Raw genomic sequence first — 57,671 nt, forward strand, 5'->3', positions numbered from 1 at the left:
TCTCGGATGGCCCAGATCGACCACAAGCAACCGACCACGACATTCGACCTGACGCTTCGGGCAGCCTCTGACCCAGATACCGTACAGAGTATCTCGAACGCCTTCACTAGCCTATCAGGCCCATATTATGGAATTGAGGGCAAGATACTCGACCAGAGCGACAAGCCATTCTCGCAACTATGCCACGCACGGCAGAACAGAGAAAGTGCGCTGAGCGGGCTCTTGACCAATCGGTCTCCTATAATCGTTGTTTCTCCTGACGAACTAGCGAACTTTGTGGTCGCTCCAAGTACGGATGCCTTGCCTCGGGCGAGTCGCGGATCATCTGGCGGTTCGCCGGATGCACGAGCGCCGCTTACAGCGACTGACGAGGATATGCTGTCGAAATACGACACGGGGATGCATATCGGAAGCGCAGAGACGGCCGTCGAAAACCGACCAGACATCCCGATTCGATTGTCCGCAGAGCAACTCACCCATCACATTCTCCGAGCAGCGACGACGGGTGGCGGGAAGACGACCGCGATGATCAACGATGCTCTCAGCGCCTACGAGGCATTCGATGGGCCGACGTTCATCTTCGACAAGAAGGGTGGCTCGATGAGCGAGGAGTACAAACGCGCCCATTTCCACAAATTCGGCTCGTTGGACAACGTAATCCACCTCCCGGTCCCCGGTCCTGAAGAAGAAGTACTCGCGTTCCCCTACTTCGATATTCGACCCCAGCTGGCCGCGGGTGTGAGCCGAACCGTCGCAGTCCAAGAGAAAATCGACCGCTACAACGAGCTCCTGGTGTACGTTCTCGGGAGCGAGTTGACGCAGCAAGCGTTCGTGGCACAAGAGATTCTCAACAACCTAATCAAAGCCCTCTTCGACCCAGAATACGGGCGCGATGCCTGGCCGATAGAGGACCTTCTGAAGGCTGCGTTCGAAATGCAGGAAGGAGAGATACCGGAGGTGAGCGACGATACACTCCGTCTCACTCTGTCTCGTCATCTTCATGCCGACGAACAGCGCTTCCAGACGTCTATCGACGCGGTGATGAATCGGATTACAAAGCTCGCTGAGAGGAGTTTCATCTGGCGAATCCTGAATTTTGTGCCCGAGTGGGACGACGAGGCTGGGGCTTACGCTGACCAATCGCCAATGTTCGACATCCAAGACCTGCTGGACTCACGGAGCGTGGTCCTCATCGACACTGGAGACCTACGGCCAGCTTCGAGCAACCTCTTCACGTTCATGCTGCTGGATTATATCTGGAGCGGGGCACGGCTACGACACCGAATCGGTGAAACGCCCAGTGTGCGTGACGACTACGTAATCAACCTGATCATCGACGAGGCAGCACCCCTCCTCCAGTCCGAACTGGTCCGGGACGATATGATTCCAGACGGACGAGAGTTCGGGCTCGCGATGGAGGTCATCGTCCACTTCGCTGAACAGGTGAAAGCCGACGCGCTGGACGTCGCGAGCTACAAAGAGATTCTTCGGAACATCAACACTAAACTAATCGGCAAACTGGCTGTCGACGACGAACTTGTCATGACTCTCTTTCACGAAGGGATTGAGTCTGAAGAGCTCGTGGACCGAATCACGTCGCTTCCGCGTGGTGAGTGGGTCGCACAACTACCCGATACAGGCTTCATGACCGATATTCCTGAGCTAGTGACGCTCCTCCCTGTAGACATTCCAGCCGGCCACACCGCTTCGGGCGACCCTGTGACTACAGAGACAGTCTCTCCATATGGGATTCTGTACAGCGATGCAGCCGATGAAATGTCACGGCGAACTCGTGATGACTACTGTCTGTTGCCGGGCAGCAACACGAAACCATCGGCCCAGCAAGTCTCGAACGCGCAGGCAGAACCATCCGGTCCGTCTGTAACGCCAGATGGTATTCCGCACTCCACCGGCAAATCAGATTCTGGTGGCGACAGCGGCGCGACAAACAATCTCGGCACCTCACTTGGCGGCGGGCGCTCACCTACCGCTCAACGCGACGAGAAGGGATTGGCCTCGAAACCCCGAGAAGACGGAGACAATGGGGGAACCCATCCCCGACCGGTACCAACGGACGATCTCGTCGACGACTTGGACGCGACCAAATCGAGCACCACTAGGGCCACCCGCCCACCTGCCGATTCCGCAGGAACCAAACCAGACTCAGAGCCGGTTCCGAATCAGCAGAAGGCCGATTCGGGGGGCAAAGGTGAATCTCCCGATGGTGGTCCCAATGCCGATTCAGAAATAGATACAACCCTGTCAGTTGACGAACGGAGGTTCCTCACCGATGTCGTTACCACGGTCAACGGTCGACATCCTACGTTCGACATTCTCGATTCGATGGCAGCTATCAAAAATCAGTTCTCTGATATAGATTTAGAGAAGCTGGAGGACCTCGGCTATCTTGAGGTGCACGAAGACCTGAGCCGGATTTACTACACTGTCACTGGTGACGGCCAGATGGCCTGTGGTGCATCCGTCGCTACTGGAGAGAACCAGGGAGATGTGAATGAGAAGACCGTCCACAAGGTACTGGTAGAAGCCTTAGCACGGTCGCTCGCGAACGACCGCAACAACCAGTACTTCATCAGCAAATATTCGCTGATCGACGATGGGGCTGCCAAGCCTGACCTCGCGGCCTATGACGGTGAACGGTTGGCTCTCATTGGTGAGGCCATCTCGAACAGTCCACCCTATCTCATCGTCAAACACTTCGACGATTACAACGCGATTGCGGCCGAGCGCAAAGTCTGGATAGTGCCGAATATCTCGGTCGCCTGGGAGATTGTTCGAGCCCTATCGAATGCAGGGCGAATTGGTGAACTCCCTGCCAAGCGAGAGGGGCTGACCTACGATGATCTGAACGCTGAGATCTGGGGCGAAAACAGTGACTGGGAGTTCGCCGGCGGACGGGAATTGATCCGTGAACTCGAGTAACCACGTGGATACATTCGCGCGGAAAGTGCGCGTGCCGCGCACGGCAGATAGAGTGCTCCTAACGCAGGAATCCTTCTCTGAAAACAACCGACTGCTGTTGACGGAGACAAAAAGTGTGCAAAATGGCTTAGAGCCTCATTGGGCCTCTCTCGATACTCGGATTTCAAACTCGATTGCGTCTATAAATCGGTTTGCGACAAAATCCGCGCAAGGCGTAAGGGTGGTTGAAAAGTGGGCAGATGCAGAAATACAGGGTCTGAACCACTCTAATGCCAATATTGGAAATGAGGGGGTGTTAGGGTGGTGCCCGCCGACGAGAGCATACCTAGAGGGCCTATCGAGCGCTCTCCTGTCTCCATTAGCCATTCCCGAATTGATTTATCATAGTGTTGGGTGGGGACGGAGTCGATACAGTAGTGAAATCGCGTGCAGTCTATCGGTTTTGTCTCGAAGTGTTCCATCCACCCTGAAACCGGTTTGTCACGCCTCGGAGACGGAGGCGTATGCGCCGGAACAATACCAACTCAAACCATGCCGATAATCGACGTTAGAGACGAGGAAATACCCGAAGAAATCCGCCCCATCGAGAACTGGATCTGCTGGCGAGAGGGGGAGCGAGACGGGAAACCTACCAAAATCCCGACGAAACCATATCGGACCAGTGGCAGCCCGAATCTGGATGTCACCGACCCGAACCAGCGTCGGGATTTCGAGCAAGCAGTTGCAGCCCACGGCGACAGTCGCGTCAACTCTGACGGCCTCGGATTTGTGTTTACCGAGGATGTCTCCATCACCGGCGTCGATCTCGACAAGTGCCGTGATGCCGACACCGGCGAACTCGAAGAATGGGCTGAAGATATCATCGACCGATTGGACTCCTACACCGAAGTCTCTCCCTCCGGAACTGGTGTGCATATACTCGTCGGTGGTGAGCTTCCCGATGGTGGGAATCGGAAAGGCAGGGTCGAAATGTATGACTCCGACCGCTACTTCACTGTGACCGGTGAGCACGTCGATGGAACACCCCGGGAAATACGGACCTGTCAAGATGACATAGAAGCCGTTCACCGAGATTTCATCCGAGGTGGTATCGACTCTGACGGACAGACGAGTCTAGATACTGCAGCCGCGTCGAATATATCAAAAAACGGTGGAAACGAAGCTGATTCATCCCCCTCGTCCCGCGGGCAGCACCAATCAGAATCGCTTCGCGACAGATACGGTGATGACCTCGACACCATCGAAGCCTCGGCTGTGAGAGACGCACTGGCGCGAGTCGATGCTCGATATCTTCCGGAAATCATGCCGAAAACGTTCGACGATCTTGCTGGGCCGGGCGTTGCGCTATCGGATGAGGAGCTACTCTCTAAGATGTTCGACGCGAAGGGTGGCAGTCGTCGACGTCGACTGTACGACGGCGACAGCTCGATGTGGGGCTCACCACAAGCAGAGTACCCCTCTCAATCTGAAGCCGACATGGCGATGGCTCACTACCTGGCTTTCTGGACGGGTAAAGACCCTACTCAGATGGACGCCCTCTTTCGCGATTCCGGTCTGTATCGAGAGAAATGGGACCGGCGTCACTACAGCTCGGGGTCAACGTACGGAGATGTCACTATTGCCCGGGCTCTACTCCGTGTGGACGACTACTACGAATTGCCCTCCGCCAATGGGGAGAAATTCGGCGGGTCATCTTCGAACGGGACACGCGAGGCAACTGATGCATCGACTCCTTTCGACGATTCATCGAAATCTTCGGGCCACGCTACTGCGGCTGACCCGCAAACTGGTGTGAGCAACGCTGGCGGCGCTGGAGACGGTTCAGATGACGTGGCGACTGGTTCCCCATCCGCCGGCAGTAAAGCCGACACAGGGCCATCCAGCGCCTCTGGTGGCGATGCGAAGCCGGCCCCAGAGCCTCCCTCGCCCACAGCCCACACTGACCCACCTGTCCGCCACACCGATTCAGCGTCCGGCGACTCCGTCGAAAATGGGTACGTCGCAGAACAGGACGAACACGGACGCACTCCTGCTTCTCCCCGTGGTCTCGACACCGACGATACGCTCCGTGAGAGTACACAGGAGGCTATGGAACTCACGGCTGCGGCAGCCGGTAAAGACTGGGAGCGTACAGACCCACATTTGACCGATGACGAAAAGCACGCGAACGACTGGAGTGTGCCTCGCGAAGGCCGGACGCCGACACAGCAGGCCCTGGACATGGCTCGTGAGGACAACCGGATATTGGCCCGGAAACTTCGTCGCGAAAGCCAGCAGTATGCTGACTACCACGCACTCGAGGAGGAGAACGAGCGTGTAAAGCTCAGTAACCGGGTATACCTCCAAGCCATCGACGAGCTGATGAGCGAACGCCATCGCTACCGGGAACTGCTTCGGAAGGAAGGCCTCCTGTCAGAGGAGGATGCTCGTCTTCCCGATCATCCAACGAAGCATCTCAAGGCTATCATCCGGCCGATGATCCGACGCGAAGACACGCCGACGGCCAAGGAAACGCTCACCGGCATCGACGCGGTCCTTCAGCAATACACCGAGGCCAACGAACAAATCAGAGGGGCGGACCGAAAGACCAGTACAGGTGTCCGTGACCGGTTGTCTCGGCTGTTCGGGTAGCGTTTCTTGAGCAGCCGTGTGACTAATGTCTCGAGAATCTGTTCTCGCTTTATTGTCGTTGAGTCAGTCGTAGGAAGGGGTCTCTCAAGAAATCCCTCAAAAGCTCAATATCTTAATTTGATGTCCGGCAATACGGGCAGTGCTGCTCTGTGACTTTCGAATTATAAATTCGGCCGCAAGCAACGCATTCTTTGATGGGATTGTTGCTCATACGAGTCTTAAGCTATAATATAATATAGCAGTTCCCCTATTTTCTCGCCATCAGACAGTAGAAGGACTGTACTGACAGATTGAAAGCCCGAATAGGTCATTGTCAGGAATCCAGCAACGTGCGATTTGTCTCGTCGCGTGTGGACAGAGCCTTGAGACCTAAACTGAAATAATCCAGTTAACAGTAGTTATTTCACAGAGAAATGCGTTAGTCCTTGTAAGTGAGCTCGGATATGGATTTGACTGATACCCCTCCCGAAATACCGGGAGACGATGAAGAAGCCCCTGACTTCGATGCGTGGGAGTCTCCCGACGAGGTACTGAAGGAAGGACCGACCAGAGAGCGGATGCTGGACGTCATCATGCAGCTACGGGAGCCAACGAAGGTGTCTACCATCGCGACGCGAGCAGACTGTGATACAGAGACCGCTCGTGACTATCTCCAGTGGTTTGCTGAGATGGGGATGGTTCGTGAGCTGTCCGGACGGCCTGTACGATATGAGCGGAATAACTCCTATCTGAAGTGGCGCAGAATCGAACAGATTCGCCAACGGTACTCAGAGACAGAGATTGTGACCCGTCTCAAAGAGACGCTCGATGCGGCCACGGAGTATCGAGAACGCTTCGAAGCCGACTCTCCAGACGATGTCTCTCTTGTCGAGGAGAGCTATGAGGAGTCAGTAGAGGACATCTGGGAGGCGGTATCAAACTGGAAGACCCTCGAAGAGAGAGCAGCGTTGTTGGATGCTGCTCGCCGCGAGGATACCTCTGGCGGGCATACTGAGACAATCGATGCCTGAGGGGGACACAGCCGGTGTTGGTGGCATCGATAGCGATGTCTTAGAACGGATCGGACGACGTCTTCGTGGGAGTGCTCGTTTTGCAACTGTCGAGTACCGCCCTGAGTATGCCCCGAACGCAGTCGTCGCCGAGTACGATCTCGGATATTTCCCCGCTGACATAGAGCGTGCATATCTTCGCATCCGGTGGTTCGAAACAGATAATTTCAACATTCACTACTCCGAGCAGTATCGGGACGGAAACTCGTGGGAGTGCAGATGGGACTGTCATCCGAACAGCCACAACGACCGGGAGCATTTTCACCCACCGCCCGACGCAATGACGCCTGGCCAGGACATGGAGTCCGAAAGTGATTGGCGAGCAGTGATTTCGGAGATTCTGTCGGAGTTGGATGAGCGTATTCAGTCGTTCTGGGAGTGACCGTCGTACCCTCTGATACGACCGATGAGAACTTTTCTCAGCTACCCACTTCGCTCTTCCCGCGTATTTGTCCCCAAAGGAGACTGAGGGAGTCAGGGGTGTAGCGAATCACACTCGTCCGCCGATTGGTTCCATCGTTGCTCGCTTCCAACCGGGGCGAGTGAGCATTTTTTCCCGACCTCGGCCGCGAGTGCAGTGAGACACCTTCTCAGAAACCCGCTTCGCATTTCCCGCGTATTAGCCCCCAAAGGGGGCTGAGGGGATGTGGAGCGGAACAGGTCCGAGAGATAGTTGTGGTGTCACGATTATCGAGGTCTCGCAGCTTGTTCCGGTCTACCCCACGACTCCCCTCAAAGAGACGACCATGAGTGTCAACACTAACTCCGACGTAGCGTCCCGTGCGGCAACCATCAGCGGCGAATTCGAGACAATCGGTGTCGACATGTCGCCGGCATCGGTCGAAGAGCAGATGGAGTCGATGACCGCGTTCAAGGTGCCTGTCGACGACGCACAGGTGGCGGTCGTTCGCAAGCTCATCGATGAGTTCGACCTTTCGGACGACGACGTCTCCGAGGACCTCGCGGCTCTGGCGGGCTACAGTTCCAGTGGCGGTCGGTCAGAAGACTTCGACCGAACGCTCCTCAGTGAGATAGCGGATCTCGGCGACGAAGAGTGGGTAGACGTTCGAGCACAGGTCATCGACCTCTGGGATGTAACGCATGACTCCATGGCTCAGGTCGGCCTCGTGGCAGACGAGAGTGCCCAGATGAAGTTCGTCAAGTGGGCGAAGAACACCGACGAGCTCCCGACTCTCGAAGAAGGTGTGACCTACGACTTCTCGTCGGTCATCACCAACGAGTACGAGGGCAAATTCAGTATCTCGCTCAACAAAGCCAGTAGCGTCGTAGAGGCCGAACAGGAAGTCATCCCGGCCGACGGCTCTGTGAGTGCCACCGGGACGCTCGTCGCCATCGAGGATGGCTCTGGGCTCATCAAGCGCTGCCCGGAGGAGAACTGCAGTCGACTGGTGACGAACGGCCGCTGCGCTGAACACGGTGAGGTCGATGGTGAGTTCGACCTTCGTATCAAGGCGATTCTCGACGATGGTCAGTCGACAGTCCGGGCGCTGTTCAACGACGAAATGACCGAAGCGGTCACTGGCATGAGCCTGGAGGAAGCCATCGAGATGGCGATGGAAACAGTGGATCCCACTGTCGTACTCAACGCCTTCCGAGACCAGCTCATCGGTCGAACCTTCGAAGTCAGTGGTCCGGTCATCGGCGACTACTTCCTCGTCGACGATGTGACCCAGACGGTCTACTCCAGTGAACAGCCTGGTCTGGAAGACCGTGCCCTCGATCCGGCACGAACGCAGCGCCAACCGGCCAAGCGTGTCTTCGCACAGGACCTGAATCAGGCGACGCACTCGTTTACCCGTCCCGAAGACGGTGAGGAGGACCGAGCGCCGAACTTCTCACTGCTCCCCTCCGGTGAAGCAGCCAACCGGGTCTTCGTCGTTGGAACGCTCATGGAGACGAAGGATGTCGGGACGGACTCAGAGTACTGGCGCGGGACGGTCATGGCGGCTTCTGAATCGGTCAGTGTCTACGCTGGTGAGTACCAGCCGGAGGCGATGCAGGTCCTCTCTTCGACCGAGACGCCCTGCTACGTGGCCGTCATCGGGAAGATACACAGCTACGAGACGGATTACGGAATCAACGTCTCGCTCCAGCCTGAACACATTTCGGTGGTGGACGAAGCGGTTCGGGACTCGTGGGTAGCAGAGACGCTGGACGCTACGCAGGACCGACTGGGGGCACTGGAAAGCGGTGAGACTGAGGAAGCAGACGCTGTGTTGGCTGTCTACGAGGGGAATACGGCCGACGTCGAGGCGGCGGTTGAGGACGCTGTAGACGAACTGGTAGCCGAGATGGACGTTCCGGAGACACCAGCTCAGTAGGAGCCCCAGTTCTGGTTGTCCTTGCGTAGGAAAGATATCTAAGTGGATTGAGGCTGCTTACCAGAATCGGTTTGTGCAATGAGTGTATCGGGTACTACCTCAACTCTAGTTTGCTCAGTAGAGCCTCCCTAAGGATTGCTGGCTTGATTTCAGATAGAAGGAACTCATAGATTTTATACCAGACAATCATCTAAGCAAACATGACCTACCATGCCGAGAGCCACTCTTGATACTATAGAGGAGTTGCTTGAGAGTGTTCAAGACGATGTGACCGATTCGGAAACTATCTATAAAATCAGAAGCGCACGGCAACTTCTCAACGTATTGCGACAGAAGCATGATGACCTTGACGAAGCCATCAATGAGACAGTTTCTGACGAAGAAATCATCGAAAATCTAACCCAATTGGGATATCTGGATTGAATTAGAGAGGCTATTGATACGGTCCCCACCTGCTGAACAGGTCTTCAAACGGAATTGCGCCTGTAAAGGAATTCAACAACCGTTCCGTGCCGCTGCTCAGCTGAGAATATCGAAGACTTCGACCGCTCTGTACTCTTTCCCGCGCTCTTTCCCGGTTACCTCTTCAATGAGCCCGTCTGCTTCGAGGTCATCCACGACCTTGTAGGCAGTGCGGCGTGAGACATCAAGGTAGTCCACCAGATCTGGAGCCGTGAAATACGGGTACTGAAGCAACTGTTGGGCAAACTTGTCCGTATTCGTGTTGCCGGAGTATTCCTTTTCGTAGCGCTCTTGTAGTTCTCTCAGCTGCTGTGTCCGTTCGTAGGATGTCTCGGCTTGGCTTCTGAGCCCTTCGAGGAAGAACGTCAGCCACTCCTCCCACGCGCCTTCTTCACTCACGGCACGCATTCGATCAACGTATTCGACTTTATTCCGGTTGAAGTACGCGCTGGGGTAGATGTACGGACTCTCGAGGTAGCCGTTCTTCGCAAGGTAAAGGATGATCAGCAGCCGTCCAAGCCGTCCATTCCCATCTGAAAATGGATGGACTGTCTCGAAGTAATAGTGGATGATGGCGGCATCGACGAGTGGGTGATATTGGCCGCCCATCTGGATATAGGATTCAAGCGACTGCATCAGCGGGGTGAGTCCTTCCGGCGTCGGTGGGACGAACGGATGCTTTCCCGGCCGTGGGCTCGTCAGGTGGACCATGTGGTCGCGGAAATCACCGACCACGTCGCCGTCATTTCGGACGTCTTCGAGAAGCATCGAATGGAGTTCTTTGATCAGCGAGAGCGTTATTTCCTCCCCGCTTTCGAGCCGGTCGAGTCCATACGTCAGCGCGGCTTCGTAGTTGAGGGCCTCTTTCAGGTCTTTCTCGACTGTCGCGTCTTCGTCCCCCGAGGGGTTCTGGGTGTGATACGCTTCGACGTCCTGGTACTCGACGTCAGCGCCTTCGATACGCGCTGATTCGACCGCTTCGATACGTATAAGAGAAGTGTAGAGAACTGCAGCAAAATCGACCGTTGAGCTAATTCCGTCGACACGACCGATTTGATACGCTGCTTCAGAAACTAGATCATGCACTTGCGCAGAAATTTCGAGCTTTGGCTCCACCGGCAACGGCTCTGGTGAATAGTACGGATTTGGATGATAGGGGACGTATTTTCCCGGTGCACTGTCGGGTAGGTCCTTCTCAGCCATTTCAGTAGTCCAATGTCTTCGCTCTATTGGTATAGTTGTTTTTATACTCGGTATACGTATACTGAGTGAGAGGCCGCTGATGTAACATTCTGCTCGAATTGTATACGTGGAGGCGCTGATTCCTGCTCTATGTGAAGTGAATACTTAAACAACTATATTACTGTGGTAGGATACCTGACCGACATGCGAAATAGGTGGTGCTGCTGCACTTATGCTGTGGATTGTAATAGCGGATCTCAGCCCAAGTAGGAGGGTGCATGTGTCCTCACCTGATTAGGAGGGTAATGAGGACACGAACATTAGTAGGGGACGCAGTAAGAAATACTCAGAGCCTGATATTCACTGTCTTCAATCTCTTTGATACATTTCCAAGACAATGTCTTGTTATCTCCCAGATTTGGTGGTGTTTCTGGAACTCGAACGGTCTGTAGCCTCCGGACGATTCTCTGCTGGAAGACCGAGCTCCGCGAACGAGACCGACGAGTCCTCGATGTCGTCGACTGCGATTGAGTCGAGGACTGTTAGTGGGATATCTTTCATCCGAGAGCCGAGTTCGCGTTTGACCAGGGTCGTGCTTTCATCTACTGAGCTGGCCTCTATCTCCACAGTAATGTCCAGTACGACCATAGCGTAGCCGTGTGTGCAAAGCACTGCTTCCATCTCCCAGCTACAGCTTGGGCAGGCCACGTCCTGGACCGATATATCGGCAGAGTGAACCGCTGAGGCGTCTGCTCGACGGCCAACCTCAGCAACGGCGATATTGATCGCATCTTGGACGCCTGGAGCCCCCGGCACGACCCATGGCAGCGTGAGTCGTACTTGATACCAGTCTTCTGCGTGCGTTGCATGCTTGTTCATACTAGTCTTCTATTGCGTGTATTCGTCTTCACACAGCTCGATACAGTGGACACTGCGCTGGCTGTTGAAACGGTTCTATTCTTCAAAATCTGACTATGGATCATGATTCGGAGGGTATCCAAACGAGCGCTAATGGGAGGGCTGACACACTGGAGGACAACGACCCCTGCTCTGTCTTGGAGAGGGGTACATTGGTGGGGTGACCAGGGAGGGCTGTCTCACCTGCAAGCGGTGCATTGCAGGGTTCGATTCAGGCTTTCTCCGCAATGCACTCCTTAGTGGGAGTGGATATAATGACTCCAGAGTTACAACGGTTGTAACGAAATCCGTCATCGGGCTCGAACCCTTGCGGAGAAGGCGAGGTGCACGACTTGACGACGGGCGCCATCCGGTCGGGTTCGCAGCGGCCTGCCTCTACAAGGCCGGCGCGAAGAGAACCGATGGCTGACGCAAAGTGACGTTGACCGGGTCCGGGTATGTCACCCTAATCCCGATTCTGAGACATCACGAGACGTTAGAGTGATTCATAGTCTGACAATACCCCTGTACAAGTACTGACATTAGATAATTTTCTCAGGAAATTATTTGTTCCTATGGCGCGTAACACCCAGTATGACCGAGACGTGGAATGACGTCAACGAGCAGGTCAAAGCGGACTGGAAAGACGACACAACGCCATTTGAGCGGGTGTACGAAATCATCGAACAAACCCACGACGGACAGTCGGCCGCCGAGATCGCCGACCGTGCCCTCGTGAGCGAGCCGACGGCGCGTCGCCACTGCAAGACGCTCGTGAACACCGGGTTCGGGGAGACGGAACAGGATGGCCAAACAACGCTGTACAAGCGCAACAGCGACCGGGTATTGATGTCCCGAATCCGCGAGCTGCGTGAGGAGGTTACTCGGTCGGAGTTGCTTGACAGTATCCAGGATATGAAGGCCGAAATCCGGCGCTACGAGGACCGTTACGAAGTGGTGTCTCCAGAGGAACTCGCCCAGCAACTCGACGCTGACGAGACGGAGGGCTGGGACGACCTCACCGCATGGCGCACGACGCGGCAGAATCTCGCCGTTGCCCAAGCTGCACTCGCCTACGACGAGGCTAGTCACCAGCTCGCTGTATGAGCAATGACGACCGTGCCGGCGAGTTCGGGCCGATTTATCTGCCGGCACTCCAGCGGATTCGTAACCTCTGGCTCGAACTAGAGCCGTTCGTCGAAGCAACGTCGTACGATGACATCGTCGCACCCACGGAACTGCAGATCAGTCTCAGCGACGGACTCGGCGACGCCGAGAGCGCTCGGCTCGATATCCAGTGGAGCGAACTGGGGATGTATTCGTTCCATTATGTCGATAGCGACGATGTAAATTGGCGCTTCGATCGCCACCCCAATACACATTCTCCCGGGATCCATTTCCACCCGCCGCCCGAGGCTACGACGACGGACGCCGAACCGTCCTGTATCGAGGTGACCGAGGTGTCACTCGTGACTCGTGCAGTTCATGCGATGTGGCGGGCAGCGTACGAGAACGACCACGTCGATCAGCTAAATAGCGTATCAAACCCGCCGTGAGCCGATATTAACGCATGGTCCGGTCAGCCACGTCGATCATCTGGTCGCGAGCAGCTTTGACATCCGAGTAGAGTTCCAAAGCGTGCCTGATGAGGCGGCGGTCGTCCAGATTCTCCTCCCACTGCGTGATTACGTCACGGCGCTCTCGGAGCTCGGCACTTGTGAGGTCGCCGTCGGCGAGCGACTGTTCAAGCTCCTCCCACGTCTCGATGTCGTAGGTCGCCTGCCACTCCTCAATCTCCTCGGTGACTGCGGTCAATTCGTTCCGCAACTCCTCGCGCGTGTTTGTCTCGATGAGCGTACGGATCTCCTCAAAGAGCAGTCGCGTGTAGTCCGGCTGGTAGCACGTCGTCTCGCCGGCCTCGACGCGGCGCAGCTGGCCCTGGTCGACGAGATCCTGGAGTTCCTCGTTGGTCGTGCTCCAGGCGGCGTCGGCCTGCTCGCTGATCCAGTTGACCGAGCGGGGTTCGCGAAGCGTATCGACGACTGCCCGTATACGGTCGCGGGCGCTCATCGACTCAGTCCACGACTGGACCCCATCTCGCGAGGATTCGACCATGGTTAGCACCTCTTGTGACAGTGTTGGCGGTAAAAATCTCATATATGTTTGCACATTCTCGCATAATTGAGACTCGATTTTGAGCGAGGGCGTCCGGACGTTGAAATGCCGGTTCAGTATCTCCAAACCTCTCGGGAGTGAAGTCACCACCACAGAGACGCGGCATTGACGACTAATCCAAGGCCGAAAAGCGCATCGCTGGCGATCTATTAACCAACATTTGAGGGTGGCGATCGGAATTGTTGGTTAATAAAGCGGACACTCTCGTTCGGGAGGTATCGAAGGAAAGAATAGAGTTCTGAGTTCGTTGCTGAACTCGGGGGGTGTTAGTAGTCGTTACAGTTCGGTTGGACAGCTATACCCTCGTTAGTGAGAGAGACGTGCACTGAAGTTCTCACGGCGGTCTCGGGAGTGTTCACTGGTGAACCTCCTGGGACCGGAGTTCTTCGTACTCAGAGCAGCTGTCGACACCAGCACGGTCGAGGCAGATTGGGTGATAGAACGCCCGGACATCGCTGTCGTAGGACATCGAGCCCGATTGCTGTTGGCACACCCAGCAGGCTGAGGAATCCCATGCACTATCCGAAGATAGGTGGGTATCAGTCTGCTCATCCGGTCCGTTGGAGATAGTCTCACTGGTGTTGGGCTGCGCTATCGTCGATTGACGGATGACGGTAGCGATCTCGGCAGACATGATCCAATTCAGCCAGTCCGAATCGGGCCATTCAGTCGAGGTATCGCCAACATATCTCACCATTGCGTTCGCAGATTCGCCCGTAGACTCGTCTTCACTGGCAGCGTTGCTGCGCTTGTGGGTCGGCGGCGTAGGGCGGTGTTGCGTTGGCGGTCGCCTCGTCGACGTTCGAGAAGCCTTCTCAAGGATGCAGATGTCGCTATCCCATCGAGAATTTAGCGAGGGCTGGTCGTTGAACTCGCCTTTGCGGAAGTCCGTGAGACGAACCAAATCGCCTTCGGCCGGTTCCACAAAGATGCTCTCAGACACAATCACCTCGCCGTCGGCATCGTCTGGATCCGAAGTCGAACGGGTGATAACTCGTTCGCTGGGTTTCCAGACTGCAACGTACGCGAAGCCGGAATCATCCTCCAGAATAAACCCGAACTTGATCTTCGGATTATCCGGATAATACACTCGCTTCACTCGTCCCTGAGTGGAGACATACCCTCTCGTAGAGTAGGTATTGGTGTACTGGATGTTGCCGATCTTCAGTACGTTTCGAGGATCGTGTTTCTCCAGTTCTGACTGAGCCAGTACTGCAGATGAAAGATCCCGTCCATCTAACACGCAGCGTGCTAAGACAGATGCCATCTGGACAGGCGTCTTCGTTCGAATTTCGTGGGCATGCGGGAAGTCCGTGTAGAAGCGCTTGGCTTCAGCTAGAACTTTAGGCACACTCTCAGGATAGCTTGCTTCGAGTTCTCGAAGCGGGTCTGACTGTTTCTGAATCGATTGTTCGAATCGCTCGCTACGTCGCTGTGGGACGATGCTGTTCTGCTCCTCGCGATAGATCGCTAAGGCATCAGTGTGTGCATCGAGTACAGCAGCAACGCCAGACGTCTGACCGTGTTGGTCGATTCCGTTGGTCACCTTCTTGAGCTCGTAATCGAGTGCAAGTCGGCGTTCGATACCTGGAATCGAGGACCGCGAGTACTGCTCCGGGTTTGGAACGATTGCTCCGAGTGGGATCGTCGAACCATCCGGGAGTGATACTTCGAGGTCGGTCGGTTCTATCCCCAAAGCAGACGCAGGCGTCTGTTCTGTGTTCGGGATGTAGTCACGCGAACGGAGTCGAAGCGTCTTGAAATCGAGTTGATTCCACGGGACGAGTTTCTGGTCCGTCGGAGTCTTGGTATCAGCGGAACCACTGGGGTAAGATTCGTCCAGGCCAGAGGACACACCAACTAACTGATCGCCAGTCGGGTCGGTGAGTTTGTCTGCGCCTTTCAGAATGAGCGCGCTGCTCGGCGGAACAGAGTCCGGTTCGGACAGTGCATCGGGTGCGCTGCCGATCACGTTGATCTCTGCCCTCCGTTCGTCGCTACGGGAGGGAACCATGGGTTGCCCATCGAACCATCCATAGCAGCCGCTCTCGGGGAACGTCGCGCTTTCCTGCCCAGCCACGTCCCAGTCAGCAGGAATGTCGTCACTGCGAGCCTCGACCGCGTCGAGGCCCATGTAGCGTCGGACATACGGGGACTGGGGAACGTTGCCATGGTGGGTGTCGGTACTACCGCTCTTGCTGTGATCGTCCTCGTTGGAGCGATCGCTGTTGCTGTCGCTAGTCATAACTCTGGAAAACAAGCCCATGCTTTCCGGTCTCTACAACGCTTGAACTGAGTATAACATTAGCTGCTGAATTAGGCGCTGTCTTGCGATTATCGAAGGATAACCACATACATTCCACACATCTACCGTGAAGGCTGGCTTCGGCTTGTCGGACGGACCAATGAGAACGGTGGTTGCACGCGAATCTCTACACCAGCAGTTGCTCAGAAGCATCGAAAGGAAAGGCGAGGTTCGCCTTCCAGAGTTATGACGGACCGTTCAAGGTCCATTTTCAGATACGCTTGACGTGGATATAACCATAGCGGTGTAGGAGATTTCCTTTGGGCAGCGTATCCCGGATTCAGAGGCTAGCTGAGGTGTAGATGCACTACTCTACAGTCGAGATATTCTCCATTCAAGAATGATACTCTAAAGTATCATACTCTGAAGTTTGATTATTGGAAGTATGATTTTGTTGTTGTAGCTGGCTAGCACACTATTGGTGTGGTAACCAATAGCGTTATCTCATTGGCCTACAAACCAATGGTTGAGGATGGGCTCGCTGACCGACGATGACCTCGATGGCGTAAGCAAGGGGCAGAAGTATCCTGACTGGACTGTCGTCCGCGTATTCTGTATGCGGACTGACCGCGATGCGTACCCGTCTGGGTGGGCCTACAAGCTCCATTACGGTGCAACAGAGCCAGACTTGCCCCGTACGCTTGACGACGGTACGATTCGTCGGTACGACAACTCGCACGAAGACACAAAAGGTCACGAACTCCATGTCCCACCCGATCCAGAACCAGAAATCATCGAGTTCCCAGGGATGATCGAACTCTGGGAACGATTCTGGAGCGAAATCCCGAAATCCGAAATCGAGGTCAATTGAGGCCATCACTACGGTGATATCCATGAACGAATCAACGCCACCACTACATCCGATGGAACGCGAACAGCTTCGAGCTGCGTCGTCTCTTGTCGTGACAGTCACATCGTCCGACGACTTTCACGACGACGTCACTGATGAGATTGAGTCACTGAAACACGGTGATTCGGGGGACGCGACGCCGACACTATCGTTCACCAGCTACGACGATCTTATGGGCACGCTGACTCCTCGTGTCCTTGAGCTCATTGAGGCTGTTCGACGGGAAGAGCCGTCCAGTATCAACGCGACTGCCCGGGTTGTGGATCGAGACGTAAAGAATGTCCACGAGGAACTCAGTCGACTCGCGCAACTGGGAATCATCTTCTTCGAAGAAGAAAGCCAGAGTAAGCGACCTGTCGTCTGGTTTGACGAACTCATCATCAACCTCCCGTTTGATCCGGAAGGTGGAGACACAGCGGCTGCGGCGCCGTGAACGAGACAGACCCAACAACTGTCTGGGAGTATCTCTCTTGAGTCTGTAAAGGTGTAATCGGGTTGACTGCCTTCTGATTAGGCTCTTCACAACACTAGCCAGGGATCCAATCTAACACCACGGCCAGTATTTGCCCCCAAAGGGGGCTGAGGGAGTTCGAGAGGTGGCGATGGTGATGTCTCCCCTCTCGACTTTCACGTGGTGTTCAAACCAATGAGAGCCAACTACAGACAGCGTGGACAGAACCGACTGACGAACGCAGAGATCGAGCAGGGTAGCCGCTTCGACGAATTAGATATGCGCGGCCTCTACGCGAGCCCGCATCTGCAGAGTGACTGCTTGGGGACTCGTTTGGAGAACGCCGGCGAACTGTTACTCGCCGCTCGCTCCGAGCCCAAATACGATGAATTCGGGGAGCCAATCGAAGGCACCGGTCAGGTAGAACTCGACGCCCACTGGGTGAACGCTAGCCTCCGAACGAGCGTTGCGACAGATATCGACCCGATAGATCTGGCCGACGAGGATCTCACTGGCCTCCCACTGGAAGCGCAGGAGCGCCTGCATGGGCTTCGATCCGAGCGTAAACGCCAGCGTGAGAAAGCCTTAGCTGCAGCTGTGATCGGCATCGACCGAGAGGCTCGTCGACGGGATGAACTCCTCGATGAGCAGCGCAATCGTCGGGAGGATTACCTGGACCGCGTACTCGACGCCGGACTCACTCGCTACGTTCCGTTTGCCCGACTCGACGAGGAGACGGCAGCTAGCGTTCGCGAGACGGCCGCGAAACTGTCTGATCGGTTGCTCACTGGCCCAACACTCGAGGCGCTCGAACACCGCCTTGCGGGCAAGGTTCTCGGTGGACAGTCACTCTACACAGCGATGTCGAACCTTCAGGATGAGTGCTTCCAGGAGGCAGGCGTCATTCAGCCCATCGCGACGGTCCCTGTAATCCCATCGAAGTACAACGTCGAAGCAGACGTCCAGGGCGAGGTCACGACACTCTGGCAGCCAAAATCGTCGTCCCAACAGCAAGTCGGCATCATCAAAGACGACACGGGGACAATCAAGTTCACCATCTGGACTCGCTCAGGGCAGGATGTCATACTACACGAAGGGGACCTCGTCCGAATTGTCGCCGGAAAGGTCGGAAAGTACAACGACCAAGCGACGCTTGCGGCGGATTCTGAAACGCTCATTACTATCATCGACCGGGGAGATGGGCCGGCGCCACGCGGCGACATCGCTGACGTCGACTGGGAAGCGGTCAAAGAGTGCAACATCAAGCGCGGAATCGAACAACCCCACCAAGTGCATTCAGCGAAGACGATCCCGGCTATGGGTGCGCCTGGTGTCGAGAAAGTTTCTCGTCCTGTCCATACGCCACCCGACCGGCTTGATGAGTCGGAGGGTAACGGCGTCGACGCCGGCGAGTGGCTGAAGGCGACGGAAATCTACGAAGAGGGTGGCGCGATTCCACTCCCCGAGTGGTGGCGGACTCAGGATAACGTCGTCACCGTCGACGTCGACGAGGATGCCTCCAGTCAGGTGGTCAACGCTGCTCTCAAAGAAGTGGTCGCGAATACGTCAGCACCGTATTCTGAGCCTGCATCAGCCGGACGGGAGGCCACTGGTACGGCTGAGGCCGGTTCCGAACAGTTGGTCGTTCCCGATGGCGGGCAGACTATGCTCACGACACCGATTCCTCGCGGGAAACGCCGATTCTGGGCGCTCATTCGTGATGAAGCGTTATTCGGAACCGCATTGCAGTCAGCGAGTGAATCCGCGCCAGCGTCGACTGCAACTAGCGAACTCGTCGGTGTCGCAGAGCCTCAGGAAGATGTCGTGACGACGGCCACCTCAGAGCCGGATATCACCTTCCCATCGACAATTGCGACGTGTCCGGAGTGTAATCACGACCGAGCACACTATCGCCTCGTCCAGCTGCGTTCTATCGACGAACCGCCAACGCGAATGCTGACCTGCTGTGAGTGTGCAAATCGATGGCGTGAGGACAACTGACTCAGAATCGTAAACAAAAATCCAGAATCATATAAATACAATTTTGACTTGCAGTTTACGCAGCTCCCTGATTACACCGTTCAAAACACCCGGTTTCTTCCCTCCCGGTGAAGAGAGAGGAGAGCCGGTGAGTCTTTCACACTGGGATTGTTCTTCCCGCTTTCAGTTTCACGTATCGTGAACCCACTCATCAGCGCTTCCAAACACTATCATGAGCTTCTACGCTTCTATTGCCGGCTACATCACGTACCGTTCGAACGAACATCTCGAAGCTGTACTAGACTATCTCAAAGATAGAGACTGGATCAATGACAGCGAACAGTGGCTTGTCTACGGTAATTCAACTCACACCCGAGGCCAGCCCGCTATCAATCACCACAGCAATTCTCTCTTCATCCCATTTGGACACTATCGCAATTTGGCCCGAGTGACGACGGAACTTTTTGCAGGAGCGACTGAGGGGTGCGTCGTCACCGCATCTACCGATGGTTGCTTCGATGCCTGGCGTGAGACACCGCTCGACAGTGCTTCTGGTGTCTCCCCGGGGGCACACGGAGCTGTTTCATCGGTCGAGTGCATCGATCTCGTTGACTACGCACGGCTCCGAGGGCTGGGATCGAGAACCCCCAGTGAACCTGGATATATCGAGTGGCAGCAGTCTGTAATCGGTGCGTTCCACGATGAGTATAATCCTGATCCTCCTGCGTCTCTGACGCAGTCTGGTTCTTAGACCAGTATTATCTCGATGGAGAGTACTGACTGGAGTGCCACTCCAGTTGCTACGTTCTCTTTTGATTAGTCACAGAGCATCAACCCCGAGAAATGGACTGTATGAATTCGATACGAAACAACTCTCCACGCTGATTTGTGCGCCCCTGTTGGATAGGGGCCGACGAACTGTTGTCCCGTAACTAATGTCTACAGAATCTTCACCCATAACCGGTCATCGACATCAGAATCAAGACCGCTCAAAATGCTCTACCGAAGAAACCCCGACGTCCCGACTAGCATCTGAGCGCTGCTGTCCTGAGTGTGAGAGCGACCATTTGGTTGTCGAGCAAAACGAAACGTACTGCGAGGGATGCGGCCTCGTTGTCCACCGTGACGATCTTGATCGTCGCCGGAAGTGGAACTACACCGAGGGTGGACGTGAGCCCGAACGGACTGGCTCTCCAACCACCCATCGGCTCCACGACCGAGGCCTCTCGACCGATATCGGCTACTACCGGGACGGCGCCGGAAACCCGCTCAATGCGAATACTCAGCGACTGTTTTCGCGCCTTCGTCGCTGGGATGCTCAGTCGAAAGTTCCCTCAAAACGGGATAAATCGCTGCGGGATGGCCTTAGCGAGATTGCTCGGTTAATTAGCGTTCTAGACCTCTCTGACTCGGTATTCGACGAAGCAGTGGATATCTATCGGAATGCGTGGGATGCGAACTTGCTCAAGGGTCGCTCTATCGAGGCGATTGCCAGTGGTAGTGTCTTCGCTGCCTGCCGACTGGAACAGCTCCCCCGGCATAGAAGTGAGGTCGCCGACGTCGCCCGTGTCGACAGTGATGCGATCAACAACGCCTATTCGCAGTTGAATCGGGAATTGGGATTGGCAATCCCACCACCTCTTCCGCAAGATTTCCTCCCACGTATTGCGTCGGTAATCGGGGCGGGCATTCACACTGAACGACGTGCTCGAGAGCTGCTTCTTTGTCCTGCGGTCGGCAGACTTTCGAATGGTCGACCGCCGTCTGGCGTTGCAGCCGCCGCATTATATCACGCTCAGCAAGCTGAGACCGGTGAAAACCGTGCATCGCAAAAAGCCATTGCTGAAGCTGGCTTCACCTCCGCACTCACTATTCGAACGATCTGGCGGAAGCTTCAGGAATTCGAAGAGGACGGCAAACTGTGTGACAACGCCGATACGAACCCTACCTAACACACCCGTCAGTAATCCAGACAAGCAGTAGCGTAGGACGATTGAAAAAGAATATCTCCTATGCTGGTTTGTTACCCCCGATTCGGTGAGGGGAGATAAGCCTGCAATTGCGCTACCAAGGAGCCACTGCATTCCTTGGATTTTCCCGCCACTGCGAATCTATCGCAGAGCAACTAATCGATCATGAGCACGAACACTGAATCCACAGCGGACGCACAGCCCGAAGACGATATCGACAATCTGGAAATCGAAGCAGACCCGGAAGATACGGTTGAAGAAAACGTTACTGACACAACAATAGACGAAGACGTCGATGGTGAGGATAATATCGACGGTGAGCCGGTAGCCGACCTGACCGACGAGCAAGACACCAGTGAGGAGTCGATAGCAGAGACTTCCGATGAAGCTGATGCCGAAGACGAGACTGAGGAGGAAAGCGTACTCACGGGCCCTCCAGAGCGCTTTCAGGCTGCGATCTTGGGTGGCGAACTCAAGAATTTCGTCTCAACGCTGCGAGTCATCGTCGACGAGGCGAAACTGACTGTTGGACCGGACGGCATTACTAGCAGAGCGGTTGACCCAGCGAACGTCGCGATGTATGATCTAGAGCTGTCGGCTGCTGCATTCGAATCCTACGAGTCCAGTGACGGTTTGCTGGGAGTCAATCTGGAGCGATTCGAGTCTGTTCTCAAACTCGCAAAGAAAGATGATCTCGTCCAGGTTTCGTTCGACACTTCCACGTACAAGCTTCTCATCGTCATCGACGGTGTCGAGTTCACGATGGCGTGTATCGACCCCGATAGTATACGGCAGGAGCCCGAAATTCCGGAGATGGAACTCCCAATCAGCCTTACCGTCGAGGGGAGCCAGATATCGCGAGCGGTGAAGGCTGCTGACATGGTCTCCGATCACATCGGATTCCGCTGCGTAGAAGCTGACAAGACACTGTTCATCGAAGCTGAAGGCGATACCGATGACGTCTCGCTCAGACTCACTGCTGACGAATACGAGAGTCTAGACGCCGCTGACGGACGAGCACTATTCAGTCTTGACTATATCAAGAACATCTCGAAAAAGCTCCCCAAGACTGACGAAGTCACTCTCACATTCGGCGATCAATTCCCGATGATGGTAGACTATGAGATTGCAGACGGAGATTGTAGTGTCGTAGCGATGGTTGCCCCACGAATCGAAACCTAATGTCGGCCAAAGAGCGACTCCGAATGCATCTCGTACAAGCGCTGACACGGGCAGAATCTCCAGATGTCATCGCACACCTCCAGGCAGCAATTCGAGAATGCGATACTCTTCCGCCGACACCGTTAGCTGAGTGTCCGATCTGTGGGTGCTGTGGCCTACCAGAACGTGTCCTATCGCATGACTGTCGCAACGGAAGCGATTGGTAGCCGCAGATTCAGTGGTTCACGCGGAAATCGGTGGGTCCAGCTCTCTTGAAGATTAACCAACACAGTGGTCCCTATCCGCATCAGTGTTGGTTAAAATATCTCTGTTTTCCAGATCTGGTGATTATCTGTGTTCCTACTCGCAGTCATCCTACCCGGCTCACCGCCGTTACAGTCTATCAAAGTGTACAGTCGGAGAAGAGAGAAGCGGACTGAAGGTGCGGAATCGAGGAATCAGGCATCCAAAGTGAGTACGATATCCGCGTCCCACAGGAGGGTGTACTGGCTGTAATGTCCTTTTCCTTCGCCAGTTCCCCGTCGGCTCCCCGCGATCTCTAGGAAACAGAGTTCGTTGAGCAATTGCCGTGTTCGTTCGGCTGATAGCGGATCGGCACCACTCTGCTCACACACGTCAAGATACGTCTCGCGTATCTTCATCGTCCGGAACCACTCCCGCTCAGGCTGGTTTTTCGTGAGATTCGCTAGCGCAATCAAGACATGTTTGCTGTGAGGGGGCAATCCCGATATGAGTTCGAGTAGACGGTCAACTTCCGCCGATGCTCGTGCATCAGAGAGGTGAGACTCCTTTACCCGGTCGGCGTTCTCCTTATTGGCTTGATCACCGGCATACCGAAGGAGTCGCATCGCCTTTCGAGCATCTCCGTGTTCTTTCGCGCTCAGAGCGGCTGCACGAGGAATCACCCCATCATCGAGAACTCCCTCAGCAAAGGCATCAGTCCGATTCTGGAGAATCTCACGGATTTGACTGGCGTCGTAGGGCTCAAAGATGAATTCATTGTGCCCGAACGAGCTCTTTGTCCGCTCGCTCATCTTCTCTCGATAGTTGATTTTGTTCGACACTGCAATTACACCAATCGGAACATCCACACTACCGTCTTCTCCTGCCCGGGAAAGCGCCATCAACAGGTCGTCGTTATTGAGTTTATCAACCTCGTCAAGGATGATGATCGCAGCGTCGTAGAACTCGTTTAGGACTGACCAGACTCGCTCGAAATACTCATTCTCGGAAATTCCCCGGGCTGGGAACGTCATACTACTCTCTGGTGGGTTAATCTCCCGACCGTACTTGCTCAGTGCGTCGGAGTTGCCCTTTGCTTGCTGGCAATTGACGTATCCCGTTGCAAGCCTCACACCGCGATTCTCAGCTTCTTCCTTCGCGATTTTTGAGACGTGTTTTGCGACGAGGGACTTTCCACAACCCGTTTTCCCGTAGATGATGATCGAATTCGGCGGCTGACCAACGACTATCGGCCCGATCTCCTCCGCAACTTTCTCAATTTGCTCATCGCGACCGACGATGCGCTTCTCACTAGGGACGTAGTCGATTTGGAGTATCTCTCGTTGCTCAAAGATTCCACCACCACCTTCATCGACATTCTCAAAGACACTGTGGATGGTGTCTGACCCATCTCCACTATCCATTATCGAAATCAAACAACTGAAACTGCAATAAAGATTGTGGGGACTGGATTATGAGTAATAGTGGTTAGATAGAACCTGAGAGTCTCGATATTAGGACTTGCACCTTAAGCAAAACTCAGTCGAGACACACCAGATTTTGAGTAAGGCAGTGCAGAGACACACACCAAATTTTGAGTAAGAAATGAAACAGGGGTGAGGTCGAAGAGAACCGCGGTTAGAACTATGGCTGGTCGTTCATAGCTTCTACACTCACTATACTACTACCTACTAGAACAACTAGACTAAAGAGACACACCTAGTTTGGAGTAAGGGAACCTCTCCAGACACGTGTATCCAATCTCCTACCCCACTGGTTCTACGTTCCTTACTCAAAATCTGGTGTGTGTGCCGACTCCTGTACTTCCAGGTACTGCCAGTTCGATTAGCACAATGTACGCCGCGTGAATCGCTGATTTGTCTCCCCCGAAGCGGTGTGGGGTTGAAGCCTGACTGGAATATCTCCTACGTCCAGTGGCGCTCTCTCTACATCAACACAAAGGTAGTCTCAGTCAGGCTCGTCACATCCCCACGCCGCTGGACGCTCCATTTGCGACTCTCTCTTTCTCTTTTTATACCATCCCAAAGTCCAATGTCAGCAAACTCACCCAAGCGCTCTGACCAGCAGAGTGCAGTTACACCCAGTGAACAGAGCGCCGATGGATCGGCTGAACCGACGTCGCGGAAGAACAACTCGCCAACTGTACCGATAGCCGACCTTCTGAATCAAGAATCTGTCCTTCGATTCGCTGGTCTCACTGAACACGATTCTCAGGACTATCCAAACGAACTCGAGAGTAACATGTGGTGTCGGTCGAGTACTCCACGGACGTTCAAAGATGTCGTAAAGGCACTCCCAGCAGCGTCTTCTGGTGAACTGTGGGCGACAAACGAGTTTATCGGGACTTCCGGAGACGTTGATATCGACGCTATACGCTCCGTCGATGGGCTGGATATCGAGTGTCTGGAACGAGGCACTGGCTCAGCTCTGGAGACGATAGCACAACGGTCGGCTGCTGAACCTGTAGTAGAAGTACAGGACCACCAGGACATCGTCGACAAGCGACGAAAAGCGTTGCACGCTCTTGGCTACGATGTCAAATTCCGGTGGCAAATCGCCAGCGACTCATACACCATCATCAATCCGCAAGAGGCGTATCTCCCCATCATCAGTGCCCTCCAGCAACGGGGAGAAGATGACGTATTCGGATGGGCTTCCTACCGGGATTGGGGTGGACTATTTAAGATGGTCGTCGTCTGTCCGAGTCTTCGCCGTGTCGTCTCTGCCGGTGAGGAAGATCTGGAAGAACTGGATGGCGATGGTCTCACAGCTGCCACCCCCGAAGACGAAGCTCCGGAAACAGTGGTGTATGGGGGCTTTCAAACTGGCTACGATTTCCGGGGGACACAGACACTCTGGGCACGGCCTGTTCTATTCTTCCCTGCTTCTGGAACTGTCCTTCCCGACACGGGAAAGCGATACACCCGCCGCCACTACGGAAAGGCCACTGATGCGGCTCACGAACGGGCACACAATCGGACTCCTATCAACGAGTGGTGGCGGTCGATCTACGACGATATCGATACCCGGATGGTCACAGTCGAAACGGCAATTCAGCGGTCGCGGGCAATCGCGTATGACTTCGAAGAACTCCCGTTCAGTCTGCAGGAGTGTTACACGTACTGGGGGATCGCGAAGAAGTACGCCGAACCGGCGGCGAATCGAGCACAGACAATTGCCCGTCCGACAACTCGCCCAACCGTGTTCAATATCCAGTTGTCGTTGCTCATTGCGCTTCTTGAAGGGTACAACGGGTCGATGGCTTCGAATTCCTATCAAGAGTATATCGAAGTCGCCGGCGAGCTCTACCGGACGCCGTCGATGATGATTCAACTGGCCATGCAGGAGCACGATAGGCAAACTATCAATTCAACTGACCGAGTGCTACCTGAGGACCAGCAGACACTCTCTGACTCGTTAGAAGATATTGTCGATATTCCTGGAATCACCGTCGACTCGGAAGTGGATCTCTCGAACAAACAGGCGCAGCGTGTCCAAAACGGTGTTCAGCGGCAATTGGACCACTTGGGATGACTGACTCTGCAGCAGTACGGCGACACTATATCATAGATTCCTCGGAAAATATAATATATGTATGAGGGTCATTCTCGACACCCCCATCCGCTCGATTTGATGCTCGCCGTATCTGATGTCGTGGTCAATAAGAGGTACGCCCAAATCTACAGGCGGAGCAGGCCGAGTGCCTCGGGGCTTGACCCCGAGGGTGAAGGCCGTAAGCTCAGGTGGGTGTTCCACTTTCACTGTGGATGGCTGGCATTCAAGATAATCGCACTACGACACTGGTACTGGGGCGAATGACCGACGCACAGGCTCTCGTCAAGACGCTGGTCTTCCAACTCGACATCCAGAGTGACAACGAGGGCCTGCTGTACGACGCCACACTTGAAGCGCGGTGGGCGTACAACGAAACCATCCGACTCGCCAAAGACGGCGTGGACTGGGACGCCATTCCCGACAGGGTAGCCGACGACGCTGACCTCGTTAAGAACACCACTCAGCGTGTCGTTGCGAAGGCACTCGGTGCGATGGAGAACTACTACGAATACGACGACTTCGGCCAACCGAGCCACACCAAGGGCGGAACGTACCCGCTTCGTGCGAACTACGAGGAAGGGTACAACCTGTCGCTCACCGACGACGGCGACGTGGCGTTCCGAATCAGCGCGAAGCCGTACAAGCACGTCAAAGGCGTCGTTAAGGGCGACGACGCGCACCTCGACATTCTCAAGAACGCACTCACGAGCGACGAGTGGAAAATTGGGACAGCGGAAGCCCTGTTCCACGACGACAACCCCGAGTTGCACGTCAACGTCACCAACACCGAGCAGACCGTTCGAGACAAGTCGGACTCACAGACAGTCGTCGGTGTGGACGTGAACGAGGACAACGTGGCTCTGACCGCCCTGTCCGAGAATGGCGTCGAGAACACGCTTGTTATCGACTTTCCGGCCGTGGTGAATCGCCAGACGTAGCTTGATTTCACGGGGTCAGCGATTGCTTGATGTTGTGAACCGCACACATCAGAATGATCTCACGAAATTCAGCATACCAGGTTCGCGCACGCACGGCGTCGCCGAGCGTGCGCTTGATCGTGGAGAATACGGTCTCACACATCGCTCTCTGGCGGTATCGAGGCCCATCGATCCGCGCGTTGTGCGCGTGATCGATGGGCCGGAACTCTCGATGTTTGATCAGCGGTCTCACGCCCTCTTCGCGGAGTTTTTCGCGTAAATCCATCCAGTCATAGCCTTTGTCGGCAGCGAGGCTGGCGAGGTCGCCCGCGTTGCGACGGGCGACCTGCCAGCCGAGCTGTGTGTCGTGGCGTTTTTTCGTCGTACAGTGAACGTCCAGAATGGCTTGACTTTCTGTGTCGACGAGAGCAGTCGCTTTGAGCGTTTGAACCCGGTAATTCGTCCGACGGCAGTAGTGTTTGCTAGCGTTTTGCCGGTCGAAAAACGTCGCGTCAATGGCGGCGTGACCGCTCGGCTTGTGCAGCTGCGCCGACAGGCGCAGCAGCACTCGCCAGAGTGCGGTCTTGATTCTGTCAAACCACTTGACTAGGGTGGAGTGGTCGGGGAGATCGGCGGCGTCGAGGCCGATCTCCCCGAGTATTTGTGGCATCTCGCTCAGCAAATCGAGTGCTTCCCGGTAGGATTTTTCCAAGTAAACCCGCAGACAGTGCAGCGACACCACCGCATACTCGGCGAAGCCGCCACCCCCTCGGGGGCGGCGACTTCGCCTCGCTCACCAACAGCATTTTTAGCTAACTGGACCGCTTTCTTCGTGAAGCGGGAAATCTTCGACATGGATCATCGGCGGTTTCCCGCTTCAACTTCCTAGTTCTGACGGTCGAAGCCGACGCTGTACAGCGATTCACCAGAGCCGAAGAGACTAGAACTGCTGAGATTCAGGGTTGTAAGGGTTGTAAACTCCACTGTTTTATGCGGATATCGACGTATTGTAACCCGTGAATGTCGCCCAAAAATATCCCACTCTCAGCCCAAAATCCGATGTCGAAGCCGATTCTTACAGGATGCTAACGATAATGGATGGCCCAGGAGTGACAGGGCTAGAGCGGTATTGGCTCGGTTATTATAGAGAAGACCTACACGACGATGATGGATCGTTTCTGGCACGTCCAGTGGGCCATCATGAACTACCCCACCCGATGACACGGCCTGAAGTCGAAGACTGGGCAGTTGACCGGTTGAGTATTCCTGACGACTCGTTCTGAATACTGAAAGCATTGGACAGGGGCTGAGTCGGCTCTGTTGAAATCCATAGTTGCTGAGAGCTTTTTCAGGCCGTGTTGAATACAGGGCGCGAGTCGATTAGCGTTCTTCGCCTCAAAACAGAACTGTGAATGGATTAACACAGAGTTCCTATTCCCGCACGTTCGTGAGCAGTGTGTTCTCTCAGGGCCACCACGGCAGATCTTTCCATGTCCTTCGGATTCAGCTCTACTTCCAGCGTTCACAAACATGTTATGTATTCTACCACTAGGTAGTGTATGGCCGTTATCACCGATATCGAAATCCCGGCTGACGAGTTCGCTCTCGGAAAACTCCTCGAACAGTACCCAGATATCGACATCGAACTCGTTCGCGTCATCCCCCTTCGAGATGGAATCATGCCACTGTTTTGGGTCGAAGGCGCCGACCCCGACGAGATCGAAGCCACGATCCGTGGCGACCCCTTGGCAGAGGAGATCGAACTGCTCACCGAAGCCGACGGACGGTACCTTTTCGAGATTCGCTGGGCCACCGAGGTTGACGCACTCATCAAACCGATGATCGAGAGCCGTGCCGAAGTCCTGATCGCCGAAGGAAGTGCAAATCGCTGGTCCTTCCGCTTGCAGTTTGCAAACCGCTCAATGCTTGCCGACTTTCGCCAGCGATGCCAAGATAACGACATCCAATTCAGTCTGGAAGCACTGTACAACCCCACGGTTCCCGACGAGCCGGTGGAAGAGGGCGATCTCAGTTCGCAACAATATGACCTTCTGGCTACTGCCCACCAGAACGGCTACTGGCACGTTCCCCGGGATATCGAACTCGGCGAGCTAGCAGATCTCATCGGCGTCAGTTCAAATGCGGCCTCACAGCGAATGCGTCGTGGTCTCGATACCGTCGTTGGTCAAGCGGTTGCCCGCAAACCGGACTGATGCTACAGCTGTGATCGATGGGCCTTCGTGGTCGCGCCGTCAGGAGGGGGCAATCAGCGTTCGGGGGTCAGATTTTCTCGGAGCTAATAAAGGCCGGTTGTGACAAAGGCATAGACTATGACTGCTGTCAGCTATATTTGCATATGGACTCTCAAATAAGCAGAGTGAACACTGAGCACGACATCGAAGTGGGTGCAGACGGCAGTGTGCAGACGCGGTTTAACGCTGATGACTCGCCAGCAGAGGAGGCAGTCTATGCGGTTGCAGCTCTCAAAGGTGTTGAGCCAACAGACCTCAACCCGCTGTATAACCTAATTGACCCCGATGCAGTGGATGCACTGTTTGAGGGACCATTGGATGGCGGCGAGAATCCGGTCGTACTCATGTTTACGATGGCCGAGTGTCGCGTGGCACTCCGAAGCGACAGAACCCTCTCCGTTCATCACACCGACGAGACCAGCTAACCGTTGGTCTGCGTGACACTCAAATCCAGTCGTCGGGTAACTCATCGGCGTGATTCCGCATCAAATTCAACAGCGGGCGGAGCTCGTCGAACTTCGGGCCTTTGCGGACAGCGCTCTCTGCCTCGTTCCACTCAATCACTCCGGCGTCGACCAGTTTCGGCAGGTGGGTGTGGGTCATGTGGACTTGGAGGTCAGCCAGTTCCTCGTCTTCGAGCGAGACATCGGCTGGGACTTGCGTGTCCTCGTCATCCTGCGGGTTGTGTTCGAGGAGAGCCAGTAACAGTCGTCGGCGGTACTTGTCTGCCATGAGGCTCAACAGAGTGTCCAGTGAGACTTTCGACCTAGAGTCACTATCGTTCATCTTGTCCGTTACTTAGCGAACAACTCAATTGAGCCCTCGGTGTTCGCATGCACCCACTATATTGCTATAGTAACAATTGAAACGATTTACACACCGATCGCACCGTCGTCGTGCGGTCGGGTGTGCATTGATTTTCAATGGCTACTATAGTGTTCGTACGCACTCTCGTCGTTTGTGAGAACGGGAGGATACCCCCACTGGGTTGCTGTGGGTTACGGGGTGGCCATGACCGTCGTGGCGAGGACCCGGTGGAGCCCGCGATTCAGCCGCCGTGAATAGGACTGGCGCGTGATGTCAACCGTCTCGGCCAGATTGGTCAGGTTGGTCTCGCGGGGCACCTTGAAGTAGCCCTCTGTGAACGCGAGTTCGACGGCCTTCCGCTGTTTACCAGTCAACCCGTACGGGTCGCCCTTCGGCCCGTGAGGGTTCCAGACGCCGATGATAGTGCTCGAAATCCCGGCTTCTCGTAGTGTCTCGCGGAAGGCCGAGAGGTTCTCGTGGTCGGGGCCGCGCAACCGAAACTCCCACTCCTCGGGTCCGCCGACTGCTTTCTCGACGACGAGGCTATGCTCGGTGAGTGCGTCCAGGAGTCCGTCGATGGGCCTCGCCCACTCGACCCGGAAGAGATACTTGCCGGGACCGTCGTCGAGTCGTTCGAGGGAAGCGACGCGGTCGTCACCCAGCACGGTCTCTTCGCATGACGACGGGTCGTCGGTCTCGACCCAGAAGTACGGCACGAGTTCGTCACCCGTCGGTACCAGTTGGGTCAATTCGATGTGGATGTCCCCGCTGTCGTGGAGGATCTGCCCGAGTTCAAGGTCGGCACTCGGAATCGTGAGGCGGACTTCGACGATACTCATGGTATCGACCCCGGCGTCTCGATTCGCGTTGCTAGATGCAGGTGAGCATGGTCTATCGACTCGGACGGCGTGCCGGCGATATTCGACGCCGGGATGGTGAACGTGGTGGCTGGCATGGCTGGTGCGGAACACGGTGGGGGGTGAGTGATGTGTCCCGCGTGGCTGCCACGCGAAGAGAACAGGTGTTTCGCACGACCGGCAGACGCCGGTTCAAGCGACCCCTCGTCGGGGGCGAACACACAGTGCGGCCTTGGGATTCCGTCTATCACATTTGTAGCCTGTATGTCATATACTTGTTGGTCCTACCTGTCCAAGCAGCGAATGAGCGTTTTCTCACGTACGCTGGTGGGCTATTCGAACGTTGCAACCGATTTCGGCAGAATCGAACAACTCCTCAGTGCTGAGTACCCGGTGCGGATACGGCAGATCCGGCTCTGAGGAGTGAGTCAGCGCGCGAAAGAAGTTTATAAATACCATCGACATCACTGTTTTATGTATTAGTAACCGCCTGTCGTACGACACGCTAATGGACTGTTTGGTGGTTCCGACTGTGTTGCTTGACCCGACCGAGGAGGTCAGTTAGTGTCATGAGCGTCGTTGCTCAATTCACCATTCCCGCGACCCAGTTCGTCCTCGGTGAGCTACTCGAAGTCGGGAGCGGGCCGGAAATACAACTCGAATCAGTAATCCCGACCGGTGACTCGGTCGTGCCCTACTTCTGGGTGGGCAACGAGCACGCCGATGCCGTTCAGGTGGCACTCGAAGAGTCCGAGTTCGTCGACGAGGTAACGATTGTCGATTCCTCACAGTCAGAAACGCTGTTTCGCGTCGTGTGGAACAACGATGTCGATGGATTATTTGGACTTATCCGCGATACTGACGCTGCACTGTTAGAAGCCGAGGGCCTGGGTGACGACTGGGTCTTCCGGATGCGGTTCTCCGAGCGTGAGTCACTTTCCGAGTTCTATCAGGCCTGCATCCAGAAGGGATTGACACCAGACTTAGAAGAAGTGAACAGCCCGTTCAGCTCAGCCGATACCAGCAGTTTCGGCGTCAGCGAGCCCCAGAGAGAGGTACTTCTCGCCGCCTTGGAGAAAGGGTACTTCGACGTTCCCCGGGAGATCAACCTTACCAACCTGGCCGAGGATCTGGACATCTCGGATACGGCAGCGTCACAGCGCATCAGGCGCGGAATGAACACGTTGCTGTCTGGCACGCTCGCTTCCCGTGAGAAGCGAGATCTGGACAGTGACGACGAGTAGCTGATCGGTCCGCCAGTCACGGCTGTTGTGGAGTCTCGATGTCCAGTTACAGTTAATTAAGTTTACAGGAATGAACGCCGCTACTGGCACGCTCGATACAGGTTTATTATAACAGCCTTCTATATCACTGCATAGGCCGAATGTACGACGCGCGAAAATATTCTGGTGAGGTCAAACACTGGTTATGTCTCGATGAATAATCACAGTGTTCGAGGGAGGAGTGCTGTCGAACCGGACCCCGTGAGAGGTTGGGCAAGGAGATGAGTCTCTTCGTCAACGTGGGTCTCTCGGTACCCGCTATCCCGCCCGGTGGTGTCGTTCCAATCCAAACGGACGTGACACTCGAACTCGAACGAGTCGTGCCGACGGCAAGCGCAACACACTTTCTTTGGCTCGTCGGCGAGAACCACCAGCAATTTTTCGAGGGCCTCCGAGGCGAGTCTACTGTCGAGTCGATCACTGTACTCGACGAGTTCGACGACCGGCTGTTCGTTCGCCTCCACTGGACGGCCCTCGAGAATCCGTTTCTCGACCTGCTCGACGAGAGTGACGTGGTCCTCGTGGAAGCACGGGGAACGGCGGATGGGTGGGAGGCTACACTCCGATTTCCCGACGAAGCGGCACTCAGAACCTTCTACGAGGCCAGCGAACAGCGTGGACTCGGGGTCGAACTCCGTGCGATCAACGGTTCACGAATCGACGAGTCTGGGGACATGGACGCGCTCTCCCCCGTGCAACGGGAGACGCTCGAGGCCGCCTTCAGGGCCGGGTACTTCGACGTGCCACGGTCGATTACGATCGCCGAACTCGCAGCGCAACTCGACCGCTCAGAGCAAGCGGTCTCCGAAGCACTCCGGCGAGCGATGGCGAACTACCTGCAGACGACGCTGCAACAGGGAGACACTAGTGAGGCTGACGCTGACGACGAGGGCGAGGCGAGCGACGCCACATACTGCACGGATACCGACACTAACGGCGACGGCTGATGCTTAAGTCTCGGTCGAGCCAGCGGATTCGACGGTCGGCTCTCGGACCTCGATATCGGTGGCCGACCGGACCCGGACCTCATACCCTGCATACGAGAACAGAATCGTCGGGGGGGTCCGCTCCGCCGAATCAGCGCTCGCGTGTGTGTACATCGCATCCATTGCCTCAGCTTCAATCGCGTTTTGAAGCGGTGGCAGTGCCTGCGGATCAGCTCCCCTGGCTCGTGCGACCGCCTCGACGACGCGAACACTGACAGAAGTCTCTGGTTGACTCATTATTTTGAACTACTACCATTGGTTTAGCCCCCAACAAATATAAATGGCAGTGATATAGATGGTCGCCCGGTCGTTATATACGAGATACAGGAGAAAACCCACGACTTTAGTCGTGGGATGAATCCGCCACTGCTGAAACAAACCACGCGACAGAGGCAGGCCGACTCCCCACTGTTTAAGAAGTACTAGTCTTACATATAAGATATGGAAGTGCGGCGTACCGTCCCCGTTTCACTCGACGTGGACAGCGACGACGCCGTACTCCTCGAAGACACCGTAGACACATTCCTCTGGTCGGCTCAATACGTCGTAGACCACGCCTTCAAAGGCGAGTACGTTACTACCAGCAAGACAACGCTAGATGACGAAACCTACGACGACGTGCGCGAGAAGACAGACAACTTCAACGGTGGACTTGTCCAAGCAGCGCGGAACAAAGCAGCGGAAGCCTGCAAAAGCGTCGTCGCACGCTGGAAAAATGGGAAGAAAGCCAGCAAACCCACATTCACCAGTCCACACGTCGTCTACGACCACCGAACTGCCACGTTCCACGACGAGTACGTGAGTCTCGCCACTACAGACGGTCGCATCGAAGCTGACTACGTGCTACCCGACGAGGACAGTGACACGCCGCACTCCGAATACCTGTTTTCAGACGAGTACGAAACCACGGGTGCGGAATTGCACTACCGCAACGGCAGATGGGTAATTCACATCCACTGTAAAAAGGAAGTGGAGTCTGACACGTCGGAGAAGGCAACACCTGAGAACGGAACGGTTCTCGGGGTTGACCTCGGCGTGAACAACCTCGCCGTCACTTCGACGGGCACGTTCTGGACGGGCAACGAGTTCGACCACTGGCGCAGAGAATACCAAAAACGACGTGGCTCGCTTCAACAGTGCGGAACGCGATGGGCGCACGAGAATGTCCAGTCCGTTGGACGGCAAGAGGAAGGACGGTTCAAGTTGATGGTCCACCGCATCAGCAACGAACTCGTCGCTGAAGCTCGTGAGAACGAGTGTACGGTCATCGCCTTCGAGGACTTAACCGACATCCGTGAGCGCACTGGTGCGTCGTGGGGACACAAGTGGGCGTTCAAACGCTTGTACGAGTACGTCGAGTACAAGGCCGAGGAGTACGGCATCACTGTGAAGCAAGTTGACCCTGAGAACACGAGTCGACGTTGCTCGCACTGCGGGTTCACCCATCCTGATAACCGTGATGGTGAGGGCTTCGAGTGTCTGAAGTGTGAGTACCAGAACCACGCAGACTACAACGCGGCGAAAAACATCGGATTGCGGTATCTCCGTCGCAACCAAACTGGCGGCGACGGAGGCGCACCCTTGGGCGTGCGCTTGAACAGCGGGACGCTGAACGTGAACGGAGGCTATTCTCCTGCCGAGGAATCGGCCAGAACGGGAGTCCACGCTGAATCCCACGACTTCAGTCGTGGGTAGCTCAAGTATCCTCAGCAGTTGGTTTCGTGTCGTCAGTCGTCTCCTCCTGGCCGTGGGTGAGCGTCGCTCTGAGGAGGGCTGCGGTGCCTCGTGAGATTCGCTGTTTCGTCGCTGTGTCCGAGAGCCCCAGTTCAGCAGCGAGGTCGGTGAGGTTGATGTTCCGGGGCACGTCGTAATACCCCGCTTCGAGTGCGGTCATGAGCGCCTCTCGCTGTGCCTCGGTGATGTCGAACCCGAGCCCGAAAGTCTCGGGGATTCCAGGGTTGTGGATGGACTGAATATCGATCCGTATATCGCGGTCGACACACGCACGATAGAACGAAGAGAGGTCGTCGTGGTTGCGAAAACGAAACGAGAACGTCCAGGTGTTGGCTTCCCCGACTCCTTCGATGATCGACCCATCTGCCGTTGCCAGTGCATCGAGGACCCCATCGATGTCCTCAGCCCACTCGGCACGAACGAGCGTCTCACCGTCGGTCGAATCGAGAATTTCGAAGGAATCGATATCGTCGTCTACTTGGAGCGCGGCTTCGATAGCGTCGATACTGTCGTCCGATGCCCAGAAGTACGGGATGAACGTCGACCCGACGGGGATGACCCGTTCGAGGCGAACGCGAATGCCCGGATTCTCGCTGAGTGCCGAGTCGAGGACGAACGCATCCGCCGGGAGTTCAACGGTTGCGAGGACACTCATAGCTGTTCCCCCGCTCGGACTCGGTTGTAATTGTGTACCTGCCTCGCTGTTGTATCGCTAATTGATATCTCGTGTGGCTCTGTCGAAATCATATTTTTGACACCTTTCTTGCCAGAATAGCCGTTAGGCAGGTTGGGGAAGGGTAATTAGAGAAATCACCAGTTTCAATGGATAATTTTGCGAGCGTACTGCATACATAGCGCGTATTTCTCACGGGTGGTTTGAGTGTTCCCCATGGTCATCCACCCATTCAAGAAGTGGCTGAATCTCACCGAACTGCGGTCCTTTGAAGACTTCGTTGGCGGGCCTGTCCCACTCGATGTAGCCGTAGTCTTCGAGTTTGGGCAGATGCGTGTGGTACATCATTATGTGCGCGTGTTTCTCGACGTCTGTCAGTGCTGACGCTCCCGTGGATGAGTTAACCTTCACATCCTGCGAATTCGATTCGAGAAAATCGAGCAGGAATGTACGCCGCTGTTTGTGTGCGAGCGCGTTGAAGGCGTTGTCGTTCATGTGTGGTCTCCCACTTGGGGGTTGTCTTGTGCAATGGCCATGAGGATGCGACGCCGATACGGGTGTGTGAGGGCGTCAAACATCCGGTCCAGTCGTGAGTGGCTCCTGCCGTCCGTTCTTAACGGGGATTGGCCGGACTCATTCACCGGTGGTGTTTTTTCAGTCATGTGATGTTAGCACTGTTGCGGAATGCGTCGCTTTGTAAGTCTCACTGAACCAGAAGAGGTCGGCCACTCTTAGCTTTGATTTTGGGTATACAACCCTTATTTATGCCGCGGGCCTTCACCCTCCAGGGCGGTGAGTGTCTGACCGAGAATCTGGCGGATACCACGCCGGAGGCGAGAAGCGATCGCCTGTTGTGAGATTCCGAGTTCTTCTCCCAGTTCGGCCATCGTCACGTCGCGCGGTGAGTTGAAATATCCACGTTCGTAGGCCAGCACCAGCGCCTCCAGCTGGGGGTCGGTGAGTGCGGCCTCGGTGGTAGTCTCGACCGGCGTCAGCGCGTGCAGGGCTGTCAGCGTCACCTGGATGTCGCGTTCCCGGCACCGCTGCTGAAACGTGGCGATATCGCTTCGCTGGTCTCCGCGGACCTCGAAGGTCCACTGGTCGTTCGTCCCGATCGCCGTGATGAGCGGTATCTCCGTCTCGCCGAGCGTGCTGAGTATCCCCTCGTACTTCGGGTTCCACTCAACGCGCAGGAGGTATTCGTCTTCGACGGAGTCTATCAATCGAATAGCCTTCACGCCGGGATGTGTCGAGAAGGCTGCCTCGACGTCCTCGACATCGACACCTCGGACCCAGAAGTACGGAATGATCACGCCCTTGCGCGGGACGATGCGCTCCAGTTCGACCGTCACGCCCGGCACAGACGCGAAGATCGACCCCAAGGGGAACTCGTCGGGCGGGACCGTAAACGTCGCCTCGGTAGCCATATCCAAACCATCGGCCCGCGTCGAAAAAGACCTGTGCACCGATGCGAGTCTCTCTGAGAGGATTATCCAGCAATATTGCGTACTCCTGGCTCGTCGTGACCACCGATTCGCGCTGTGTTATCGACACGGTTCCCGAGAACATCAACGCAATCTGGTAGAAGCTACAGCGATTCTTTCACAGGCATTTGTGTCCCGCGCGGCGGCCACGCGAAGAGAAACGAGGAACGGTTGGACCGACCAACCGTTTTCAAGCAGTCCCTTCATGATCGGGACTGAACACAGGGATGGACCTGCTATTCCAACTTTAATAATTGTCGATACAGACGCATACATCTGCCGGTCGGTGTGGTGTCATTCGCAAGCAATCGTGGATACCTCGTCGACACCGCCAATATGGGGTATTGAAAAGACCATCGACATCACTGCCGTAAGGTAATCCGAAGTGGCAGTATAGTAACCATTGAGCAAGATGCTGAGCGATATCATCATCAACAGACCAGATGCAGACAAGTTTTTTCACGCTGGTAGCGCCGGAGCGTCGGCGACACGTACCAGGATACTCAGACGGCAGCGCAGCAATCTTCCGCACCCAACTAGACGCCGAGGCTTCGGTGGCCCAATCGCCAGCAGGTACCGTCACGGAGCTGGCAGATCATGACCGGTGGTGACCAAGTAGATGACTCTGGCCTAGATTCGATGCTCAATGTGCTGTCGAACCGGTACCGTCGACGGCTACTCGTCGCGTTGCTGGAGCACAACCCCCAGGAGGACGACGACCCACAGGCTCCAGACGACGTTACCTACCAGGACGAGAATCTGGAAGAGTTGATGGTACAGATGCGTCACTCGCACCTGCCCAAACTGGCTGACGAGGGATTTATCGAGTGGAGTCGGGAGACGAACGCCATCAGGTCAGGGGCCCCAAGTTCGAAGAGATTCGACCACTACTGGAGTTGATGACGAACCACGCCGACGAACTTCCTGACGACTGGGTCAGACCCACCGGACGGTCACTGAGAACGCCGAAACGCGGAGCGATGTGAGTGCACCGGTTGTGGCTCCATCGACCGCCGGTTCCTGCTTCCCGACCAAAGAACGCCGGTTTCGCCGTCCGTGCTGCATCCACCTTCTGTATCTAATGACATCACTGTTAGTTTCAAAGGATTTCAACAGAGCCGCTGAGTCGGTAGGTGGTCCCACCCTCCGCGAACTATTTTGGTTTATTTTCCGCGGGTGGACTGGCGGGAACGTGACGGCTATCCAGTGACGCCGTTGACGGAGTCTTTTCCGCCGACGAGGATACCATGGCTACAGAGAATCCTAAGAAAAGCAGCTGCACAGAGCGATCGTTCGCAATCCATTATCAGAGTGTATTCGTAGAAGAGACGGCCAGCTCTGACGGTATCGACGAGACTGAACTGCTCGAAATCGATGACACACCCTTCGAAACCACACTGTCTGACCACGGGCTGGATATCGACACTCAGGTCAGGACCTCACGAATCGACAGTGGAGGGAGCCAAGAATTCGTCGATGACAGACCGTTGTCTGCTATCCGGGCGAGTAACGGAGGGAACAGCACGGAGGAAAGACAAGAAGCACTCTTCGTCAACACCGAGGCGGACCAACGTACGTTGGGTGGCGGTCAAGCCAGCGCCAGGTGCCTGTTCGAAACCGAATCTCGACAGGTATCCAGACCCAATGCCGGTGAGAAATAGCTCGTAGTTCCTGGAGATTTGTCGGCAGCGGGTCCTTGAGCGGCCAGCTGGTCGCTTCTCATCGATGGCAAGTTCATTAGATTCCCGAGATGATTCTCTGAGTTCGCATAGCCCAACTCAGGAATGTACAGGGCGGCAGGCTGCACCGGACATCGGCGATGAGATCTCCCGAGCCCGCAGCGCGGAGTACGTGGCGTTCCTGTCTCGACACCCGTTCGCGACGGACGCATTTGAAGCAGGCTTCGTGACTGGGGTCCGTGAAGACTGTAGCCTGCAAACAGGGGCCCTTCGAAACGTCGACATCCCGATACTGATGTTAGATAACGACTTCAAAAATCCTAATCTAGAACGGTACGTCTCGCGATTTCGGGAGATCGAGCCTGAAATTGGGGTGGTCGGGGACGCTCGTTCAGCGGAGGAAGCATACATCACTGTTGACGCGGTCCGTAAGCTGAAAACAGAGTATCCAGACTCAACGCTCATCATAGTCCCAAAATGCCACGAAGCAATCGATATCATCGGTTCCGCCGACGTACCGGGCACGGAGATTGTACTGGGCTACTCGATGGGATATTCAGATATCCTGGCCTCTGACTTCTCGGACTACTCGGACTGGCGTGGACGGCGTGTACACCTGCTGGAGCAAGCCCGACCAAACAGTGGGAGGTGATTCAGCTACTGACATCGCCAACGCTGTTCGGCGATCCACCTGCAGACATCGTCGGGTTAGATTGGAACGGTGCGCACAAAGTCGCCTACATGGGTGAGTCTTGGAGTCGAGAAGGCTGGCAACGAAGCGACCATCTCTCCATCAGGGAAACCGTGAAGAAGAGCCTTCGTGAGATGCGCATGTTCTGGAAAGAACGCGGTGTCTGGCCTCGTGAGGGGACGACCCCAGTTGACCGTTTAGGTCAAGCCGTCCAGGTGCCAGACGATGAGGTGTTTGCAAACGGAATGCACATCTCTGAAGTGGGTGACTACGAGGGCCCAGATGATTGGGAGGACCGACTTGACCCCGAAGACGATGAGACGCTACCACTCGAACATGCAATCGTCAACCAGTATACTGATGGCAGTATACGGGCATTTCGCTCGGAAACCGAGCGGGCATTCATCGAATACCACGAGGGCTTGATTACGTCATAGACAGTCCGTAGATAGCAAAATACGGAATCACCACAGACTGTGGGCGAGTCTGTTAATCATCAACTTTGCAAGGTGATTGGTAGCGTAGAATAAGAACTCCTCTCTGTCGAATTTGTCTCTCCCAAGAGAGGTGTGGGCTTCGATTCAATGGACACCATCATAGCGTCGCAAACCGTTGCTCGACCACCCGTTTTCTCAGAAAAAAGCATCGCGCACATTCGCCGTGTAAAGCACCTGAGTGCTATCGTCAGAGAAGACCTCGGCCCTGATGTTGAACGCGACGGTCTGGAGCAAAAGGTCGCCGGCTCACTGTATCACCACCACCCGGAGATTCGGCTCGAAGATGCACTGGAACTGAAGTGCCATCTGAAAGAGCCGTCCACGGAGGGTTCGACGGACTCTGCTATCAAGGGGATCGTCGACGAAGCTTGTACACTACTAGAGAGCTGGGATCGTCTCGGTCAGACCCAGTCTGAGGACTCGAATGCAGCCTTTGACTACTAATGGCCACCGACCAAGCGGTGCTTGAAACACTTCCTCCAGAGAAACTTCTCGCCGCTACAAGATTACGTATCATCAGGGCAGCGATTCGAATGTTTACCGACCCAGAGAGTCTAGACTCCTATATTTCTCACGAGAGAAATAGTTGGGGACGGGAGGGTATACTCAGACTGCTTCGTGACCGGAAAAACGAACTCAGTGCGCCATCCGACGGAATCCCCCAAGATGGAAAAATGAAACAGTATCCAACAAAGGCCGCCCACACGGAACCATTAAAGATTATCCACACGGAATACGAACCTCGTTTGATACGGCGAGAGTTTGCACCCGACTGGAATGACCTATAAATAGTCCTGAGAAGAGTTCAATCTCTTTCGCAGAAAACTTGCTTGACCGGGTGGCGAAGCGCTGCTAATCGGCTGAGATCGCCTTTTCGATACGGGACTGACCAGGTGCGAGTGTTCCCTTTCAGGTCTTTGCGGCCGATAATGATTCGTACCGGACCTCTCGGAGTCTTCGCGAGAGATAACCAACTCTCGCATAGTGATGTTCCACGGAAACTTATTGATGGTCCTGATACCCACAGGTTGCTATTCTCGTTCGAATACCCACGTTTGAACCAGGCTTGAGCACCGTCCATGAACTGTTCAAACCGCTCTGGGAACTCTTCGCCGATGTGGCAGATGAGATATGATGAATCACTCCTGTCCAAATCTTTCTTCCAGAACTCTAAAGATGTGATCAGACGGAGCTTGAATTACGTTTACCCAAGCACGCTCTGGGCTCTCTCCATGGAGAGATATAGAGGAAATTTTCTGCCATCCCTCCGGTGACATGCCCGAGTCATAGTGCCCCCGAAGCGGGGGGACCACTTCGAGAGCGTGAGCACGAAGATATTCGTCTGGGAACGGGATAGAAATCTCAACCGCATCGGGGGAGTCTGGTTTCAGCAGCTGATGGACAACTTCAGAGTAGCCGTCGACATCTTCAGTAATTGGGATAGCGTGAGGCCATGGAGTCCAAAGTTGGTCTTCGCTAAAGGTCATATCATGGCCGTCGAAATCTTTCTGATAGGCCCAGTAGACTGTGTAGCCCGCCCAGAGCACCTCACTCGATATAGCATCTACTTGTTTATCATCATTCGTTGGCCGGAACTCGACGGCAATGCCATTCCCGTACGGAAACTCGGGACTTTCGAAGGTTGCAAGGACATCAGCAGTATGCTCTATCCTTGGGATCGGTTTTTCGTGGGCAACAGACGCCGACGGAAAATTCTCCCTGAGCTTCATTGCCGCCACGGTCTTCATTTTTGCTTGAGCAGAAGATTCTCCCGGACACTTCGACCCCACAGGATGAAAGAAATGCTGTGCAACAAAGTTACCACGATTATAATGGGAGCTTCGAACGCGCAGATTGCACTCACACAGTGGGCACAGGACCGGATCATTTACCCCGACGTCGAGCGGAAGGACACGATCTCCGTCGAGATTCATTGCTAGATAGGGCATTTCAATCGGTGACGAAGGTCTCTCTTCGCAAACTAGTACGTGATACGACGATAAATACAGAATAGACTCTTCAGGTCCAGAACCTCATGATATCCACACATACGCACTATCAGGAATCCTCGCCAGATTGGCTATAGCTCAACTCGGATGAGAAGGCGACTTCACACTCACGTCCACCCGCACCGATAGTCAAACACCCTCCAATGGTGCAGCTATCGTCGAAGCACCCTCCTAAAGGCTCGAAAATGATTTGCTCATTTTCTGCGGGTCAGACTTGATGAGTATGCTTGTCGCTATAGTATATCGATGGCTGAGGTATATATCAGTACCTGCCAACCTCTCGTTACTGATATTCACCAGAAGCGGTGTGGGTAGCAAGCGAAATATGTTCAAAGCTATCGATCGCGCTGATTCAAAACAATCTCCTCCAGATCGTCATGATCTAGACCGGCCTTGATGAGACCTTCAAAGAAGTGTTTGTGCTTCTCGATTTCTTCTTTACCGTCAATCATCAGCTGGCCATTGATTTTCCGGTATCGGTCGTCGACTTTCTCCACCAGATCCTCTGAGATGTAAATCGCAGTATGCGGCCTCGACCGTCTGGTATCAGTATCCGATGAGTCAGAATCACCGGTGTCCTGGCTGTCCGATTCACTGTTTTTCGCCGAGGTCTCGGCTGTCTCCTCTGCTTTTACCCCTTCTGTATTATCCAGGTTATCCGTAGTATCCGAAGACGCTGTCTCGTTGCCCGTCGGTGAGTCCGCATCCTCGTCACTGCTCTGAGGTTTATGCTCCTCAAACCGGTCCATCAGTGGGTTATCGTCGCTCATTGGTACTGCTCCAGGTGATCTGCGATACGGTCGTACGCTGCGATCACATCCTGCTGAGGACCGTCGTCCCATGGGTATCCAGCATCTTCAGGGTCGTATTCGAATATCGATGTCCGATATTCTATCGCGTGTTCCACGACGTCGCGTTCAGGAACATCGAAAACATGGTCTTCACCAAAGGTCTCGAAGAACCACTCCTCGACTTCACGAGCTACATTACCTTGAGACGGAACTTCATTGAGTACGGCTCCAAGCGTCGTGATACTGTACTGGTCGAATTTCGCCTCGATTGTATCTATCTCCTCGAACAGTATCTCGAGACTGTCTCGCGCAATCGTATTGGGATGACTCGGGAACAGGACGTTTTCAGCTGCTATTAGTGCCCCATCAGAGAGTGGGCCGAGGTTCGGCGGACTGTCAATGACGATGAAATCGTAATCTGTGTCCAGCCTATCTACGGCCTTTCGCAAAGATTCGTGACCACCAGCTTCGGAGTACAGGTATTTTTCGAGGTTGAAGTTCTTGAGGTGGCTTGGGACGATATCGAACTCTGCAGAGTCGATAATTAACCGGTCTAAATCATCATACGTGAGATCGCCCATATCGCTGAGAACGTCAAACAACGCAAACTCACCAGACCGGTACTCCTCTCGAAGCCCCATTTTGAGTGTTGCACCCCCTTGTGGGTCAGCGTCGACGACGAGAACATCGTGGCCTCTGGCATTCAGCGCCCCTGCGGTATTGATACTGGTAGTCGACTTTCCAACGCCGCCCTTCTGCATTGATATTGTAACTCTAAACGTCATGGATTGTTTGTATTAGTCATATTATCCGGATTATCCGTCTTATCCGACCTATCCGTGTTATCTACATTATCTCTCTGGAACAGGCAATCTTATAAAATTATGTCAGACACAGTATTTACGGAGTGTTTAGCGTTCTAAGGGAACTTTGGCCATACCGGATTATACGGATAATACGTATGTGGGAGGACTCTGTAGCAGGGTGAAATACGGATAATCCATATAATCCAAGTAATCAAGATAATCCGTCAGCCCACATGTCGAGGACAACTTGGATTATCTGGATAATCCGTATAATCTAGTTAACATCAGTAATCCCGATTTCTGCGGATTCTCCGTACAATCCACTTGAGGCCCAAAAAAGACGGAATCTACTCAGTAGAATCTTGATTATCCGATTGTGGGGCTTCGTCGAAGGCTTCAGCAGCGAGATCAGCGAGCTCTCCGGCCTCGATATGTGAGTAGTGCTCACGGACAACCTGTTCAGAGTTGTCCAGCAGTCGGGCAGCTTCACCATGTCCGTATTTTCGGACCATTACTTCGCCAGCCGCTCGACGAGCCCCATGGGGAGCGAGATATCCGTGGGTGTCATCGTCTAATTCAATTCCCGCTCGGTCAGTGAGACGCTTCATGACGTCGCGACCGCCATGCGTCGTCATCGCGGAGGGTGCTACCCCGTACTCGGCACAGAGTTCTATCATCGAGATTTCACCTTCAGAGACCTTTTCAAGGCGTATTTCTTCTATTTCTTCGGTATCATACCCTCTCTCCAGTAGACTGTTAGAGAAGTCCTGAACGAGCGTTGAATACGAGAGCGAAGGGAAGACAGGCCAATCATCAGATGGTGGGTCCAGAATCTGATTCAACCGTTCCAGAGACGGTACAGCGGGTTCTGGAAGTGCTCGGTCATCCCACCGCTGCTTCTTCGCGAGCACCTGGAGACTGTTATCCGCAAGCGAAAGGTCGGACCATCGTAGGCCATCTCGACCACGGCGGCCGTCGTCGACGTCAGCAAGAATCTCGGCACCGCGAACACCGGAAAAGCAGAGCAAATTGACCAATGCTCGGTTTCGGCCGTCTTTGATCGCGGCTTTGCGGTCATCACTGATAGCGTCGATCGCGTTGTGCGCCTGCTCGTCGACATATGAGAGCAACTGTTCCCGGTGCTCACGGGACCACGCCTGTTGCTCACCCGATTTTCGTCCCGTATCTTCTGGCAGCGGTTCCTTGGCCCGAGTGCGCTGGGCGGGGTTCTCTGCAAGGTGTCCTTCCCGAGCTGCCCATCCCAAGAAGCCCGAAACGTGCGCGTAGTAGTTCTTGATGGTACCTTCAGCCCAGCCCTGACGAGAGAGGTATCGAGCGTACTCACGAAGGTCAGCGACAGATAGCTCCTCAAAAGTTGCAGGAGAACCGGGCCGGCCAGAGAGAAACTCCAGGAATCGGTCTATCTCACGCTCCGCGTGTCGTCGATAGTTTCCACTCTCGCCGTCCCGCCCCTTTCCCTTGTCGAGCAAATAGTCCTCGACCACGGAGGAGATGGCGATGGCACCCGTCTCAGTATCGCCGGACCCCGTGTTTGGCTTAGATGGCATCAGTACGTCCTCCAGGAACAGCAGTGAACCGCTGCACCAGACCCGACAGAAGTGATCGGGTGATTTGATGGGGTTTACCCCAGGTTCTGGGCCGAGACATCGTGTTCGCGTTGGGGGACGGCGGCCGTCCTCAAAAAAGTGCTTACGTTTATTCGACTAAACGTAAGCACCTGTGCTCAAACGAGAATAGCTTGAATTCGGGCGTTTGAAGCTTTTAAACAGTGAATTTTGGCTCAACAATCACATAATAAACTATATATCGCGATACTATTTTCTGGATCACAGGTGATCACTAGTTTCACGAACAAACAGCAGAGAGGTGACTCCTACAGTATATTTACGACTATTTCAATAAGAAAATATATTGGGTAGAAAGGTTTCCTCGGTCAACGGCAGGCGAATACGGTTGAGAACAGCAAAATAGCGAGTTTCAGAGAGTGTTGCCACTCACCACTAAGCACACCGAGAAGGAGTATCTTCTAATCTGGCGGGTCCAAGCCGGCGTAATCCTTCGCTATCGTCAGGAACAGGTCAGCTGTAACCAAGGGCTTGAAGCGGAACTCAGAGTCTGCCAATAACTCCAACTTCACCAGCAGATCCACTAATCGCCAAGCATTGTACATGGTGCAGGCGTAGAGAAAATTGAAGAAGCGGTACTCAAACTTCATCGACATCGTCCGAACACGGAACCGCTTAATCTGCTTGAAGCCGTTCTCAATCCCCCACCTGTACTTGTACTTCCGAATGATTCGACTCACCATGTGAGCCTTCTCGACCTCGGAAAGGCTTTCACTGTCATCTGGTGGTTGTAGGTCCGGGTGGTTCGTCTCGAACAGCAGGTACAAGCGCGTGTCTTCATCGTTCCCCGGCAGTCTCCGCTCTTCTTCCTCCTCACGGATTTCCTCAATCAGGTCACCGAACATGCGACCGGCGCTCTCTTCATCCTCTTCGGTAGCTTCTGCGAAGTCTGAAAGCAGTCCTTCACGATACTCGTTGCTGTCCTGCGACTCGTCCTCCTGTTTTGACTCCTGTTCCTCATCATCAGAATCGTCGGCAGTCCGTTTCGCTTTCATCGCAGGCACGTACACGGATTTGCGTGCGGGCGCGTCCTGACCGGCTTCTACACCTGTTTCCGTAGATTCCTCTGTGAAGTCCGTGAGAGTTGTCCGGGCAGGGGTGTTATCGCTGCTACTGTCTTCCTCTTGCTCGATGTGAACGAGCTTGCCCTGCCGGCGAAGGCGGGTACACGTTGCTCGTTCACTCGTATGCATCATTCCAGGATTCAGGTAGTAGACACCGCGGTCTTCGCACACGTCCTTCACGGGGTCGTGGGCGAATTCCCGGTCCATCATGACCATCTCAATGTCGATCATGTCTGTTGCCTTCGACAGCAATTCATCGACGATAGCTGCACGAGACAGTCCACGGGAGACGGGAATTGCGTCTAGAACCAAGGGGACATCTAACCCGACAATCTGGATGCTCGCCCATTGGAAGTGCAGGTCCGGCAGGTCATCCTCATCCTTGCCTTTCTCCTTGTACCCGAGAAGCCACGTATTCGCCAGTCCGTCCTCATCGAATTCTAACTCCGTGTTTTCCCGGTACGGGTTCGATTTCGTAATATCGATACTCGCCAGGACACCTCCTACGAGTTCGGAATCTCGTCGTGCACGCTCAATGAGCGCTTCCGTCGTATCTCGGTGCATCTGCCGGGCTTCTTCCGGATTTATCTTCTGTATGTGGTGACGGTGAGTGCTTCCCGTCTGAACACGGTCGCGTGTGGTTTCGGCTGCGAAGTTCCGCGTCCCGTCTTCGGCATACATCTCCGCACGAGAACCCATGTATGCGTGACTCTCCCAAAACGCATTCTCGTGAACCTCGGCATTATCTCCTCGGGAGAGTGAGTAGTTCTCTGTCAGCATCGGCTTCGCGTGCTCCCACACTTCCCGAGTGTTGGCTATTGTCCGGTCTCGAACCGTCGAATCGTCCTGCTCGACGTCACCCGGGTCATCCACACTCGGGTCAGGGTGAAACACTTCCTCTGGCGCGGGAACATCGTTCTCCCGCGCGACGTTCACGAGTACCTGCCCAATAGTCCAGATGACTCGCTTGTGATCGAGTTCAAGCCGGCTGTCGTTCCAGACACGCCACAGCGTCGATTTCGAGGCACAGCCATCCTCGAAGCCGAGAGACTCGACGAGTTCAGGCTCATCCTCAAGATACTCAATAAGGTTTGTCTCGCCGCTCCAGCCTTTGACAATCCGAAGGAGATGGGCTCTTAGCAACGCTTGGGGTTCTTTCTTGTCGTGCCAGGTGGTGATGTCATATCCGAACTTCCACGGGTTGAGCGGCAGATAGCAGATCGCCTCTTCGAGGTCATTATGCTCTGAATGGGCAAACCATTCCTCGATGAATGCAGCAGCATCCCACGCAAGCGGCCAGGGGTCATTCACCGTATCGTGGTTGTCAGAGTACGGCCACTCTCGGTGCGACGCGCTCAGCGCATCGAGCACCGCTTGTTCAGTAGCGGGGGTGGCCGTCATGTGTCGCGTACTCTAAATACTTTGATTCGAAGTATTAGGTCCGGGCGTGTTGTTTCCATATTTCCGGATAGAGCTGCGTATAGGGTGGATAAACGCCCATCTCAGGCAGTAGAGTTCAATTTTCGACTGACTTTGAATCAAAGTATAAATCCGAATGAAGTGCCATTCGGAAAGAGAAGGAAGTTTGACTATGACGGGGGATTGAGTTCAACAGTATCGGGCATGGTAGACACGCTTAGGGAGTACTTCGAGTTGCGCGGTGGGATTGGGCTACTCGTCGTGTTGAAAGGTGATGCAAAGAGATTCAAAGACCTGGCCGACCGGCTACACATCAGCTCTTCAACGCTGACGAAACGGATTGGCGAAGCGAAAGATTACGGGCTTATAACACCCGAAATCGACAATAAGGAAACCTCTGTGAATAATCGGTATCGACTCACCGAGCGTGGGCAGTACGTAGTTACGAAGATGGAGCGGATGAACATCATTCACGCGTACCGGACGATGCTGGATATGCAGGCACAAATCGAGGACGGAAAAACCGAGTTACTGGAGTGGGTGGAACTTGATGAGACGAAAGAAGAATTGGCCAGGCAGAGCGATAGCGACCCATACGTTGACCCATTCGGCAACGATGTGACAGAGTTCTCCAACGACGATGATGATCGTGACTACGATGAGTTCATGACGGAAGAATAATCCTCTAAAAGAATATGTTTCAAGTTGGATTAGCTGAACTAACCGCTCAGTAGGCCTGCGGATGTAATGGTTCGCTCCCGAAGAACGAGCGTGAATTACGGCCAGTCGGCTGGTAACTTGTCGGCATTGTCGTCCAACAACTGGAGGAGCGGTGCGATGTCGTGGAAGTTCGGTCCCCGCCGAATCGTCTCCGCCTCGGGATTCCAGTCGATATACCCCTTCTCAGCCAGTTTGGGCAGGTGAGAATGGAGCAATTGCACTTCCAGCCGTTCGGGGCCGGCTTCATCTTCAGAGACGGGCGCGAACTGGTTCCGGGTGAATTCGGTTATCTCACATGGATTGTGGTCGGAGATGGCGACGAGGATTCGTCGGCGATACGGGTTCCGTAGGGCGTCGAACATCACGTTGAGTGACGCCGAGTCGATGTTTTGCGGCATACTGGTGGCTCGTAGTGCGGAACGCTGAGACTCGCTAATGCGTTCCGCGTGACGACCACACGAAGAAAAACGGGTGTATCTGCACGTCCGGCACACCGGTTCAAGCGCCCCTTCATCGTCAGGGACAAACGCACAGTGTGAAACTGTTATTCCGTACAATAACTTGACACCGAGCGTATATAAAAATGGTGTAGACCAAGTGTTCTTATCCATGCTGGAAGCAGGGAACAAGTAAAACATTCATTGTCTGAACCCGGCGATAATGCGCATAAGACCCGGGATTAATCTTGAAGGAAGGTTTATTGAGATTTGTTGTCAACTCGTTCCATGGACGACGAGGATTTCGAAGGGACACAGTCGAACGCCTCGGACCATTTCATGACGGACTCAGGCAGTGACGCAAGCGGCGTACTGGAGCTCAACGAGGTGTTTGCCGCGCTCGGCCATCCACGTCGGCGGTACCTGATGTACACCCTTGTCAACGAAAGTACCGAGGAGACGCTCCCTAAGTTGGCGACCAAGATCGCTGCGTGGGAACAGGACAAGACAGTCAACGAGGTAACGGACGATGAACGCCGCCGCGTCCATGCATCGTTGTATCACTCACACATTCCGAAACTCGCGGACCTCGGCGTTCTCGAATACAAAGAGGCGGATGACATAATCGTGAAGGCACTAAACACCGAACAGGTCCAGGCAGTCCTGAACGGGGCGGGCGCAGAACTCGATAGCCGACAAGAAACGCACGCACAGCAACGAGACCCGGACACGGAGAAAGATGAATAACGGCCCGGGCGACGACTCTCCGTCCTCGAATGGAGACAACCAAGGGCCGAACGGAGATGTACAGCCCGAGGCATACGAGTCCGCCGAGTCCGTCGAGAACGTGGATACCGACCAGTGGGTGCAGGTCCACCAGGAACACTACGACCGTGAATCTGATGGCGAACTTGCGACGGCACTCGCCTTTGCCATTGCGGAGGCGAAGGGCGTCGATCCGCTCAACCACACCGAGATGCCACCACTGTACGAGTTCATCGACGCCCAAGCACTCGAAGAGACATTCTTCGGTCCGTCGGGTGCTGGCACCCGACGGACCGAAGCCGGAGCCATCACGTTCATGTACGACAACCATAAGATCGCGCTCCAGTCAGACGGCTGGATTTCCGTCTACGAACCCGGATAGCTCAAATCGGTGTGGGTCTACGAGACCTATCCTCTATATCTTGCATGGCGTTTCTGATAGATTTCTGAGAAGTAGTCGCCCTGCACGGTAACTGAGTATCCGTACTGACCAGTCAAGATAGTAGCTGAGCCTCCTTCGGATTAAGAACCATTATAGACTCATGAAATGAGCGGAAGCTAGTGAACTCGTCCTGGATCATCTACTAATTACGGCACATCCAGCAATCAAGGCGGTAGCGAGATTCCTGAGTGTAGCACTAAGTTCACAAATCACAATTATACTAAATATGACGACTCCGGCAGATGTCGAACGCTACCGTCGCAATCGCCAAGACGAAATCGACAGTGCGACGGTCTATGCGGCGATGGCTGACGCCGAATCGCAACCACAGGTCGCAGATGTGTACCGGCGGTTGGCCGACACAGAGCGAACCCATGCGGATTTCTGGACCGAGCGGATTCGTGAAGCCGGTTCCGAGCCGGGAGACGCCAATCCATCTCGTAGAGCCAGAGTACTGGCGTGGTTAGCTCGTCATTTCGGACCGGGAATGGTACTTGGCTCGATGCAGGCCGGAGAGGCCATCGGTGGGAGTGACTATGCGACCCAACCAGAAGTCACGGGGACCGGAATGGCAGCCGACGAGCGCTCTCACGACCGTCTCCTGACGGTTATCGCGGAAACGCCCGGAAAGGGGGCACGGGGAGAGGTCCTCGCCCAGCTCGAAGGCCGCCACCGTGCGACCAGCGGCAACGCACTGCGCGCTGCAGTGCTCGGAGCGAACGACGGTCTCGTCTCCAATCTCAGTCTCGTGATGGGCGTCGCTGGTGCGGCGCTGGATTCACCGGCGATTCTAATTACGGGTCTTGCCGGACTCCTCGCTGGATCAGGGTCGATGGCGATGGGCGAGTGGCTTTCCGTCCAGAGCTCACGGGAACTGTATCAACGTCAGATTGGCATCGAGGCTGAAGAACTCGCTGAGGTTCCCGAAGAGGAGGCAGAAGAACTGGCACTCATCTACGAGGCGAAAGGACTCTCGAAAGCTCGCGCCAGAGAGATCGCTGAACAGTTGATCGCCGATGAGGAGATGGCACTTGACACACTCGCCCGTGAGGAGCTGGGCATCAACCCAGAAGAACTAGGGGGCTCAGCATGGGAAGCGGCGGCGACGTCGTTCGTGCTCTTCGCACTCGGAGCCATCGTCCCGGTACTCCCGTACTTCGTATTAACTGGGTCAATCGCCGTCGGCGTGAGTCTCGTGTTGAGTGCAGTCGCGCTGTTCGTCATCGGTGCCAGCATCACGCTTCTCACGGGACGGTCTGTGCTCTTTTCTGGACTGCGTCAGGTCGGGATTGGACTCGCTGCTGCGGTCCTTACCTACGGTGTCGGGAGCCTGATTGGCGTGACACTCGTCGGCTAATGCAGACAGACTGTCGGGTGACCGCTGGGTCGCTGGCCAATAACAAAGTCAATTCGCCACAAGATTCACTATGAACGCGAGAAGGGGCTCGGAAGAATTCACCGCGTTCGTACACCCAGTCCGATGAATCCAATCGAGCGAGGAAAAATCACACTCGACGCCTGGCGGGCCAGAAGAACCACCCGCGCGGAGATAGCAGAACGGCAGCGCCGGCGTCTAGTAGAGATGCTCTCATTTTCCCGGCGACGGTCACGGTTCTACAAGCGACACTACGCCGACGTGCCGGAGGGAACTACCGACCTCACACAGTACCCACCGGTAACGAAGCCGATGCTCATGGAGCACTTCGACGACGTCGTTACGGACACCGCGATTACCAAAGCCGAGGTCGACGCCTTCGTCGCTGACGAGACACAGATCGGCGAGCGCTTCCTCGGCAAGTATCCAGTGTGGACGACGTCTGGGACGACCGGGGAACCGGGGGTATTCGTCCAGGATGAAACAGCATGGACCATTTCAGACGTGCTGGGTGACCGGTGGATCGTGCCCGCAATGGCGAACCGTTCGTCACTCTCCCGCCTCTTCACACAGAATATCCACGTTGCACTCGTCGCAGTTTCGGGCGGTCACTTCGCCGGTGCGGCCGGACTCGAGTTGATGCGTCGAGAATCCGTCCTTGGAGAACGTCGTCTGCGACTCTTTTCGCCGACGAGTCCGATCGACGACCTGACTGCCGAGCTGAACCAGTATCAGCCCGCCATTCTCGAAGGCTACTCGACCGTCCTCGTCGAGTTGGCGCGAGCCCAACGAGACGGTCGTCTCGACATCAGCCCCGCACTCGTGCTCCCCACAGCAGAACCCATCTCTGAGTCACAGAAGCGACTGCTCCGAGACACGTTCGATTGTGTCGTCCGGGAACTCTACGGAGCGACGGAATTCGTCCCGATTGCTGTCGAGTGCGACCACGGAAATCTCCACGCCAACACCGACTGGGTCGTGGTCGAACCGGTCGACGAGGACTATCAGCCGGTCGAACTTGGAACGCCGTCGGACACCGTCCTTATCACGAGCCTCTCGAATCGTGTGCAACCGCTCGTTCGGTACAACCTCGGGGATAGCATCACGATGTACGAAGAGCGGTGTCAATGCGGGAGCGCGTTCCCAATCATAGAGGTCGGCGGACGGCAAGGGGATGTCCTCCAGTTCGAAACCGATGAGGGAGAAGAGGTTCCGATTTTCCCACTCGCACTCGCAACTGTCGTCGAAGACGTTCCGGGAGTCCGTCGAGTTCAGATTATCCGCACGGCCCCTACGACACTGCAGGTCCGCTTCGATGTCGATCCTGATGCGACCGAGGAGGCGGTCTGGAACCAGATAAAGGGGGATCTCCAGTCGTTCCTCGGTAATCACGGGATTACCAGCGTAACCATCGAAGCGGCAGCCGAGCCACCACGACGGGAGAGACGAAGCGGAAAGTTCCGCCACGTCTGGGCAGAATAGCAGAAGTAATCCATCCTTTGCGAGTGGTAGGATGGCTACGTACGCACACAACTGCCACATTCTTACAGCAAGTCAATGAGAACGCGGCGCTATCGCTGGCCACAGACATCGGGTCGGATGAGTTCTACCGAGTTACAGCCGCCAACAACTGGAACTAATGAGCGACGAACGCGCCCGCTGGGACGGATTGTCGTCGTCGGAGACAGCGAGACGGTTGTCACGGGACGGACCGAACGAACTGCCCACCCCTTCACCGCCGTCGATGCCCCGCTTGCTGCTCGCCCAATTCGTTCACTTTTACGCGCTCATGTTGTGGGTGGCAACTGGGTTGGCCGTCATCGGTGACTTGCCGTCGCAGGTGTTGCCATCGTGCTAGTCATCGTTATCAATGGCGTCTTCGCGTTCGCACAGGAGTATCGTGCTGTCCGCGCAGCCGAGCAGCTTCGCGAGTTGCTGCCCGAACGCGTCTACATCTGTCGAGACGGCCGACGGGTAGAGGTGAATGCGACGGTCCAGCACTGCGCCAGGCCGACATCGGCGTGGCGATAGGTGCCGCAGGGACTGACGTCGCTCGGGAAGTCTTGGACCTCGTATTGCTCGACGACCACTTCGCGACTATCGTCACAGCTGTTGAACTCGGGCGGTCGACGTTCTCGAACATACGGAAGTTCCTCACGGACAACGTCGCGGAACTGACTCGGTTCGTCGTGTGGGTACTCTCGGACGGGTAGTTCCCCCCTCGCTATCGGTGTCTTTCAGATTCTCGCTATCGACCTAGTCACAGACCAGTTCCCCTCTCTCGCACTTGCGCTGGAGCCGCCCACCGAACGACAGCGGACACACACCCTCACCGGCCAGCACCTCATCGATGGGGCGCTGCTGCGTCGGGTGTTTTTCGTCCTTGGACCGACGATATCAGTGGTCACACTGGTCGCGTTTTCCGCGTCACTGCTATCGGGCGGTTGGCAGTTCGGTGACCCCGCCACAGGGACGACGATGCTTGCGGCATCGGGGGCCGCGTGGGCGACCATCGTCCTCGGGCAGATGGCCAACGCCTTCGCCGTCCGTAGCCCGACCCAGTGGCCTGGCGCGCTCGGGTGGACCTCGAACCCGTATCTTCCGTGGGCCGTCGCTTCTGGACTCGTTTTCCTGGTCGTCTTGCTGTACGTACCGTGGCTCGCGCAGTTGCTCGGGCAAGCGCCCCCATCAGCAATCGGCTGGGCAGTCGCGGTAGCCGTAGTGCCAGCGGTGTTCGGGATGGATATGATTTACAAGCGATGGCGGGCCGAGTGACAGTCTCGGTCGGTAGGGGGACCTCGTCGCCGACAGCGGGACACTGAATCAACCACATTGCTTATCCAGAAGATTGGCTCAACACTCGCTGATATACGTGATTTCGATAGGTTCATGCGACACGTCACACGCTTTTTCGACAGATGCGCCAGCACAGTTGTAGCCACGCGTCCACGAATTCGCTGAACCAGCTACCGATGGAGGACCGGTGAGTCGATGGCCTCAGTACTACTCGTTCTGGCAATTGCACTGTTGGCGGCACTGTTCATGTCGTTCACCGTCGGTGCAAACAGTAACTCGGCACCAGTCGCACCCGCTGTTGGGGCCAACGCGCTCTCTGTGCTCCGAGCAGCTTTGCTCGTCGGGATTGTGGCTGGGCTCGGTGCGATACTCCAAGGTGGCAGTATCTCAGAAACCATCGGCAAAGACCTCATCACGGGCGTCGCGATTACCCCGCTGGCCGCAGCGGCAGCGCTGTTGACCGCTGCGACCCTCATCACTATCGGGAACACGTATGGCTATCCCATCCCTTCGGCGTTCACCGTTACGGGGGCGATGATCGGGGCCGGCATCGCTCTTGGTGGTGGTTTCGCTGTCCACGAGTACGCCGTCATTCTCGGGTTCTGGTTCGCGATTCCACTGGTCGAGGGCGTTCTCGCGTACGGGATTGCCCGTGGCCTCCGAAGCGATGCTATCCCCGAAACTGTCGGTATCCCGCTCCTCGGAGGGACAGTCGGCTATGCGTTGGCCAACATCCAACTCACTATCATTCCGACTGCGAGCGGCGCACAGGGCTCTGTCGCTCGCTATCTCGCCACCACGTACCAGTTCCTTCCAACAGTCGTCGGCGGCGCGTACACGCTCGGCATGGTTGTCGTGAGTGTGTGTAGCGGGCTCGTTGCACTCGTCGGGACACGGGCGTTGCTCCACCGCGACGAGACCGCCGGTATCAATCAGTTCCTCGTCGTACTGGGACTCATCGTCGTGTTCACGAGTGGTGGCACACAGGTCGGTCTGGCAACCGGCCCGCTGAGGCCGTGTTCGAGACAGACCTCCAGCTCCCGTCGATCTACTTGCTCGCACTCGGTGGCGGCGGGATTCTCCTCGGCGCCTGGATAAGAGGCCCGCGACTCGTCCAGGCAGTCTCGAACGAATATGCCTCGCTGGGGCCGAGACGGTCGATTGCCGCGCTGATTCCCGCCTTTCTGGTCGCGCAACTGGCTATCGTACTGGGAATCCCGATATCGTTTAACAAGGTGATGATCGCAAGTATCGTCGGCAGTGGACTCGCCGCGAGTTCGACTGGCGGGAGCGGCGTCTCGGGACGAAAAGTCGGTATCACTATCGGGTCGTGGGTCGGGTCAATGCTGGGCGCGGGCATCATCAGCTATGGTCTCTATCACCTCTTGAGCGCAGTCCCAGGTGTAGGATAATTACGTGACAATCAGGTCAATAATCTCTTCCTCCGCGGCCTGCGTTTTCATCCCCTCCCACGTCTGGAACTCGGTCGTGTCGTCGATATACTCGTTGAGTTGCTCACGCGAGAGATCCTGTACATCGCCGATGCTATCGAGATTCCACGGGCTCTGCGTGCAGAACGCCTCGAATGAGTTGAACTCGGTGTGCTCTCGCATAAACTGCTGCGAAAAGAACGTCTCAGACTGGATCCGAGTGCCAGCTTGCAGTTCACCGATTCGGTCAAGTGCGTCCCCGACTTTCTCTTCGAGGTCCTCAAGCCCGGCGACCTGAAGATCCATAGCTAAGATGAACTCTGGACGCGGGTAAAAGCCACGGCTAGCGATATCGGACCGTCTGTCAGGAACTGCAAATTACGGTCGCTCTTCGTGGGTAGCGTAGCCAATGCAACGACCAAGGATGGCGGCCGAACCTACTGGAGAGGACGGTGAAGGCGATCTATTTCAGATCGGTTTCGCCCAGGAGTGGCCGCACTCTGAACACTCGAAATTGTGGAAGGCATCGCCGTCTCTGACCTCCGTCGAAATCGCAGTGGCCAAATTATATCCACACTCCGGGCAGCGGCTATGTGGCACTTTCTGAAATAATACCTGAGATTTGATAGTTCTTTCCTGATACTGTGGGAGGATTCTCGTTCAAGCTCATCTACGCCACTGTGACTTCGTAAACAGGACCAGTACCGGGATGATTTCAAGGCGTCCGACCCACATGAAAAACACCATGAGGAGTTTCGAGACCCTCGGAAACGCGTTGAAGTTGTACATCGGCCCGACGATTCCGACGCCGGGACCGACGTTCCCCAAGGTGGCCGCGACAGCGCTCGTCGCCTCGAACGCGGACAGCTCAGCACCTCGGACATCAATGAGAAGGACGACCAGTGTGCCAAGCGCAAAGATGACCAGATAGAGCATCGTGAAGGCGTAGATGCCTCGAATAGCGTTCTCATCCACGACCACGTCACCTAATCGAATCGGCTGGACGGCTCGCGGATGCGCACTGGTGAACAGCTCCCGTCTGAGCGTTTTCAAAATCACGATCCATCGAACGACTTTGATACTCCCCCCTGTGCTCCCGGCGGAACCGCCGATGAACATCCCGAATAGCAACACGAATTGCGCGTGTTCTCCCCAGAGATTGAAGTCGATGCTGGCGTACCCTGTCGTGGTTACGATGGACGCAATCTGAAACGTCGCGTGCCGAAGCGATGGTTCAACCGCGTTTGCGAGTGTGTTGAGGCCGGGTGTCGTATACAGCAGCCCCGCCACGAGCGCCGACAGGACACCGATGGCACCCAGATAGCCCTTCAGTTCCACATCCTCCCAGACGGTCCGAAAGTTCCGGTTCCAGAGATGCCAGAAGAGGGCGAAATTCATTCCGGCGGCGATCATGAACGGGATGATGAACCACTGGACAATCGCTGAGAAGGCTTCGATAGAGCGCGCTTCTGGTGAGAAGCCACCGGTCGGCATCGTGGTGAAGCCGTGTGCAACAGCGTTGTAGAGCGTCATCTCCGGTGCCAGTCCCACCAGATGGAAGCCAAACAGGCCGAGAATCTCGATAACGGTGAGTCCGATGTACAGTCCCCAGAGTGCTCGAGCCGTCTCTGCAATACGCGGTGTGAGTTTCTCGAGGCCCGGTCCCGGCGCTTCCGCGTCCATGAGCTGCGCACCGCCGACGGAGAGTTCGGGCAAGATTGCGACCGCCAGGACGACGATACCCATCCCACCCAGCCACTGGGTCTCTTGGCGCCACATCATCAGCGCTCGTGAGTGATTCTCAAAGGATATCGACCCCATGACTGTCGACCCAGTCGTGGTGAACCCGCTCATCGTCTCGAACAGGGCGTTCACTGGATAGCGAAGCGTCGACGTC

49 protein-coding genes and 5 pseudogenes (2 of these 54 running past the window's edge) are annotated in these 57,671 nt (G+C 55.4%); 34 read left to right on the forward strand and 20 right to left on the reverse strand.

The window, feature by feature from the left end:
- From P1L40_RS22990 to P1L40_RS23010, 5 genes are all read left to right on the forward strand, one after another.
- Positions 1 to 2,940: the 3' portion of an ATP-binding protein gene (locus P1L40_RS22990; RefSeq protein WP_284011786.1), read on the forward strand. Its footprint begins 1,266 nt before the window's first position; the window shows 2,940 of its 4,206 coding nt (coding positions 1,267-4,206); the start codon falls outside the window, past its left edge; its stop codon occupies positions 2,938 to 2,940.
- A gap of 531 nt (positions 2,941 to 3,471) precedes the next feature.
- On the forward strand, positions 3,472 to 5,571 hold the full coding sequence (locus tag P1L40_RS22995) for a phage NrS-1 polymerase family protein (RefSeq protein ID WP_284011787.1): 2,100 nt from the start codon (positions 3,472 to 3,474) through the stop codon (positions 5,569 to 5,571).
- A 443-nt stretch (positions 5,572 to 6,014) separates the two neighbouring features.
- Positions 6,015 to 6,581 (forward strand): DUF7342 family protein, encoded by a 567-nt coding sequence (locus tag P1L40_RS23000; protein WP_284011890.1) that lies wholly within the window; start codon positions 6,015 to 6,017, stop codon positions 6,579 to 6,581.
- Entirely contained in the window at positions 6,574 to 7,002 is a 429-nt protein-coding gene (locus P1L40_RS23005) for a toxin-antitoxin system TumE family protein (RefSeq protein WP_284011788.1), read from the forward strand. The genes P1L40_RS23000 and P1L40_RS23005 overlap by 8 nt, the downstream gene beginning before the upstream one ends.
- Before the next feature lie 262 nt (positions 7,003 to 7,264).
- Positions 7,265 to 8,962, forward strand: coding sequence for a hypothetical protein (locus P1L40_RS23010; RefSeq protein WP_284011789.1), 1,698 nt, complete (start codon positions 7,265 to 7,267; stop codon positions 8,960 to 8,962).
- 519 nt (positions 8,963 to 9,481) lie between these two features.
- Here the strand turns inward: P1L40_RS23010 and P1L40_RS23015 are convergent.
- On the reverse strand, positions 9,482 to 10,627 hold the full coding sequence (locus tag P1L40_RS23015) for a Fic family protein (protein WP_284011790.1): 1,146 nt from the start codon (positions 10,625 to 10,627) through the stop codon (positions 9,482 to 9,484).
- A gap of 384 nt (positions 10,628 to 11,011) precedes the next feature.
- Entirely contained in the window at positions 11,012 to 11,485 is a 474-nt protein-coding gene (locus P1L40_RS23020) for a DUF555 domain-containing protein (RefSeq protein WP_284011791.1), read from the reverse strand.
- A 318-nt stretch (positions 11,486 to 11,803) separates the two neighbouring features.
- Here P1L40_RS23020 and P1L40_RS23665 point away from each other — a divergent pair.
- From P1L40_RS23665 to P1L40_RS23030, 3 genes and pseudogenes are all read left to right on the forward strand, one after another.
- Positions 11,804 to 12,008 (forward strand): annotated as a pseudogene (locus P1L40_RS23665) (transcription initiation factor IIB family protein); the annotation flags it as partial.
- Positions 12,009 to 12,097: 89 nt separating this feature from the next.
- Positions 12,098 to 12,610 (forward strand): winged helix-turn-helix domain-containing protein, encoded by a 513-nt coding sequence (locus P1L40_RS23025; protein ID WP_284011792.1) that lies wholly within the window; start codon positions 12,098 to 12,100, stop codon positions 12,608 to 12,610.
- Positions 12,607 to 13,059, forward strand: coding sequence for a toxin-antitoxin system TumE family protein (locus P1L40_RS23030; protein WP_284011793.1), 453 nt, complete (start codon positions 12,607 to 12,609; stop codon positions 13,057 to 13,059). Before P1L40_RS23025 ends, P1L40_RS23030 begins: the two co-directional genes overlap by 4 nt.
- A 7-nt stretch (positions 13,060 to 13,066) precedes the next feature.
- Here the strand turns inward: P1L40_RS23030 and P1L40_RS23035 are convergent, their stop codons facing one another.
- Positions 13,067 to 13,618: a DUF7342 family protein gene (locus P1L40_RS23035; protein ID WP_284011794.1), complete on the reverse strand. Its 552-nt coding sequence runs from the start codon at positions 13,616 to 13,618 to the stop codon at positions 13,067 to 13,069.
- A gap of 415 nt (positions 13,619 to 14,033) precedes the next feature.
- A complete protein-coding gene (locus P1L40_RS23040) occupies positions 14,034 to 15,812 on the reverse strand; it encodes a hypothetical protein (RefSeq protein ID WP_284011795.1) in 1,779 nt (592 codons plus the stop codon).
- Between the two features lie 643 nt (positions 15,813 to 16,455).
- Between P1L40_RS23040 and P1L40_RS23045 the strand changes: the two genes are divergently transcribed.
- From P1L40_RS23045 to P1L40_RS23065, 5 genes are all read left to right on the forward strand, one after another.
- On the forward strand, positions 16,456 to 16,794 hold the full coding sequence (locus tag P1L40_RS23045; RefSeq protein ID WP_284011796.1) for a toxin-antitoxin system TumE family protein: 339 nt from the start codon (positions 16,456 to 16,458) through the stop codon (positions 16,792 to 16,794).
- 22 nt (positions 16,795 to 16,816) lie between these two features.
- Entirely contained in the window at positions 16,817 to 17,266 is a 450-nt protein-coding gene (locus P1L40_RS23050) for an HVO_A0114 family putative DNA-binding protein (RefSeq protein ID WP_284011797.1), read from the forward strand.
- Positions 17,267 to 17,479: 213 nt separating this feature from the next.
- The gene (locus tag P1L40_RS23055) at positions 17,480 to 19,285 is read left to right on the forward strand and encodes a hypothetical protein (protein ID WP_284011798.1); all 1,806 of its coding nucleotides are present in this window, start codon (positions 17,480 to 17,482) and stop codon (positions 19,283 to 19,285) included.
- 1,046 nt (positions 19,286 to 20,331) lie between these two features.
- Positions 20,332 to 21,216: a transcription initiation factor IIB gene (locus P1L40_RS23060; protein WP_284011799.1), complete on the forward strand. Its 885-nt coding sequence runs from the start codon at positions 20,332 to 20,334 to the stop codon at positions 21,214 to 21,216.
- Positions 21,217 to 21,399: 183 nt separating this feature from the next.
- Positions 21,400 to 22,416 (forward strand): DNA polymerase sliding clamp, encoded by a 1,017-nt coding sequence (locus P1L40_RS23065; protein ID WP_419181212.1) that lies wholly within the window; start codon positions 21,400 to 21,402, stop codon positions 22,414 to 22,416.
- A 437-nt stretch (positions 22,417 to 22,853) separates the two neighbouring features.
- Here the strand turns inward: P1L40_RS23065 and P1L40_RS23070 are convergent, their stop codons facing one another.
- The gene (locus P1L40_RS23070; protein WP_284011800.1) at positions 22,854 to 24,062 is read right to left on the reverse strand and encodes an orc1/cdc6 family replication initiation protein; all 1,209 of its coding nucleotides are present in this window, start codon (positions 24,060 to 24,062) and stop codon (positions 22,854 to 22,856) included.
- A gap of 628 nt (positions 24,063 to 24,690) precedes the next feature.
- Here P1L40_RS23070 and P1L40_RS23075 point away from each other — a divergent pair.
- The gene (locus P1L40_RS23075) at positions 24,691 to 26,193 is read left to right on the forward strand and encodes a hypothetical protein (RefSeq protein ID WP_284011801.1); all 1,503 of its coding nucleotides are present in this window, start codon (positions 24,691 to 24,693) and stop codon (positions 26,191 to 26,193) included.
- A gap of 281 nt (positions 26,194 to 26,474) precedes the next feature.
- Positions 26,475 to 27,134: pseudogene (locus P1L40_RS23080) on the forward strand (RNA-guided endonuclease TnpB family protein); the annotation flags it as partial.
- Between the two features lie 25 nt (positions 27,135 to 27,159).
- Here P1L40_RS23080 and P1L40_RS23085 read toward each other — a convergent pair.
- Positions 27,160 to 27,986: pseudogene (locus P1L40_RS23085) on the reverse strand (IS5 family transposase).
- Between the two features lie 704 nt (positions 27,987 to 28,690).
- On the opposite strand from P1L40_RS23085, the gene P1L40_RS23090 reads away from it, so the two are divergent.
- Positions 28,691 to 29,344: a helix-turn-helix domain-containing protein gene (locus P1L40_RS23090; RefSeq protein ID WP_284011802.1), complete on the forward strand. Its 654-nt coding sequence runs from the start codon at positions 28,691 to 28,693 to the stop codon at positions 29,342 to 29,344.
- Positions 29,345 to 29,508: 164 nt separating this feature from the next.
- Positions 29,509 to 29,808: a HalOD1 output domain-containing protein gene (locus P1L40_RS23095; protein WP_284011803.1), complete on the forward strand. Its 300-nt coding sequence runs from the start codon at positions 29,509 to 29,511 to the stop codon at positions 29,806 to 29,808.
- A 19-nt stretch (positions 29,809 to 29,827) separates the two neighbouring features.
- Here P1L40_RS23095 and P1L40_RS23100 read toward each other — a convergent pair whose 3' ends face one another.
- A complete protein-coding gene (locus tag P1L40_RS23100; protein ID WP_284011804.1) occupies positions 29,828 to 30,115 on the reverse strand; it encodes a transcriptional regulator in 288 nt (95 codons plus the stop codon).
- 266 nt (positions 30,116 to 30,381) lie between these two features.
- Entirely contained in the window at positions 30,382 to 31,029 is a 648-nt protein-coding gene (locus P1L40_RS23105; RefSeq protein ID WP_284011805.1) for a helix-turn-helix domain-containing protein, read from the reverse strand.
- A 587-nt stretch (positions 31,030 to 31,616) separates the two neighbouring features.
- Here P1L40_RS23105 and P1L40_RS23110 point away from each other — a divergent pair.
- Both P1L40_RS23110 and P1L40_RS23115 read left to right on the forward strand, forming a co-directional pair.
- A complete protein-coding gene (locus P1L40_RS23110) occupies positions 31,617 to 32,291 on the forward strand; it encodes a helix-turn-helix domain-containing protein (protein ID WP_284011806.1) in 675 nt (224 codons plus the stop codon).
- Positions 32,292 to 32,551: 260 nt separating this feature from the next.
- Positions 32,552 to 33,277, forward strand: a complete 726-nt coding sequence (locus tag P1L40_RS23115) for a helix-turn-helix domain-containing protein (RefSeq protein WP_284011807.1) — start codon at positions 32,552 to 32,554, stop codon at positions 33,275 to 33,277.
- 3 nt (positions 33,278 to 33,280) lie between these two features.
- Here the strand turns inward: P1L40_RS23115 and P1L40_RS23120 are convergent, their stop codons facing one another.
- Positions 33,281 to 33,553 carry a HalOD1 output domain-containing protein gene (locus P1L40_RS23120; RefSeq protein ID WP_284011808.1) on the reverse strand — a complete coding sequence of 91 codons (273 nt, stop codon included), beginning with the start codon at positions 33,551 to 33,553 and terminating at the stop codon, positions 33,281 to 33,283.
- A 204-nt stretch (positions 33,554 to 33,757) separates the two neighbouring features.
- Between P1L40_RS23120 and P1L40_RS23125 the strand changes: the two genes are divergently transcribed.
- Positions 33,758 to 35,011, forward strand: a complete 1,254-nt coding sequence (locus tag P1L40_RS23125; RefSeq protein WP_284011809.1) for an RNA-guided endonuclease InsQ/TnpB family protein — start codon at positions 33,758 to 33,760, stop codon at positions 35,009 to 35,011.
- 1 nt (position 35,012) lies between these two features.
- Here the strand turns inward: P1L40_RS23125 and P1L40_RS23130 are convergent, their stop codons facing one another.
- The 3 genes from P1L40_RS23130 to P1L40_RS23140 form a co-directional block, all read right to left on the reverse strand.
- On the reverse strand, positions 35,013 to 35,705 hold the full coding sequence (locus P1L40_RS23130; protein ID WP_284011810.1) for a helix-turn-helix domain-containing protein: 693 nt from the start codon (positions 35,703 to 35,705) through the stop codon (positions 35,013 to 35,015).
- 210 nt (positions 35,706 to 35,915) lie between these two features.
- Complete coding sequence (locus P1L40_RS23135; RefSeq protein WP_284011811.1) at positions 35,916 to 36,218, reverse strand: DUF7344 domain-containing protein; 303 nt, start codon at positions 36,216 to 36,218, stop codon at positions 35,916 to 35,918.
- A 263-nt stretch (positions 36,219 to 36,481) separates the two neighbouring features.
- Positions 36,482 to 37,150, reverse strand: coding sequence for a helix-turn-helix domain-containing protein (locus tag P1L40_RS23140; RefSeq protein ID WP_284011812.1), 669 nt, complete (start codon positions 37,148 to 37,150; stop codon positions 36,482 to 36,484).
- 654 nt (positions 37,151 to 37,804) lie between these two features.
- Between P1L40_RS23140 and P1L40_RS23145 the strand changes: the two genes are divergently transcribed.
- From P1L40_RS23145 to P1L40_RS23790, 5 genes and pseudogenes are all read left to right on the forward strand, one after another.
- Positions 37,805 to 38,107: a hypothetical protein gene (locus P1L40_RS23145; RefSeq protein ID WP_336402213.1), complete on the forward strand. Its 303-nt coding sequence runs from the start codon at positions 37,805 to 37,807 to the stop codon at positions 38,105 to 38,107.
- 825 nt (positions 38,108 to 38,932) lie between these two features.
- Positions 38,933 to 39,669, forward strand: a pseudogene (locus tag P1L40_RS23445) (DUF6610 family protein); the annotation flags it as partial.
- Between the two features lie 123 nt (positions 39,670 to 39,792).
- Complete coding sequence (locus P1L40_RS23450) at positions 39,793 to 40,014, forward strand: hypothetical protein (RefSeq protein WP_336402225.1); 222 nt, start codon at positions 39,793 to 39,795, stop codon at positions 40,012 to 40,014.
- Positions 40,015 to 40,161: 147 nt separating this feature from the next.
- Positions 40,162 to 40,518, forward strand: coding sequence for a hypothetical protein (locus P1L40_RS23155; RefSeq protein ID WP_284011813.1), 357 nt, complete (start codon positions 40,162 to 40,164; stop codon positions 40,516 to 40,518).
- The gene (locus P1L40_RS23790) at positions 40,518 to 40,862 is read left to right on the forward strand and encodes a DUF8129 domain-containing protein (RefSeq protein WP_465260818.1); all 345 of its coding nucleotides are present in this window, start codon (positions 40,518 to 40,520) and stop codon (positions 40,860 to 40,862) included. Before P1L40_RS23155 ends, P1L40_RS23790 begins: the two co-directional genes overlap by 1 nt.
- A gap of 351 nt (positions 40,863 to 41,213) precedes the next feature.
- On the opposite strand, the gene P1L40_RS23160 is transcribed toward P1L40_RS23790, so the two are convergent.
- The 5 genes from P1L40_RS23160 to P1L40_RS23180 all read right to left on the reverse strand — a co-directional run bounded on the left by P1L40_RS23160 (position 41,214) and on the right by P1L40_RS23180 (position 47,791).
- A complete protein-coding gene (locus tag P1L40_RS23160) occupies positions 41,214 to 41,804 on the reverse strand; it encodes a hypothetical protein (RefSeq protein ID WP_284011814.1) in 591 nt (196 codons plus the stop codon).
- 614 nt (positions 41,805 to 42,418) lie between these two features.
- Complete coding sequence (locus tag P1L40_RS23165; protein ID WP_284011815.1) at positions 42,419 to 42,853, reverse strand: DUF8160 family protein; 435 nt, start codon at positions 42,851 to 42,853, stop codon at positions 42,419 to 42,421.
- Positions 42,850 to 43,659 (reverse strand): ParA family protein, encoded by an 810-nt coding sequence (locus P1L40_RS23170; RefSeq protein WP_284011816.1) that lies wholly within the window; start codon positions 43,657 to 43,659, stop codon positions 42,850 to 42,852. Before P1L40_RS23170 ends, P1L40_RS23165 begins: the two co-directional genes overlap by 4 nt.
- Before the next feature lie 368 nt (positions 43,660 to 44,027).
- The gene (locus P1L40_RS23175; protein ID WP_284011817.1) at positions 44,028 to 45,248 is read right to left on the reverse strand and encodes a tyrosine-type recombinase/integrase; all 1,221 of its coding nucleotides are present in this window, start codon (positions 45,246 to 45,248) and stop codon (positions 44,028 to 44,030) included.
- Between the two features lie 479 nt (positions 45,249 to 45,727).
- Positions 45,728 to 47,791 carry a transposase gene (locus P1L40_RS23180; protein ID WP_284011818.1) on the reverse strand — a complete coding sequence of 688 codons (2,064 nt, stop codon included), beginning with the start codon at positions 47,789 to 47,791 and terminating at the stop codon, positions 45,728 to 45,730.
- 159 nt (positions 47,792 to 47,950) lie between these two features.
- Between P1L40_RS23180 and P1L40_RS23185 the strand changes: the two genes are divergently transcribed.
- Positions 47,951 to 48,490: a winged helix-turn-helix transcriptional regulator gene (locus tag P1L40_RS23185; RefSeq protein ID WP_284011819.1), complete on the forward strand. Its 540-nt coding sequence runs from the start codon at positions 47,951 to 47,953 to the stop codon at positions 48,488 to 48,490.
- Positions 48,491 to 48,585: 95 nt separating this feature from the next.
- Here the strand turns inward: P1L40_RS23185 and P1L40_RS23190 are convergent, their stop codons facing one another.
- Positions 48,586 to 48,927 (reverse strand): DUF7344 domain-containing protein, encoded by a 342-nt coding sequence (locus tag P1L40_RS23190; protein ID WP_284011820.1) that lies wholly within the window; start codon positions 48,925 to 48,927, stop codon positions 48,586 to 48,588.
- Between the two features lie 327 nt (positions 48,928 to 49,254).
- Here P1L40_RS23190 and P1L40_RS23195 point away from each other — a divergent pair, with 327 nt between their 5' ends.
- From P1L40_RS23195 to P1L40_RS23225, 8 genes and pseudogenes are all read left to right on the forward strand, one after another.
- Complete coding sequence (locus P1L40_RS23195) at positions 49,255 to 49,713, forward strand: DUF7344 domain-containing protein (RefSeq protein WP_284011821.1); 459 nt, start codon at positions 49,255 to 49,257, stop codon at positions 49,711 to 49,713.
- Positions 49,706 to 50,113, forward strand: coding sequence for a HalOD1 output domain-containing protein (locus P1L40_RS23200; RefSeq protein WP_284011822.1), 408 nt, complete (start codon positions 49,706 to 49,708; stop codon positions 50,111 to 50,113). Before P1L40_RS23195 ends, P1L40_RS23200 begins: the two co-directional genes overlap by 8 nt.
- Before the next feature lie 628 nt (positions 50,114 to 50,741).
- The gene (locus P1L40_RS23205) at positions 50,742 to 51,530 is read left to right on the forward strand and encodes a VIT1/CCC1 transporter family protein (protein WP_336402216.1); all 789 of its coding nucleotides are present in this window, start codon (positions 50,742 to 50,744) and stop codon (positions 51,528 to 51,530) included.
- A 123-nt stretch (positions 51,531 to 51,653) separates the two neighbouring features.
- Positions 51,654 to 53,030 carry a phenylacetate--CoA ligase family protein gene (locus P1L40_RS23210; protein ID WP_284011824.1) on the forward strand — a complete coding sequence of 459 codons (1,377 nt, stop codon included), beginning with the start codon at positions 51,654 to 51,656 and terminating at the stop codon, positions 53,028 to 53,030.
- A 157-nt stretch (positions 53,031 to 53,187) separates the two neighbouring features.
- Entirely contained in the window at positions 53,188 to 53,406 is a 219-nt protein-coding gene (locus tag P1L40_RS23670) for a cation-transporting P-type ATPase (RefSeq protein WP_419181213.1), read from the forward strand.
- A gap of 217 nt (positions 53,407 to 53,623) precedes the next feature.
- Positions 53,624 to 53,761, forward strand: a complete 138-nt coding sequence (locus tag P1L40_RS23215; protein WP_284011825.1) for a hypothetical protein — start codon at positions 53,624 to 53,626, stop codon at positions 53,759 to 53,761.
- A gap of 37 nt (positions 53,762 to 53,798) precedes the next feature.
- Complete coding sequence (locus tag P1L40_RS23220) at positions 53,799 to 54,323, forward strand: cation transporting ATPase C-terminal domain-containing protein (RefSeq protein ID WP_419181214.1); 525 nt, start codon at positions 53,799 to 53,801, stop codon at positions 54,321 to 54,323.
- Between the two features lie 216 nt (positions 54,324 to 54,539).
- Positions 54,540 to 55,756: pseudogene (locus tag P1L40_RS23225) on the forward strand (inorganic phosphate transporter).
- On the opposite strand, the gene P1L40_RS23230 reads toward P1L40_RS23225, so the two are convergent.
- Together P1L40_RS23230 and P1L40_RS23235 are read right to left on the reverse strand one after the other, a co-directional pair.
- Complete coding sequence (locus P1L40_RS23230; protein ID WP_284011826.1) at positions 55,757 to 56,080, reverse strand: hypothetical protein; 324 nt, start codon at positions 56,078 to 56,080, stop codon at positions 55,757 to 55,759.
- 360 nt (positions 56,081 to 56,440) lie between these two features.
- A protein-coding gene (locus P1L40_RS23235) for a TrkH family potassium uptake protein (protein ID WP_284011827.1) crosses the window boundary here: on the reverse strand, positions 56,441 to 57,671 show its 3' portion. 308 nt of this gene lie beyond the right edge of the window; the window shows 1,231 of its 1,539 coding nt (coding positions 309-1,539); the start codon falls outside the window, past its right edge; the stop codon is at positions 56,441 to 56,443.

It is taken from the genome of Haloarcula pelagica (genome assembly GCF_030127105.1).
Taxonomy (GTDB): domain Archaea; phylum Halobacteriota; class Halobacteria; order Halobacteriales; family Haloarculaceae; genus Haloarcula; species Haloarcula pelagica.

Excerpts from the sequence above, each read along its gene's own strand:
- P1L40_RS23070 (WP_284011800.1), bottom strand. The coding sequence starts at position 24,062 with ATGGATAGTGGAGATGGGTCAGACACCATCCACAGTGTCTTTGAGAAT.
- P1L40_RS23170 (WP_284011816.1), bottom strand. The coding sequence starts at position 43,659 with ATGACGTTTAGAGTTACAATATCAATGCAGAAGGGCGGCGTTGGAAAG.
- P1L40_RS23025 (WP_284011792.1), top strand. The coding sequence starts at position 12,098 with ATGACCGAGACGTGGAATGACGTCAACGAGCAGGTCAAAGCGGACTGG.
- P1L40_RS23010 (WP_284011789.1), top strand. The coding sequence starts at position 7,265 with ATGTGGAGCGGAACAGGTCCGAGAGATAGTTGTGGTGTCACGATTATC.
- P1L40_RS23055 (WP_284011798.1), top strand. The coding sequence starts at position 17,480 with ATGAGAGCCAACTACAGACAGCGTGGACAGAACCGACTGACGAACGCA.
- P1L40_RS23045 (WP_284011796.1), top strand. The coding sequence starts at position 16,456 with ATGGGCTCGCTGACCGACGATGACCTCGATGGCGTAAGCAAGGGGCAG.
- P1L40_RS23155 (WP_284011813.1), top strand. The coding sequence starts at position 40,162 with ATGGACACCATCATAGCGTCGCAAACCGTTGCTCGACCACCCGTTTTC.
- P1L40_RS23195 (WP_284011821.1), top strand. The coding sequence starts at position 49,255 with ATGGACGACGAGGATTTCGAAGGGACACAGTCGAACGCCTCGGACCAT.
- P1L40_RS23035 (WP_284011794.1), bottom strand. The coding sequence starts at position 13,618 with ATGGTCGAATCCTCGCGAGATGGGGTCCAGTCGTGGACTGAGTCGATG.
- P1L40_RS23110 (WP_284011806.1), top strand. The coding sequence starts at position 31,617 with ATGAGCGTCGTTGCTCAATTCACCATTCCCGCGACCCAGTTCGTCCTC.
- P1L40_RS23005 (WP_284011788.1), top strand. The coding sequence starts at position 6,574 with ATGCCTGAGGGGGACACAGCCGGTGTTGGTGGCATCGATAGCGATGTC.
- P1L40_RS23020 (WP_284011791.1), bottom strand. The coding sequence starts at position 11,485 with ATGAACAAGCATGCAACGCACGCAGAAGACTGGTATCAAGTACGACTC.
- P1L40_RS23015 (WP_284011790.1), bottom strand. The coding sequence starts at position 10,627 with ATGGCTGAGAAGGACCTACCCGACAGTGCACCGGGAAAATACGTCCCC.
- P1L40_RS23175 (WP_284011817.1), bottom strand. The coding sequence starts at position 45,248 with ATGCCATCTAAGCCAAACACGGGGTCCGGCGATACTGAGACGGGTGCC.
- P1L40_RS23115 (WP_284011807.1), top strand. The coding sequence starts at position 32,552 with ATGAGTCTCTTCGTCAACGTGGGTCTCTCGGTACCCGCTATCCCGCCC.
- P1L40_RS23120 (WP_284011808.1), bottom strand. The coding sequence starts at position 33,553 with ATGAGTCAACCAGAGACTTCTGTCAGTGTTCGCGTCGTCGAGGCGGTC.
- P1L40_RS23130 (WP_284011810.1), bottom strand. The coding sequence starts at position 35,705 with ATGAGTGTCCTCGCAACCGTTGAACTCCCGGCGGATGCGTTCGTCCTC.
- P1L40_RS23135 (WP_284011811.1), bottom strand. The coding sequence starts at position 36,218 with ATGAACGACAACGCCTTCAACGCGCTCGCACACAAACAGCGGCGTACA.
- P1L40_RS23000 (WP_284011890.1), top strand. The coding sequence starts at position 6,015 with ATGGATTTGACTGATACCCCTCCCGAAATACCGGGAGACGATGAAGAA.
- P1L40_RS23190 (WP_284011820.1), bottom strand. The coding sequence starts at position 48,927 with ATGCCGCAAAACATCGACTCGGCGTCACTCAACGTGATGTTCGACGCC.
- P1L40_RS23040 (WP_284011795.1), bottom strand. The coding sequence starts at position 15,812 with ATGGGCCTCGACGCGGTCGAGGCTCGCAGTGACGACATTCCTGCTGAC.
- P1L40_RS23140 (WP_284011812.1), bottom strand. The coding sequence starts at position 37,150 with ATGGCTACCGAGGCGACGTTTACGGTCCCGCCCGACGAGTTCCCCTTG.
- P1L40_RS23125 (WP_284011809.1), top strand. The coding sequence starts at position 33,758 with ATGGAAGTGCGGCGTACCGTCCCCGTTTCACTCGACGTGGACAGCGAC.
- P1L40_RS23090 (WP_284011802.1), top strand. The coding sequence starts at position 28,691 with ATGGCCGTTATCACCGATATCGAAATCCCGGCTGACGAGTTCGCTCTC.
- P1L40_RS23180 (WP_284011818.1), bottom strand. The coding sequence starts at position 47,791 with ATGACGGCCACCCCCGCTACTGAACAAGCGGTGCTCGATGCGCTGAGC.
- P1L40_RS23205 (WP_336402216.1), top strand. The coding sequence starts at position 50,742 with ATGGCAGCCGACGAGCGCTCTCACGACCGTCTCCTGACGGTTATCGCG.
- P1L40_RS23100 (WP_284011804.1), bottom strand. The coding sequence starts at position 30,115 with ATGGCAGACAAGTACCGCCGACGACTGTTACTGGCTCTCCTCGAACAC.
- P1L40_RS23210 (WP_284011824.1), top strand. The coding sequence starts at position 51,654 with ATGAATCCAATCGAGCGAGGAAAAATCACACTCGACGCCTGGCGGGCC.
- P1L40_RS23165 (WP_284011815.1), bottom strand. The coding sequence starts at position 42,853 with ATGAGCGACGATAACCCACTGATGGACCGGTTTGAGGAGCATAAACCT.
- P1L40_RS23230 (WP_284011826.1), bottom strand. The coding sequence starts at position 56,080 with ATGGATCTTCAGGTCGCCGGGCTTGAGGACCTCGAAGAGAAAGTCGGG.
- P1L40_RS23790 (WP_465260818.1), top strand. The coding sequence starts at position 40,518 with ATGGCCACCGACCAAGCGGTGCTTGAAACACTTCCTCCAGAGAAACTT.
- P1L40_RS23030 (WP_284011793.1), top strand. The coding sequence starts at position 12,607 with ATGAGCAATGACGACCGTGCCGGCGAGTTCGGGCCGATTTATCTGCCG.
- P1L40_RS23065 (WP_419181212.1), top strand. The coding sequence starts at position 21,400 with ATGAGCACGAACACTGAATCCACAGCGGACGCACAGCCCGAAGACGAT.
- P1L40_RS22995 (WP_284011787.1), top strand. The coding sequence starts at position 3,472 with ATGCCGATAATCGACGTTAGAGACGAGGAAATACCCGAAGAAATCCGC.
- P1L40_RS23160 (WP_284011814.1), bottom strand. The coding sequence starts at position 41,804 with ATGAAGCTCAGGGAGAATTTTCCGTCGGCGTCTGTTGCCCACGAAAAA.
- P1L40_RS23075 (WP_284011801.1), top strand. The coding sequence starts at position 24,691 with ATGTCAGCAAACTCACCCAAGCGCTCTGACCAGCAGAGTGCAGTTACA.
- P1L40_RS23670 (WP_419181213.1), top strand. The coding sequence starts at position 53,188 with ATGAGCGACGAACGCGCCCGCTGGGACGGATTGTCGTCGTCGGAGACA.
- P1L40_RS23105 (WP_284011805.1), bottom strand. The coding sequence starts at position 31,029 with ATGAGTATCGTCGAAGTCCGCCTCACGATTCCGAGTGCCGACCTTGAA.
- P1L40_RS23145 (WP_336402213.1), top strand. The coding sequence starts at position 37,805 with ATGACCGGTGGTGACCAAGTAGATGACTCTGGCCTAGATTCGATGCTC.
- P1L40_RS23200 (WP_284011822.1), top strand. The coding sequence starts at position 49,706 with ATGAATAACGGCCCGGGCGACGACTCTCCGTCCTCGAATGGAGACAAC.
- P1L40_RS23050 (WP_284011797.1), top strand. The coding sequence starts at position 16,817 with ATGAACGAATCAACGCCACCACTACATCCGATGGAACGCGAACAGCTT.